The 55,754-nt window shown below is 56.1% G+C and carries 60 protein-coding genes (1 of these 60 running past the window's edge); 40 read left to right on the top strand and 20 right to left on the bottom strand.

Features of this window, described 5'->3' with window-relative positions; genetic code table 11:
* The 5 genes from pckA to igaA form a co-directional block, all read right to left on the bottom strand.
* Positions 1 to 497: the start of a phosphoenolpyruvate carboxykinase (ATP) gene (pckA, locus tag OOJ60_RS10965; RefSeq protein ID WP_042286388.1), read on the bottom strand. It extends 1,123 nt beyond the left edge of the window; 497 of the gene's 1,620 nt are visible here — the first part of the coding sequence; its start codon is at positions 495 to 497; its stop codon lies off the left edge, out of view.
* Positions 498 to 862: 365 nt separating this feature from the next.
* Positions 863 to 1,741: an Hsp33 family molecular chaperone HslO gene (gene hslO / locus OOJ60_RS10960; RefSeq protein WP_042286939.1), complete on the bottom strand. Its 879-nt coding sequence runs from the start codon at positions 1,739 to 1,741 to the stop codon at positions 863 to 865.
* 24 nt (positions 1,742 to 1,765) lie between these two features.
* The gene (hslR, locus tag OOJ60_RS10955; protein ID WP_042286386.1) at positions 1,766 to 2,167 is read right to left on the bottom strand and encodes a ribosome-associated heat shock protein Hsp15; all 402 of its coding nucleotides are present in this window, start codon (positions 2,165 to 2,167) and stop codon (positions 1,766 to 1,768) included.
* Positions 2,168 to 2,177: 10 nt separating this feature from the next.
* Positions 2,178 to 2,846 carry a GMP/IMP nucleotidase gene (gene yrfG, locus OOJ60_RS10950; protein WP_042286384.1) on the bottom strand — a complete coding sequence of 223 codons (669 nt, stop codon included), beginning with the start codon at positions 2,844 to 2,846 and terminating at the stop codon, positions 2,178 to 2,180.
* 65 nt (positions 2,847 to 2,911) lie between these two features.
* Positions 2,912 to 5,044 (bottom strand): intracellular growth attenuator protein IgaA, encoded by a 2,133-nt coding sequence (igaA, locus tag OOJ60_RS10945; RefSeq protein ID WP_042286382.1) that lies wholly within the window; start codon positions 5,042 to 5,044, stop codon positions 2,912 to 2,914.
* Positions 5,045 to 5,368: 324 nt separating this feature from the next.
* Here igaA and nudE point away from each other — a divergent pair, with 324 nt between their 5' ends.
* A complete protein-coding gene (nudE, locus tag OOJ60_RS10940) occupies positions 5,369 to 5,929 on the top strand; it encodes an ADP compounds hydrolase NudE (RefSeq protein WP_060571183.1) in 561 nt (186 codons plus the stop codon).
* Positions 5,930 to 6,016: 87 nt separating this feature from the next.
* On the opposite strand, the gene mrcA is transcribed toward nudE, so the two are convergent.
* Positions 6,017 to 8,569 (bottom strand): peptidoglycan glycosyltransferase/peptidoglycan DD-transpeptidase MrcA, encoded by a 2,553-nt coding sequence (gene mrcA, locus OOJ60_RS10935; protein ID WP_042286376.1) that lies wholly within the window; start codon positions 8,567 to 8,569, stop codon positions 6,017 to 6,019.
* A 120-nt stretch (positions 8,570 to 8,689) separates the two neighbouring features.
* On the opposite strand from mrcA, the gene OOJ60_RS10930 reads away from it, so the two are divergent.
* The 12 genes from OOJ60_RS10930 (at position 8,690) to trpS (ending at position 18,723) form a co-directional block, all read left to right on the top strand.
* A complete protein-coding gene (locus tag OOJ60_RS10930) occupies positions 8,690 to 9,472 on the top strand; it encodes a DNA utilization protein HofM (RefSeq protein WP_205612552.1) in 783 nt (260 codons plus the stop codon).
* Positions 9,469 to 10,008 (top strand): PilN domain-containing protein, encoded by a 540-nt coding sequence (locus OOJ60_RS10925; RefSeq protein ID WP_205612551.1) that lies wholly within the window; start codon positions 9,469 to 9,471, stop codon positions 10,006 to 10,008. The genes OOJ60_RS10930 and OOJ60_RS10925 overlap by 4 nt, the downstream gene beginning before the upstream one ends.
* A complete protein-coding gene (locus OOJ60_RS10920; RefSeq protein WP_205612550.1) occupies positions 9,992 to 10,447 on the top strand; it encodes a HofO family protein in 456 nt (151 codons plus the stop codon). Before OOJ60_RS10925 ends, OOJ60_RS10920 begins: the two co-directional genes overlap by 17 nt.
* On the top strand, positions 10,440 to 10,844 hold the full coding sequence (locus OOJ60_RS10915) for a HofP DNA utilization family protein (RefSeq protein ID WP_205612549.1): 405 nt from the start codon (positions 10,440 to 10,442) through the stop codon (positions 10,842 to 10,844). The genes OOJ60_RS10920 and OOJ60_RS10915 overlap by 8 nt, the downstream gene beginning before the upstream one ends.
* Positions 10,756 to 11,994 (top strand): DNA uptake porin HofQ, encoded by a 1,239-nt coding sequence (gene hofQ, locus OOJ60_RS10910; protein WP_181822435.1) that lies wholly within the window; start codon positions 10,756 to 10,758, stop codon positions 11,992 to 11,994. Before OOJ60_RS10915 ends, hofQ begins: the two co-directional genes overlap by 89 nt.
* A 306-nt stretch (positions 11,995 to 12,300) precedes the next feature.
* On the top strand, positions 12,301 to 12,822 hold the full coding sequence (gene aroK / locus OOJ60_RS10905) for a shikimate kinase AroK (protein WP_042286358.1): 522 nt from the start codon (positions 12,301 to 12,303) through the stop codon (positions 12,820 to 12,822).
* An 80-nt stretch (positions 12,823 to 12,902) separates the two neighbouring features.
* A complete protein-coding gene (aroB, locus tag OOJ60_RS10900; protein ID WP_205612548.1) occupies positions 12,903 to 13,991 on the top strand; it encodes a 3-dehydroquinate synthase in 1,089 nt (362 codons plus the stop codon).
* Between the two features lie 97 nt (positions 13,992 to 14,088).
* Complete coding sequence (gene damX, locus OOJ60_RS10895) at positions 14,089 to 15,378, top strand: cell division protein DamX (RefSeq protein ID WP_205612547.1); 1,290 nt, start codon at positions 14,089 to 14,091, stop codon at positions 15,376 to 15,378.
* A 65-nt stretch (positions 15,379 to 15,443) separates the two neighbouring features.
* Positions 15,444 to 16,280, top strand: a complete 837-nt coding sequence (dam, locus tag OOJ60_RS10890) for an adenine-specific DNA-methyltransferase (RefSeq protein ID WP_042286349.1) — start codon at positions 15,444 to 15,446, stop codon at positions 16,278 to 16,280.
* A gap of 17 nt (positions 16,281 to 16,297) precedes the next feature.
* Positions 16,298 to 16,975, top strand: coding sequence for a ribulose-phosphate 3-epimerase (gene rpe, locus OOJ60_RS10885; protein WP_042286346.1), 678 nt, complete (start codon positions 16,298 to 16,300; stop codon positions 16,973 to 16,975).
* Positions 16,968 to 17,726, top strand: coding sequence for a phosphoglycolate phosphatase (gene gph / locus OOJ60_RS10880; RefSeq protein WP_060571192.1), 759 nt, complete (start codon positions 16,968 to 16,970; stop codon positions 17,724 to 17,726). The genes rpe and gph overlap by 8 nt, the downstream gene beginning before the upstream one ends.
* Complete coding sequence (gene trpS, locus OOJ60_RS10875; RefSeq protein ID WP_042286340.1) at positions 17,719 to 18,723, top strand: tryptophan--tRNA ligase; 1,005 nt, start codon at positions 17,719 to 17,721, stop codon at positions 18,721 to 18,723. Before gph ends, trpS begins: the two co-directional genes overlap by 8 nt.
* 70 nt (positions 18,724 to 18,793) lie before the next feature.
* Here the strand turns inward: trpS and OOJ60_RS10870 are convergent, their stop codons facing one another.
* The 6 genes from OOJ60_RS10870 to tsgA form a co-directional block, all read right to left on the bottom strand.
* Complete coding sequence (locus tag OOJ60_RS10870) at positions 18,794 to 18,961, bottom strand: YhfL family protein (RefSeq protein WP_042286337.1); 168 nt, start codon at positions 18,959 to 18,961, stop codon at positions 18,794 to 18,796.
* Positions 18,962 to 19,206: 245 nt separating this feature from the next.
* Entirely contained in the window at positions 19,207 to 20,580 is a 1,374-nt protein-coding gene (gene cysG / locus OOJ60_RS10865; RefSeq protein ID WP_042286335.1) for a siroheme synthase CysG, read from the bottom strand.
* 11 nt (positions 20,581 to 20,591) lie between these two features.
* On the bottom strand, positions 20,592 to 21,401 hold the full coding sequence (nirC, locus tag OOJ60_RS10860) for a nitrite transporter NirC (RefSeq protein ID WP_199957555.1): 810 nt from the start codon (positions 21,399 to 21,401) through the stop codon (positions 20,592 to 20,594).
* A gap of 116 nt (positions 21,402 to 21,517) precedes the next feature.
* Positions 21,518 to 21,844 (bottom strand): nitrite reductase small subunit NirD, encoded by a 327-nt coding sequence (gene nirD, locus OOJ60_RS10855; protein WP_200035615.1) that lies wholly within the window; start codon positions 21,842 to 21,844, stop codon positions 21,518 to 21,520.
* Positions 21,841 to 24,384: an NADPH-nitrite reductase large subunit gene (gene nirB / locus OOJ60_RS10850; protein WP_042286328.1), complete on the bottom strand. Its 2,544-nt coding sequence runs from the start codon at positions 24,382 to 24,384 to the stop codon at positions 21,841 to 21,843. The genes nirD and nirB overlap by 4 nt, the downstream gene beginning before the upstream one ends.
* A gap of 326 nt (positions 24,385 to 24,710) precedes the next feature.
* Positions 24,711 to 25,892: an MFS transporter TsgA gene (gene tsgA / locus OOJ60_RS10845; RefSeq protein WP_042286325.1), complete on the bottom strand. Its 1,182-nt coding sequence runs from the start codon at positions 25,890 to 25,892 to the stop codon at positions 24,711 to 24,713.
* 293 nt (positions 25,893 to 26,185) lie between these two features.
* On the opposite strand from tsgA, the gene ppiA reads away from it, so the two are divergent.
* The 5 genes from ppiA (at position 26,186) to argD (ending at position 29,525) form a co-directional block, all read left to right on the top strand.
* Positions 26,186 to 26,758 (top strand): peptidylprolyl isomerase A, encoded by a 573-nt coding sequence (gene ppiA / locus OOJ60_RS10840; protein ID WP_042286322.1) that lies wholly within the window; start codon positions 26,186 to 26,188, stop codon positions 26,756 to 26,758.
* 106 nt (positions 26,759 to 26,864) lie between these two features.
* Complete coding sequence (locus tag OOJ60_RS10835) at positions 26,865 to 27,032, top strand: YhfG family protein (protein ID WP_060571196.1); 168 nt, start codon at positions 26,865 to 26,867, stop codon at positions 27,030 to 27,032.
* Entirely contained in the window at positions 27,022 to 27,624 is a 603-nt protein-coding gene (locus OOJ60_RS10830; protein ID WP_042286314.1) for a putative adenosine monophosphate-protein transferase Fic, read from the top strand. The genes OOJ60_RS10835 and OOJ60_RS10830 overlap by 11 nt, the downstream gene beginning before the upstream one ends.
* A gap of 31 nt (positions 27,625 to 27,655) precedes the next feature.
* Entirely contained in the window at positions 27,656 to 28,219 is a 564-nt protein-coding gene (gene pabA, locus OOJ60_RS10825) for an aminodeoxychorismate synthase component 2 (protein ID WP_181822440.1), read from the top strand.
* A gap of 85 nt (positions 28,220 to 28,304) precedes the next feature.
* Complete coding sequence (gene argD / locus OOJ60_RS10820) at positions 28,305 to 29,525, top strand: bifunctional acetylornithine/succinyldiaminopimelate transaminase (RefSeq protein ID WP_205612546.1); 1,221 nt, start codon at positions 28,305 to 28,307, stop codon at positions 29,523 to 29,525.
* A gap of 13 nt (positions 29,526 to 29,538) precedes the next feature.
* On the opposite strand, the gene OOJ60_RS10815 is transcribed toward argD, so the two are convergent.
* Entirely contained in the window at positions 29,539 to 31,626 is a 2,088-nt protein-coding gene (locus OOJ60_RS10815; RefSeq protein WP_042286307.1) for a YccS/YhfK family putative transporter, read from the bottom strand.
* A 51-nt stretch (positions 31,627 to 31,677) separates the two neighbouring features.
* Complete coding sequence (gene crp, locus OOJ60_RS10810) at positions 31,678 to 32,310, bottom strand: cAMP-activated global transcriptional regulator CRP (RefSeq protein ID WP_000242758.1); 633 nt, start codon at positions 32,308 to 32,310, stop codon at positions 31,678 to 31,680.
* Positions 32,311 to 32,617: 307 nt separating this feature from the next.
* Here crp and OOJ60_RS10805 point away from each other — a divergent pair, with 307 nt between their 5' ends.
* The gene (locus OOJ60_RS10805) at positions 32,618 to 33,022 is read left to right on the top strand and encodes an OsmC family protein (protein WP_205612545.1); all 405 of its coding nucleotides are present in this window, start codon (positions 32,618 to 32,620) and stop codon (positions 33,020 to 33,022) included.
* A 67-nt stretch (positions 33,023 to 33,089) separates the two neighbouring features.
* Here OOJ60_RS10805 and OOJ60_RS10800 read toward each other — a convergent pair whose 3' ends face one another.
* Genes OOJ60_RS10800 through OOJ60_RS10790 form a run of 3 tightly spaced genes read right to left on the bottom strand, consistent with a single transcriptional unit; the run spans position 33,090 to position 35,251 of the window.
* Positions 33,090 to 33,959 carry a phosphoribulokinase gene (locus tag OOJ60_RS10800; RefSeq protein WP_205612544.1) on the bottom strand — a complete coding sequence of 290 codons (870 nt, stop codon included), beginning with the start codon at positions 33,957 to 33,959 and terminating at the stop codon, positions 33,090 to 33,092.
* 54 nt (positions 33,960 to 34,013) lie between these two features.
* Entirely contained in the window at positions 34,014 to 34,232 is a 219-nt protein-coding gene (locus OOJ60_RS10795; RefSeq protein WP_042286296.1) for a YheU family protein, read from the bottom strand.
* Positions 34,229 to 35,251, bottom strand: coding sequence for a hydrolase (locus OOJ60_RS10790; RefSeq protein WP_181822442.1), 1,023 nt, complete (start codon positions 35,249 to 35,251; stop codon positions 34,229 to 34,231). Before OOJ60_RS10790 ends, OOJ60_RS10795 begins: the two co-directional genes overlap by 4 nt.
* Positions 35,252 to 35,501: 250 nt before the next feature.
* Between OOJ60_RS10790 and mdcA the strand changes: the two genes are divergently transcribed.
* The 8 genes from mdcA to mdcH all read left to right on the top strand — a co-directional run bounded on the left by mdcA (position 35,502) and on the right by mdcH (position 42,552).
* Positions 35,502 to 37,157, top strand: a complete 1,656-nt coding sequence (gene mdcA / locus OOJ60_RS10785; protein WP_042286290.1) for a malonate decarboxylase subunit alpha — start codon at positions 35,502 to 35,504, stop codon at positions 37,155 to 37,157.
* Complete coding sequence (locus OOJ60_RS10780) at positions 37,157 to 38,014, top strand: triphosphoribosyl-dephospho-CoA synthase (RefSeq protein ID WP_205612543.1); 858 nt, start codon at positions 37,157 to 37,159, stop codon at positions 38,012 to 38,014. The genes mdcA and OOJ60_RS10780 overlap by 1 nt, the downstream gene beginning before the upstream one ends.
* A 9-nt stretch (positions 38,015 to 38,023) precedes the next feature.
* Positions 38,024 to 38,323, top strand: coding sequence for a malonate decarboxylase acyl carrier protein (mdcC, locus tag OOJ60_RS10775; protein WP_042286285.1), 300 nt, complete (start codon positions 38,024 to 38,026; stop codon positions 38,321 to 38,323).
* Entirely contained in the window at positions 38,316 to 39,149 is an 834-nt protein-coding gene (locus OOJ60_RS10770; protein WP_042286283.1) for a biotin-independent malonate decarboxylase subunit beta, read from the top strand. Before mdcC ends, OOJ60_RS10770 begins: the two co-directional genes overlap by 8 nt.
* The gene (mdcE, locus tag OOJ60_RS10765; protein ID WP_205612646.1) at positions 39,149 to 39,949 is read left to right on the top strand and encodes a biotin-independent malonate decarboxylase subunit gamma; all 801 of its coding nucleotides are present in this window, start codon (positions 39,149 to 39,151) and stop codon (positions 39,947 to 39,949) included. Before OOJ60_RS10770 ends, mdcE begins: the two co-directional genes overlap by 1 nt.
* Before the next feature lie 124 nt (positions 39,950 to 40,073).
* The gene (locus tag OOJ60_RS10760; RefSeq protein WP_205612542.1) at positions 40,074 to 41,033 is read left to right on the top strand and encodes an AEC family transporter; all 960 of its coding nucleotides are present in this window, start codon (positions 40,074 to 40,076) and stop codon (positions 41,031 to 41,033) included.
* Positions 41,034 to 41,035: 2 nt separating this feature from the next.
* On the top strand, positions 41,036 to 41,653 hold the full coding sequence (locus tag OOJ60_RS10755) for a malonate decarboxylase holo-ACP synthase (RefSeq protein ID WP_205612541.1): 618 nt from the start codon (positions 41,036 to 41,038) through the stop codon (positions 41,651 to 41,653).
* Positions 41,653 to 42,552, top strand: a complete 900-nt coding sequence (mdcH, locus tag OOJ60_RS10750) for a malonate decarboxylase subunit epsilon (RefSeq protein ID WP_205612540.1) — start codon at positions 41,653 to 41,655, stop codon at positions 42,550 to 42,552. Before OOJ60_RS10755 ends, mdcH begins: the two co-directional genes overlap by 1 nt.
* A 65-nt stretch (positions 42,553 to 42,617) precedes the next feature.
* Here mdcH and OOJ60_RS10745 read toward each other — a convergent pair whose 3' ends face one another.
* Entirely contained in the window at positions 42,618 to 43,550 is a 933-nt protein-coding gene (locus OOJ60_RS10745; protein WP_205612539.1) for a LysR family transcriptional regulator, read from the bottom strand.
* A 15-nt stretch (positions 43,551 to 43,565) separates the two neighbouring features.
* On the bottom strand, positions 43,566 to 45,467 hold the full coding sequence (locus OOJ60_RS10740; protein WP_205612538.1) for an ABC transporter ATP-binding protein: 1,902 nt from the start codon (positions 45,465 to 45,467) through the stop codon (positions 43,566 to 43,568).
* Between the two features lie 137 nt (positions 45,468 to 45,604).
* Here OOJ60_RS10740 and kefG point away from each other — a divergent pair, with 137 nt between their 5' ends.
* The 4 genes from kefG (at position 45,605) to slyD (ending at position 48,868) form a co-directional block, all read left to right on the top strand.
* Positions 45,605 to 46,156 carry a glutathione-regulated potassium-efflux system ancillary protein KefG gene (gene kefG, locus OOJ60_RS10735; RefSeq protein ID WP_042286933.1) on the top strand — a complete coding sequence of 184 codons (552 nt, stop codon included), beginning with the start codon at positions 45,605 to 45,607 and terminating at the stop codon, positions 46,154 to 46,156.
* The gene (gene kefB / locus OOJ60_RS10730) at positions 46,156 to 47,961 is read left to right on the top strand and encodes a glutathione-regulated potassium-efflux system protein KefB (protein ID WP_042286262.1); all 1,806 of its coding nucleotides are present in this window, start codon (positions 46,156 to 46,158) and stop codon (positions 47,959 to 47,961) included. Before kefG ends, kefB begins: the two co-directional genes overlap by 1 nt.
* Before the next feature lie 9 nt (positions 47,962 to 47,970).
* The gene (locus tag OOJ60_RS10725; protein WP_205612537.1) at positions 47,971 to 48,171 is read left to right on the top strand and encodes a YheV family putative zinc ribbon protein; all 201 of its coding nucleotides are present in this window, start codon (positions 47,971 to 47,973) and stop codon (positions 48,169 to 48,171) included.
* A 94-nt stretch (positions 48,172 to 48,265) separates the two neighbouring features.
* Positions 48,266 to 48,868, top strand: a complete 603-nt coding sequence (slyD, locus tag OOJ60_RS10720; RefSeq protein WP_042286257.1) for a peptidylprolyl isomerase — start codon at positions 48,266 to 48,268, stop codon at positions 48,866 to 48,868.
* A 135-nt stretch (positions 48,869 to 49,003) separates the two neighbouring features.
* On the opposite strand, the gene OOJ60_RS10715 is transcribed toward slyD, so the two are convergent.
* Positions 49,004 to 49,222, bottom strand: a complete 219-nt coding sequence (locus OOJ60_RS10715) for a protein SlyX (RefSeq protein WP_042286253.1) — start codon at positions 49,220 to 49,222, stop codon at positions 49,004 to 49,006.
* 222 nt (positions 49,223 to 49,444) lie between these two features.
* Here OOJ60_RS10715 and fkpA point away from each other — a divergent pair, with 222 nt between their 5' ends.
* From fkpA to OOJ60_RS10670, 9 genes are all read left to right on the top strand, one after another.
* Positions 49,445 to 50,269: an FKBP-type peptidyl-prolyl cis-trans isomerase gene (gene fkpA, locus OOJ60_RS10710; protein WP_042286250.1), complete on the top strand. Its 825-nt coding sequence runs from the start codon at positions 49,445 to 49,447 to the stop codon at positions 50,267 to 50,269.
* A 166-nt stretch (positions 50,270 to 50,435) separates the two neighbouring features.
* The gene (locus OOJ60_RS10705; RefSeq protein ID WP_042286247.1) at positions 50,436 to 51,158 is read left to right on the top strand and encodes a helix-turn-helix transcriptional regulator; all 723 of its coding nucleotides are present in this window, start codon (positions 50,436 to 50,438) and stop codon (positions 51,156 to 51,158) included.
* Positions 51,158 to 51,544, top strand: coding sequence for a sulfurtransferase complex subunit TusD (gene tusD, locus OOJ60_RS10700; RefSeq protein ID WP_042286241.1), 387 nt, complete (start codon positions 51,158 to 51,160; stop codon positions 51,542 to 51,544). Before OOJ60_RS10705 ends, tusD begins: the two co-directional genes overlap by 1 nt.
* A complete protein-coding gene (gene tusC / locus OOJ60_RS10695; RefSeq protein ID WP_042286238.1) occupies positions 51,544 to 51,903 on the top strand; it encodes a sulfurtransferase complex subunit TusC in 360 nt (119 codons plus the stop codon). The genes tusD and tusC overlap by 1 nt, the downstream gene beginning before the upstream one ends.
* A gap of 7 nt (positions 51,904 to 51,910) precedes the next feature.
* A complete protein-coding gene (gene tusB, locus OOJ60_RS10690) occupies positions 51,911 to 52,198 on the top strand; it encodes a sulfurtransferase complex subunit TusB (protein WP_042286237.1) in 288 nt (95 codons plus the stop codon).
* 125 nt (positions 52,199 to 52,323) lie between these two features.
* The gene (gene rpsL / locus OOJ60_RS10685; RefSeq protein WP_000246815.1) at positions 52,324 to 52,698 is read left to right on the top strand and encodes a 30S ribosomal protein S12; all 375 of its coding nucleotides are present in this window, start codon (positions 52,324 to 52,326) and stop codon (positions 52,696 to 52,698) included.
* A gap of 96 nt (positions 52,699 to 52,794) precedes the next feature.
* A complete protein-coding gene (gene rpsG / locus OOJ60_RS10680; RefSeq protein WP_002920113.1) occupies positions 52,795 to 53,265 on the top strand; it encodes a 30S ribosomal protein S7 in 471 nt (156 codons plus the stop codon).
* A gap of 96 nt (positions 53,266 to 53,361) precedes the next feature.
* A complete protein-coding gene (gene fusA, locus OOJ60_RS10675) occupies positions 53,362 to 55,476 on the top strand; it encodes an elongation factor G (RefSeq protein ID WP_042286235.1) in 2,115 nt (704 codons plus the stop codon).
* A gap of 70 nt (positions 55,477 to 55,546) precedes the next feature.
* A partial coding sequence (locus OOJ60_RS10670) for a GTP-binding protein (RefSeq protein WP_000031660.1) occupies positions 55,547 to 55,754 on the top strand: 208 nt, incomplete at its 3' end.

The following is a 55,754-nucleotide window of genomic DNA, read 5'->3' as shown; positions in this document are numbered from 1 at the left end:
AAGTCAGGCTCGAAGCCTTCCAGTTCTTCATCGCTCGGGCGGATAAACATGTTCTTCACGAAATGTGCCTGCCAGGCCACCTCGGTAATGAAGCGAACGGAAAGACGGGTGTCGGCGTTCGCGCCACAGAAGGCATCAACGATAAACAGGCGTTTACCGGAGAGCTGCTGCGTTACCAGCCCTTTCAGGTGCTGCCAGGTTTCCTGGGAAAGCGGTTTGTTGTCGTTCTTGCCTTTTCCTTTGTCGGACCACCAGAGCGTGTCACGCGTGGTGTCATCACGGACAATGTACTTATCCTTTGGTGAACGTCCGGTGAAAATACCGGTATCAACGGCAACGGCGCCGAGGTTCGTCAGAACGCCACGCTCGTAGCCTTCCAGAGAAGGGTCAAGCTCCTCCTGGTAGAGCGTTTCGTAGCTGGGGTTGTAAACGATATCCTGAACGTCGTTGATACCATAAGCCTTGAGATCTTGCGGGGTTAATCGTTTCACGCGCATATCACTGCTCCTTAGCCAATATGTATTACCTGGAATAGTAAGGTTTTTTGAGGGTCGTTAACCGCGACAAGGCTCATAGATTTACTTATCTGGACAAAATCACGATTGACTGAAAACGCTGTGACTCCTGTCACGAAGCGGCGGTTATTATGGCAGGAAAGGACTTTTTGTTGTGGAAAATGTTCCTAAAACGTTAAAACAGAGTGTTTTTGACGGAAATGTTGTGAGTGTAATCGCATTCACGTAAGAAATTTACGTAAGTCTTACATACGAAATATCGATTCATCACGAAATAAAAAATCAGGCATTTGTCGAAAGGACCGGATGGGGCGTCAGGCCGCCATCCGCTTTTTCAGAAAGGAGGATTAATGCACCTGCGGATCGGCAGGGGAGGCGTTGTTACGGATTTCCGCAATATCCATCGCGTTGAACAGATAATGGCTGCCGCAATAGTCGCAGTGCATGTCGATCTCGCCTTCTTCCGCCAGGATGCTATCCACTTCCGCGTCCGGCAGGGTTTTCAGCGCGCCCGCGCAGCGTTCACGCGAACAGGTGCATTTGAATTCCACGTCCTGCGGATCGTAGAGGGTCACCTCTTCTTCGTGGTACAAACGCCACAGTACATCGTTAGCCGGCAGGGTCAGCAGCTCTTCTGCCTTGATGGTTTCTGTCAGCGTCGCAAGATGATCAAAATCATCCGCCTGAGCGTTTTGCGCAGGCATCACCTGCAGCAGCATACCGCCTGCGGCGGCTTTACCGTCAACATCGCCAGTGCGAATAAACAGGCGGGTCGGTAACTGCTCGGAGCGCAGGAAGTAATCTTCCAGGCAGGCCGCCAGAGTGTCGCCTTCCAGCCCGACCACGCCCTGATAGCGCTCGCCTTCTTCCGGCGTAATCGTGATCACCAGATAGCCGTTCCCCACCAGCGTTTTCAGATCGGCGTTTTCCGGCACATCGCCCTGCACGCGCGCGACGCCGCGCATCTGCTGGTTATTGTTGCCGTTGATCACCGCCAGGCTCAGCGGGCCGTCGCCCTGCAGTTGCACGGTGATATCACCGGCAAACTTCAGCGTCGCGGTCAGCAGGCTGGTGGCGACCAGCAGCTCAGCCAGCACCGTTTTTACCGGCTGCGGGTAGCTGTGGTTTTCCAGGATCTGTTGCAGGGTTTCCGATACGGTCACCAGCTCGCCGCGCACGGCAAAGTTTTCGAACAGATAGCGGTGTAATTGGTCATGTTGCGGCATAATCATCTCTCTTGCAGACGACAGTCACTCACTGTCGCCGTGTTTAAATCGTAACAGGTTGCGGCGCTCTTTTTTGTCCGGACGTCGGTCCGGATGCGGCATCGTCAGTGCGTTAAGTTTACGCGCCAGCGCCATTTTTTCGCGTTTCTCGACGCTTTCCGTTGTTTCTTCATACAGGGCGACGGCCTCACTGGCCGGCCGACGCTGCTCAGTGATCCCTTTGATCACCACCGTACGTTCGTCATTGCCCTGGCGTAACGTCAGGGTCGCGTTCAGTTCGACTATCTTGCCCGGCTTACTGCGCTGCCCGTTATAGTGAACTTTGCCGCCTTCAATCATTTCGCGAGCCAGCGCGCGGGTTTTGTAAAAACGCGCGGCCCATAGCCATTTGTCCAGTCTGACCTCAGTTGAGGGCTTCTCTTTCATGGCGTCTCCTTCACAACAGTGAGGGGATCAGCCGGCGGTAGTCATTCAATGACGGATGACGGAGATACTGTTTTTCCGCTACGCCAGAATCGGGGTTCGTCACGCCGAGGCAATAACGAATGCCAAACGTCGCCGCTGCGTCGAGAATCGGTTCGCTATCGTCGATAAACAGCGTTTTTTCGGCGTCCAGTCCCGTTTCTTCGGCAACAGCGCGCCATAACCGCTGATCCTCTTTGGGATAACCAAATGTGTGGGTGGAAAGTAATAAATCAAGGTGCGAGGCCAGGCCGGTATGCTCCAGCTTCACCGCCAGGTTATGTGGATGCGCGTTGGTCAGCAAAATACGACGCTTGCCGCAGGCTTTTAAAGCCTCTAAAAAAGGCACGGTATCGTCGCGCAGGACGGCGCGTGGCCCCATCGCCGTCGTCATCGCGCAGATATCCAGCCCCAGACGCTCGCTCCAGTAATCAAGACAGTACCAGTTTAGCGTATGCTGAACCGCATGGTACTCCTGACGGATATGGGCCTGCGCTTCCTGCGGCGAGATCCCTTGCTGTGCGCCGTAGGTTTCGGGCACCAGTTTTTGCCAAAAGAAGGTGTCAAATGCCAGATCGAGCAGTGTGCCGTCCATGTCTAACAGAACGGTATCGACGTCCTGCCAGGCAATATTCATATGCATGGGAACTCTCCAGAGTGAAACGCGTTGCGCGACAGGGTAGCACATCCCGTCGCGCAGACAGGATATCAGATGAGGCTATCCGGAGAGGCAATGAGCTTGGGATTCAGACAGCTTTCATAATACGCCTGAATTTCCATCATACGGGTGCGGTGACGCTGATAGCGACGGAAAGCCTGCACGCCATTATAGACGGCGCTGACCAGCATCGTCAGCATCAGTAACGTGGTGCCGAGATAGCGCCATAATCCGGAGCGATCCGGAATACGGTGCAGGCCGATGTGTTGCGTGCCGTTGGCGTCAGTATAGATATTGGTGACGATCCCCTCGGCGCTAAACGGCGTTTTCATCAGCATTTGCGCCAGACGCTGGAAGGCGTTCCACTGCTCCTGCGGCGGGTAATCGTACAGCGAAACAGCAGGCCACGGCTGATCGACGAGATCGCTGCCTTCGTCACTGACGATCAGAAATCCGCCCGGCGCGGGGCTGTTCAGCGACTGGGCGGCGCGGGCAGTCTCGCGGGCGATAAAGGGCGCCGTTGAGGTGGCGACCAGATTATCAAGCGACTCCGCGCTGACCGGACGCAGCAGAACGTTTACGCCATCCAGCTTACCGGTGTTGGCCCGTTTAACCAGCGCGCTCCAGTCTTTGCTGTTCCCCAGATTTACCAGCGCGTTTTTCAAACGCACACATTCATCTTCTGCCGCGCACAAATCTGCGGTTTTCAACACAATATCGCCAAAGTCATCAATCAACACCATCCCTGATTTCTGAATCGCCGAACGTAACGCCGCGCTGACGCGGGATTCATCTTCCGGCTTAGGATGCAGTTGACGGTTAACCGCCTGCGACAGCGCCGTGGCCTTGTTGACCAGATCGGACTCCGGTAACGGCAGCGCAGCCGCGTCGTTCCAGATGATTTGCGAGCAGTCGAACGGCATAAACGGCGAATTCGTCTGGGCGCTCCAGGTGCCGTTGGCATGAATATTACACATTCCCGTACCGCGAATATTCAGCGTGTCGCCCACGCGCACGCCCGCGTCTGCGAGCTGCTTTACGCTGGTTGCCTCAACGGTTTGCGCGCCTTTCATCCAGGATAGCGTGAACTTGATCGGCATATCCAGCGGGATGCAGAACAGCAACATGATCAGCACCAGCAAAGAGCCACCAGCGATAACGGTGCTGCGCACCCAGTGCTGGAGCGGGAAGTTTTTTACTTCATCGTGCAGGGATAAAAAACGCCCCTGGCGCACGACGTGGCGATCAAGATAAATATCAATATCCGTTTGCTGGCCTAAGTCCTGCGTTATCCACGGCTGCCAGTGCGGTGGATAAACCAGGTCGATAATGCCGAGCGAAATATTGTTAATTTGCTCCTGGTTATTTTCGCCAAACAGTCCCCAGCGACGGGGGGTACCGCGCAGACAGTGAATCTCCCGGAGCGCTGATTTCGACGGCGGGGCGTACAGTCCCCACAAGCCAGCGACCAGCAGCAAAACGGCACCGCCAACCATCCACGGCACAAAAACGTCTGGGGTGATCAGGCAGAAAAAGAACAGCAGGAAAGAGGCGACAATCAGTAGCGCTTCACGGAATCCCGCAGGGCGGCTCAGCGCGTACTCTTCGTGGGTTTCCTGACGAATATTCAGCAGCTCGATCTGCTCGCTTTCTTCACCACGGATCGACGCTTGCGTTGAACTGGCTGGCTGTAGCGCATAGCCGCGCGCCTCCTGCATATACTCTTGCAGCGTATGGCCGTTCAGGGAGATCACCAGCGGCAAGGTATCGGTATGGATCAGCTCGACGTTATTTTCGTCATTAATGTATTGTTCCCAGAACGGCGGCAGATGGACCTCGACGGAATCGAGGTAATAGCGCCATTTATTGGGATCGTCGGTGGTAATGCCGTAACGGGTGATCGAGTGCGTCAGAATAATGACGTTTTGGCTTTCAGCATTCAGCGTCAGCGAGACCGGCGCCGCGCTGGCGCCTGTCGGGCCGGGAACCCGTTGGATTTGGCTCAGGCTTTCCAGATAGTTTTCCACGGCGCTGCGTTCGTCCGCCGTGAGCTTGCGGGTCGCCGCGTCAGAGAACGCATGGCTCCACGGCAGCTTACGCCGCCTGGCGCGCACAGTGAACCGCCACCAGACCAGCAACAGGCCGACCAGTAACGCCGCTAAAAAAATCAGAATGGTGCTCATGCTTTCCCCATCTTACTTAATCTGTCAGGCGTGGTCAGTCGCACCCTGTCACAATAAACGTGATTCTGTGGTTGGCTATCGGCAAGCATGGAGTTGAACTTGAGCATTTTTCAGCGCATCCCAGTGAATGCTGATGATAGCAAAACCAGCAAAAGCGGAATATCAGCAAATTCCTGGACGTATTTCAACCTATTGACTTTTAATTTGAAATAGGAATTATATTTTTATTAGGTTACAAAGATGTAAATAAACGGCAATTCACATTGCCGAAACCGTGTTGCGTATCGCACAATGACGGTAGATTCCACGGCAAAGATTCTCACGATGAGCAAATCATTACAAAAACCCACCATTCTGCATGTCGAAACAGTCGCGCAATCGCGGCTTTTTAGCGTGGAAAGTGTGGATCTCGAATTCAGTAACGGCGTGCGCCGCGTTTATGAGCGGATGCGTCCTACCAATCGTGAAGCGGTTATGATTGTGCCGATTGTTGACGATCATGTGATTCTGATTCGCGAATACGCAGTGGGAACCGAATCCTACGAGTTGGGTTTTTCCAAAGGGTTGATCGACCCGGGCGAGAGCGTGTTCGAGGCTGCAAACCGGGAGCTTAAAGAAGAAGTCGGTTTTGGCGCGAAGGATCTGACGTTTTTGAAAAAGCTCAGCATGGCCCCCTCCTATTTCTCCAGCAAAATGAACATCGTGGTGGCAGAAGGTCTGTATCCGGAGTCGTTGGAAGGGGATGAGCCGGAACCGCTGCCGCAGGTGCGCTGGCCGCTGGCGCATCTGATGGATCTGCTGGAAGATCCTGATTTTACCGAAGCGCGTAACGTGAGCGCGCTATTTCTGGTGCGTGAATGGCTGAAAGGACAGGGAAGGCTCTGATACGCGCTTTCCCGTAAAAATGGCTAACACGGTGTTCAGAACGGGTCATCGACAACAATAAAAAAGGCGCCGGAGCGCCTTTTTTGATCAGAACAGTTCGTGCGTTTCACCATTGTCGATAATGGTGGTGCCCACCTCATGCACCGCCTGTTGCGTTGGCTGGGTGCCTTCAATGAAATATTCCGCCCGGCTGTTGCCGCCGTTAGCCAACTGCCCGGTGCTGCGATCGATATTCACCGTCACAATGCCCGGCGGCGGGGTTAGCGGCTCTTCAGGCACGCCTTCCAGTACCGCTTTCATGTAAGCATCCCACGCCGGTTGCGCGCTCTTTGCGCCGCCTTCGTAGCCGGAGATCTGATCTTTTATCGCGCCGGAAGCGGTGGTACGTCCGAGATCGCGACGGTGGTCATCGAACCCAATCCATACCGACGTCACCACGCCCGGGCCGTAGCCGGAGAACCATGCGTCTTTCGAACTGTTGGTGGTTCCGGTTTTCCCGCCGATATCGTGACGCTTAAGATCGCGGCCCGCGCGCCAGCCGGTCCCCATCCAGCCGGGTTCACCGAAGATATTGGTGTTCAGCGCGCTTTTGATCAGGAAAGCCAGCGGGGTGTTAATGACGTGCGGCGCATATTCCTGCGCGCCCGTCTGCGCCACCAGCGCCTGGTTTGCCTGCTCCAGTTTTGGCATTGGCACAGCGGCATTTTGCTGCTCGCCAGAGACCGCGACATCTTCCACGTTGCTGTTTTCCAGAACGTTCGATTTCTGCGTATCGCCGTAAATCACCGGAATATCACATTCCGGACAGGCAATTTTGGGCTTTGCCTCAAAAATTACGCCGTTCTGGTCGGTTTCAATCTTGCTGATGAAATACGGATCGACCAGGAAGCCGCCATTCGCCATCACCGCATAGCCGCGCGCCACCTGTAACGGCGTAAAGGAGGCCGAACCCAGCGCCAGCGATTCGGTATGCACAATGTTCTGTGCCGGGAACCCGAAGCGCTGTAAGTATTCTGCCGCGTAATCCACGCCCATCGCACGCATCGCGCGCACCATTACCACGTTTTTCGACTGTCCCAGACCCTGACGCAGACGGATCGGACCGGCATACTGCGGCGGGGAATTTTTCGGACGCCAGTCGGAACCGGCGCCGGCATCCCAGCGAGAAATCGGCACATCGTTCAGCATGCTCGCCAGCGTCAGGCCTTTATCCATCGCCGCAGTATAGAGAAACGGCTTAATGTTGGAACCGACCTGACGCAGCGCCTGAGTCGCGCGGTTGAACTTGCTCTGGTTGAAGTCAAAACCGCCCACCAGCGCCAGTACCGCGCCATCTTTAGGATTGATCGACACCAGCGCTGAGTTCACGTCCGGCACTTGCGCCAGCCACCAGGCATCGCCCATCTTGCGAACCCAGATTTGCTGGCCCGTCTGGATAACGTCGGTGACTTTACGCGGCGTCGGCCCCTGCTGGGTATCCGAACGGTACGGGCGCGCCCAACGAATGCCTTCCATACGTAGCGCAACCGATGAGCCATCCGCCAGCGCCGCAGTGGCTTCCTGCGGATTCGCGCTGGTGACCACGGCGGGGAGCAGCGGGCCGTAGGTTGGCAGGGCTTTCAGCGTGTCGGTGATTTTCTTACTGTCCCACGCCGTTTCGCCCACTTTCCACAGCACGCTCGCCGGACCGCGGTAGCCGTGGCGCATGTCATAGTCCAGCACGTTATTGCGTACCGCCTGCTGGGCGGCCTGCTGCACTTTGCGGGTGATCGTGGTGTAAATGCGATATCCGTCTTCATAGGCGTTTTCGCCGTAACGGGCGTACATTTCCTGACGCACCATTTCGGACAGATACGGGGCGGAGAAGGCGATTTCCGGGGCGTGGTAATTGGCGTCGATCGGCTCATCACGCGCCTGGTCGTACTGCGCCTGGGTGATGTAGCCTTCGCTCAGCATACGTGACAGCACTACGTTGCGGCGTGCTGTCGCGCGATCCATCGAATAGAGCGGGTTGAACGTTGAAGGCGCTTTCGGCAGACCGGCAATCACCGCCATTTCGCTTAAGGTGAGTTGATCGATAGACTTACCAAAGTAAACCTGCGCCGCCGCACCGACGCCGTAGGCGCGGTATCCCAGATAGATCTTGTTCAGATAAAGCTCAAGAATTTCGTCCTTGTTCAGCATTTGCTCAATGCGGATGGCGAGGAACACTTCCTTGATCTTACGTATCAGCGTGCGCTCCGGACTCAGGAAAAAGTTTCTCGCGAGCTGCTGAGTAATGGTACTCGCTCCCTGCGACGCATGGCCGGAAAACAGCGCGACGCTGGCCGCACGGAAGATCCCCACCGGGTCCACTCCGTGATGCTCATAGAAACGACTGTCTTCCGTCGCGATAAACGCTTTCACCATTTCCGGCGGGATCTGGTTCAGCGTGACCGGAATACGACGCTTCTCGCCATATTGGGCGATCAGCTCGCCGTCCGCGCTGTACACCTGCATCGGAATCTGCAGGCGTACATCTTTGAGCGTCGCGACGTCAGGCAATTGCGGCTCAATATAACGATACAGACCATAAATCGAGCCTGCTCCCAGCAGGATGCAACATACTGCAAGGATCAATAAATACTTTACGAACTTCACTGGAGATTTCCCATTTAGTTTCATTTGGGCAGTTTATAAACAACCGCGCGGTAGTATAAAGGCAAGCCTGACGCATTGATATACCCGTAAGAGCGACGGGTGATAAGGAGATCATCAGCGATGGCTTTTAAAATCTGGCAAATTGGCTTGCATATTCAACAACGTGAAGCGCTGGCGGTGGCCGTTGTGCGCGGCGCTTCGGGGTGGTCGCTTCAGCGCTGGTGGCGTATCCCATTGGCGCAATCCACCTTGCAGGAAGGGCACATGCACGACCCGGAACTGCTTGCCGCGGCGCTCCACGCCTGGAGCCGTGAACTGCCGCAGCGACATCAGGTTCATCTCTCGTTTCCCGCCAGCCGTACGCGGCAAAAGACTTTTCCCCGACCGTCGATGTCCTTACGCGAACGAGAGCAAACAGCGTGGCTGACGGGCTCGCTGGCGCGCGAACTGGATATGGACCCGGACGCCCTGCGTTTTGACTACAGCGAAGATGCGCTGGCCCCCGCGTTTACAGTAACAGCCGCCCAGGACAAAGAAGTCTCCACCTTGTTAACGCTCGCGCAAACGCTCCGGATCCAGGTCGCGGCTATCACACCAGATGCTTGCGCGCTGCAACGGCTGCTGCCTTTTCTTCCTCCCACGCAATCCTGCGTGGCCTGGCGCGATGAGACGCAGTGGCTCTGGGCGACGCGGTACGCCTGGGGGCGCAAAACGGTGGCGGAGGTGGCGTCAGTCGATGGGCTTTCCGCGTCTCTTTCCCTTACGCCAGACGCCGTGGCGCTGTGTGCGAAAGCGCAGTTTGATCCGTGGCAGGCGATTTCAGTTCGCCAGCCTCCTGTCCCTGATGAAGGCCACGCCTTCGCCGTCGCGCTTGGGCTTGCGCTGGGAGACGCGCGCGCATGACGTCATCTGTCAATTTTCTGCCCTGGCGACAGCGCCGACGCAGGGCCTGCCTGCGTTTCTGGGGCGTCATGTTTGGCGCATCCGCCGCGCTGGCACTCGCGGCAGGCATGATGGGGTATGCCACCCGAAACGTTAACGGGCGGGTGGATGCGCAGTTATTGCAGGCTGAAAACCAACGGATGTCGGCGCTGACTGCCATAAAACCGCATCTGCAGCGGCGCCAGATGCAGACGCAGCAGGCCATAGCGCAGGAGAAGCGGCGAAAGGCTACCCGGCGGTGGCAGTCTGCGCTGCGCGCGCTGGCGCAGCATCTTCCTGAACAGGCCTGGCTGACAAAGATCGAGTACAGGCAAAGCACGCTGGCGCTGAGTGGTAAAACGCTGACCTATGCGGCATTAAGCGCGCTGGAGACAACGCTGCGGGGCTCCCGGACCTTTGTCATCAGCCACACTGGCGGGACGCGTCAGAACGAGCAGAGACACTGGCTCTTTGAATATCGCCTGACAGAGAGAGATACGCATGACAGCGCTCTTTGATCTCTGGTGTGCGTTATCGCCACGGATACGGGCCGTTTGCTGGGCGGGCTGGACATTAGCCCTGAGCGCGCTGGCAGCGTATTGCCTGTTTCTTTCACCCGTGGAAAGCGGCGCATCGCTGGCGCTGCAGCGGGCGGCGAACGCTCAACGTTGGCAAAGCCTGCATCGCCTTGCAGAGTCGGCGGCGCATATCCCTGCGTTAACGACGGCAAATACCGCGCCATTCTCCCCGCTCGCTATCGCGTTGCCGGGATTGCGCCTGCGCCACTGGCAGCCATCGACGCAGGGCGGAGAACTGGCACTGCGCGCAAAGTGGGAGGCGATTCCTTCGCTGTTTGCGTATCTCGCAGAACGCGGAATCTCGGTCAACGGTTTTTCCCTGACGGCGGAGAAAAACGCACTGCTGCTGACGCTTACGCTGGAGTCGCTTCATGACTAACAGGCGCTGGCTTCTGGCGGTTATCTCGCTATTGCTCCTGACCGGGATGCGCGATCCCTTTCGCCAGCCAGAGGATCGCTGCCATTCCTCTACACTGGCGCAGTGGCGGTATCAGGGCGTGGTTGGAATAGGGGAGCGACATATCGGGCTGCTGCGCGACAGCGAACATCGATGGCGGCGGGTTGAGCTGAATACGGTGCTTGATACCGGCTGGACGGTCATTCAGCTCAACGAGCAGACATTAACCGTTCAGACGGGAACAGAATGTGACCCGCCGCAATGGCGATGGCAAAGACAAGGAGACGTTGATGAGGCATTGGATACTGGCGGTACTGTTAGCCATATTGCATCCGGCACAGGCCGGAAAGGCACAGAGCGTTACTCTGGTGGTGGATGACGTGCCGGTAGCCCAGGTGTTACAGGCGCTTGCCGAGCAGGAGCGTAAAAATCTGGTGATCTCGCCGGACGTTAGCGGCGCGGTGTCGCTGCATCTGACGGACGTGCCCTGGCAGCAGGCGTTACAGACGGTGGTAAAAAGCGCGGGTTTAGTGTTGCGTCAGGACGGTTCGATTATGCATATCCATTCCGCCGACTGGCGGAGCGCAGAGGCGGCGCGTCGGGAAGCGGAAAACGCGAGGCGACAGGCCAGCCTGCCGCTGGAAAATCGCCCTATCCCGCTGCACTATGCCGACGCCGGTGAGTTGGCGAAAGCGGGGAGTGCGCTGCTGAGCCCCCGGGGCAGCATCACGGTGGATAAACGCACCAACCGGCTGCTGGTCAGAGACACCCGACCGGCGCTGGCATTGCTTGAACACTGGGCAGGACAGATGGATCTTCCGGTCGGGCAGGTCGAACTGGCGGCGCATATCGTGACCATAAACGAGAAAAGCCTGCGCGAACTGGGCGTCAAATGGACGCTGGCCGACGCTCAGCAGGCGGGCAGCGTAGGGCAGGTGACAGCCCTGGCGGGCGACCTGTCCGTTGCCGCGGCGACAGCGCGCGTGGGGTTTAATATCGGGCGAATAGATGGGCGCATGTTGGATCTGGAGCTTTCCGCACTGGAGCAAAAACAGCAACTTGATATCATCGCCAGCCCGCGCCTGTTGGCCTCGCATTTACAACCCGCCAGCATAAAGCAGGGAAGCGAGATCCCCTACCAGGTTTCCAGCGGCGAAAGCGGCGCCACGTCAGTCGAGTTCAAAGAAGCGGTGCTGGGAATGGAAGTGACGCCTACGGTGCTGGCAAAGGGGCGGATTCGCCTTAAACTGCATATCAGCCAGAACATGCCGGGGCAGGTGCTGCAACAGGCCGACGGCGAAGTGCTGGCTATCGACAAACAGGAGATCGAAACGCAGGTTGAGGTGAAAAGCGGCGAAACGCTGGCGCTGGGCGGCATTTTCTCGCGTAAGAATAAATCCGGTAAAGACAGCGTGCCGTTGCTAGGCGACATTCCCTGGCTTGGGCAGCTTTTTCGCCATGACGGGAAAGAAAATGAGCGCCGTGAACTGGTGGTCTTCATTACCCCCAGATTGGTCTCGACAGAATGATTTATGCATGAAACACCGGTGTTTTTGCACTTAACTCGTTTCAGGGGTTTGACGTGCGCAACTATTTAGCATACAAGGAGTACCGATTTGAGAGTCGGTACTTCTCATCGCCGTCCGGCAACGCTGACTCGGGTTGTCTACAATCTGGTTTGGTGATTTATTCAGTTGCCAAACCCGCTTGAGTATTGAGATAATTTTCAGTCTGACTCTCGCAATATCTTATGAGGTTTCAGTTCATGTCCTGCTGCGCTCAGTGTCGGCGAAGCGGGTTTATCATTAACGATCAGTCTTAGTAGTACCGAAAAAATGGCAGAGAAACGCAATATCTTTCTGGTTGGGCCTATGGGTGCCGGAAAAAGCACCATTGGGCGCCAGTTAGCTCAACAACTCAATATGGAATTTTACGATTCTGATCAAGAGATTGAGAAACGCACCGGAGCTGATGTGGGCTGGGTCTTCGACGTAGAAGGTGAAGACGGCTTCCGCGATCGTGAAGAGAAAGTCATTAACGAATTGACGGAAAAACAGGGTATTGTGCTGGCAACCGGCGGTGGCTCTGTTAAATCACGTGAAACCCGTAATCGTCTTTCCGCGCGTGGCGTCGTGGTTTACCTCGAAACGACCATCGAAAAACAACTTGCGCGTACGCAGCGCGATAAAAAACGTCCGCTGTTGCAGGTGGAAGCGCCGCCTCGCGAAGTTCTGGAAGCGTTGGCCGACGAACGCAATCCACTGTATGAGGAGATTGCTGACGTCACTATTCGTACCGACGATCAGAGCGCGAAAGTCGTTGCAAATCAGATCATTCATATGCTGGAAAACAACTGATTCCGGCTTGAGCCTGGCCCATTAGGCTCTTAATACACACTCGGTAAGCGGGTATTAGCTATTAAGGTGGATGTCGCGTCATGGAGAGGATCACCGTCACTCTCGGGGAACGTAGTTACCCTATCACCATCGCGGCTGGTTTGTTTGACGAACCGGCTTCTTTCTTACCGCTGAAATCGGGCGATCAGGTTATGTTGGTCACCAACGAAACCCTGGCTCCCCTCTATCTTGATAAGATTCGCAGCGTACTTGAACATGCGGGTGTCAACGTTGATAGCGTCATCCTGCCTGACGGCGAGCAGTATAAAAGCCTGACGGTGCTGGATTCCGTGTTTACCGCCTTGCTGCAAAAACCGCACGGTCGTGATACGACACTTGTCGCGCTTGGCGGCGGCGTGATTGGCGATCTGACCGGTTTCGCCGCCGCCAGCTATCAGCGCGGCGTGCGCTTCATTCAGGTTCCAACGACGCTTCTGTCGCAGGTTGACTCCTCCGTTGGCGGTAAAACCGCCGTCAATCACCCTCTCGGCAAGAATATGATCGGCGCGTTTTATCAGCCCGCCTCCGTGGTCGTGGATCTCGACTGCCTGAAAACGCTGCCCGCGCGCGAGCTGGCGTCTGGCCTTGCGGAAGTGATCAAATACGGCATCATCCTTGATGGTGAATTTTTCCGCTGGCTGGAAGAAAACCTGGATGCGTTACTGCGTCTCGACGGCCCGGCGATGGCGTACTGTATTCGTCGTTGTTGTGAGCTGAAAGCCGAAGTTGTCGCAGCAGACGAGCGCGAAACCGGCTTACGTGCTTTACTCAATCTGGGACACACCTACGGCCATGCTATTGAAGCTGAAATGGGTTATGGCAATTGGTTACACGGTGAAGCGGTCGCAGCAGGTATGGTAATGGCGGCGCGCACTTCGGAACGGCTCGGGCAGTTTACGCCAGCAGAGACGCAGCGCATTATCACCTTACTTGAGCGCGCCGGATTGCCGGTTCACGGTCCGCGAGACATGTCCGCGCAGGCTTACCTGCCGCACATGCTGCGTGATAAAAAAGTGTTAGCGGGAGAAATGCGCTTAGTGCTTCCGCTGGCGATAGGGAAAAGTGAAGTCCGCGGCGGAGTGTCGCATGAGGTGGTTCTTAACGCTATCGCTGATTGCCAGCAGGCGTAACAACAAGAAAGGTCGGACTGATACGGCACACGTATCGGCCATTTAAATTCAGGTTTGGTGCAACGTAGTAAGCATTAACCTTTGAGTGGGGTGTTAAATGGATGAATTCAAACCAGAAGACGAGCTGAAACCCGATCCCAGCGATCGTCGCCCTGGTCGTTCTCGTCAATCTTCTGAACGCGGTGAGCCGCAGATCAACTTTGATGATGTTGATCTGGACGCGGACGATCGTCGTCCCACTCGCGGACGCAAAGAGCGTCTTGATGAGCCGGAACCAGAAGAATACGAATCCGATGACGAAAGTGTGGATGAAGAACGCGTTGAGCGTCGTCCACGTAAGCGTAAAAAAGCGTCCAGTAAACCCGCTTCCCGTCAGTACATGATGATGGGCGTAGGGGTGCTGGTGCTGTTGCTGCTGATCATCGGAATTGGCTCCGCGCTGAAAGCGCCATCCACGCCTTCTTCCAACGCACAAACGGCCTCAGGCGAAAAGAGCATCGATCTTTCCGGCAATGCCGCAGATCAGGCTAACGGGGCGCAGCCTGCGCCAGGCGCTACATCCGCCGAGCAGACCGCAGGGAATTCCCCGCAGGACGTCTCTTTGCCGCCGATCTCCTCAACGCCAACGCAGGGTCAGGCGCCAGCCACGGCAGAAGGTCAGCAGCGTGTTGAAGTTCAGGGTGACCTGAATAATGCGCTGACCCAGCCGCAGGGTCAGGAACAGATGAACAATGTGGTGGTGAACTCGACGCTGCCGACTGAACCCGCTACCGTGGCGCCGGTTCGTAACGGCAACGCGCCGCGTCAGACGGCAACCGCGCCGACAGCGGAACGTCCGACGCCGTCCCGTCCGGAGCGGAAGCAGGCGGTGATTGAGCCGAAGAAACCGCAGGCAACCGCGAAAGCGACACCAGCAGAACCAAAGCCGGTGACCCAGCCGAAGCGTACCGAACCGACAGCAACGTCTAAACCGGCAACGTCCGCGCCAGCCGCGACGACAGCGCCTAAGGCCACGGCGAGCGCCACGCCTGTGCAGAAAGCCGCCCCGGCTCAGACCACGTCAGCGGCAACGACAGGGAGCGCCGGTGGAACGAAAAGCACCGGTAACGTCGGTTCTCTCAAGTCAGCGCCGTCCGGTCATTACACGCTGCAGTTGAGCAGTTCTTCTAACTACGACAACCTGAACGGTTGGGCGAAGAAAGAGAATCTGAAAAACTATGTGGTATATCAGACGACGCGTAATGGTCAGCCGTGGTATGTTCTTGTAACGGGCGTCTATGCCTCGAAGGATGAGGCAAAACGCGCAGTGTCTACGCTGCCAGCCGATGTGCAGGCAAAAAATCCGTGGGCTAAACCGTTGCATCAGGTTCAAGCCGATCTCAAGTAATGTTAAGCGCAGGATGCTGTCGGAGCTTTCTCCACAGCCGGAGAAGGTGTAATTAGTTAGTCAGCATGAAAAAAAATCGCGCTTTTCTGAAGTGGGCAGGGGGAAAGTACCCCCTGCTGGATGATATTAAAAGGCATTTACCAAAAGGCGAATGTCTGGTCGAACCCTTCGTTGGGGCCGGGTCGGTGTTTCTCAACACCGACTTTTCGCGTTATATCCTTTCCGATATTAACAGTGACCTTATCAGCCTCTACAACATTGTGAAAACACGTACCGACGAGTACGTGCAGGCTTCCCGCGAGCTGTTTACGCCCGAAACAAATCTCGCTGAGGTTTACTACCAACTGCGCGAAGAGTTCAATTCCAGTGAAGATCCCTTCCGTCGCGCGGTGCTGTTTCTGTATCTGAACCGCTATGGCTACAATGGCCTGTGTCGTTACAATCTGCGCGGTGAATTTAACGTCCCTTTTGGCCGTTATAAAAAACCTTACTTCCCGGAAGCTGAGCTGTATCACTTTGCCCAAAAAGCGCAGAATGCAGAGTTTCATTGCCTCTCTTATGAAGAGTGCATGAATCGCGCGGATAGCAATTCGGTTGTCTATTGCGATCCGCCTTATGCGCCGCTGTCGGCGACGGCGAATTTTACCGCTTACCACACCAATAGCTTCAGTCCCAAAGAGCAGGCGCACCTGGCTCAGATGGCGGAAAAGCTGGTCAGTAAGCGGATCCCGGTGCTAATTTCGAACCACGATACGCCCGATACGCGTGAGTGGTATAAAGCGGCAAAACATTTTCAGGTCAAAGTGCGACGCAGTATAAGCAGCAACGGCGGCACACGTAAAAAGGTGGACGAACTGCTGGCTTTGTACAAACCAGGAGTCGTTTCACCCGCGAAAAAATAATTCTCAAGGAGAAGCGGATGAAACAGTATTTGATTGCCCCCTCAATTCTGTCGGCTGATTTTGCCCGCCTGGGTGAGGACACCGCACAAGCACTGGCTGCCGGTGCGGATGTCGTGCATTTCGATGTGATGGACAACCACTACGTCCCCAACCTGACTATCGGCCCGATGGTGCTGAAGTCTCTGCGCAAATACGGCATTACCGCACCCATTGACGTGCATCTGATGGTGAAGCCGGTTGATCGTATTGTCCCGGACTTTGCCGCCGCAGGCGCCAGCATTATTACTTTTCATCCGGAAGCCTCTGAACACGTTGACCGCACGCTGCAACTGATTAAAGAACATGGCTGTAAGGCGGGTCTGGTCTTCAACCCGGCAACGCCGCTGAGTTATCTCGATTACGTGATGGATAAGCTGGATGTGATCCTGCTGATGTCCGTAAACCCGGGTTTTGGCGGCCAGTCGTTTATTCCGCAAACGCTGGACAAGCTGCGTGAAGTGCGTCGCCGTATCGATGAGTCCGGCTACGACATTCGTCTCGAAGTTGACGGTGGTGTGAAGGTAAACAACATCGGTGAAATCGCGGCGGCGGGAGCAGATATGTTCGTTGCAGGCTCCGCTATTTTCGATCAGCCTGACTACAAAAAAGTCATTGATGAAATGCGCCGTGAACTGGCAAAGGTAAGTCATGGATAAATTGCAGGATATTCGGGGCGTCGCCTTCGACCTCGACGGCACGCTGGTCGACAGCGCGCCGGGATTAACCGCCGCGGTGGATATGGCGCTGTACGCGCTGGAACTGCCGACGGCAGGCGAAGAACGCGTGATCGCCTGGATAGGTAACGGCGCGGACGTATTAATGGCGCGTGCGCTTGCCTGGGCCCGTCAGGAGCGCGCCACGTTACGTCAGTCCCAGGGCAAACCCCCCGTCGATGATGATATCCCCGCCGAAGAACAGGTCCGCATTCTGCGCAAGCTGTTCGACAGATACTATGGCGATGTGGCTGAAGAAGGGACGTTTTTATTCCCTGATGTCGCCGACACGCTGGGCGCGCTGCACGCGAAAGGGCTGCCGTTAGGTCTGGTGACCAACAAACCGACGCCGTTTGTCGCGCCGCTGCTGGACGCGCTGGATATCAGCAAATATTTCAGCGTGGTTATCGGCGGTGACGACGTGAAAAACAAAAAACCGCATCCGGATCCGCTGCTGATGGTGGCAAGTAAGCTCGGTATTTCGCCTGAGCAATTGCTCTTTGTCGGGGATTCGCGTAATGATATTCAGGCTGCAAAAGCGGCAGGTTGCCCGTCAGCAGGACTCACCTACGGCTATAACTACGGCGAGCCGATCTCTCTGAGCCAGCCTGACCTCATGTACGACCGCATAAATGAACTTCTGCCCGCTCTCGGGCTTCCGCATAGCGAAAATCAGGAATCGAAAAATGACTAAGCCCATCGTTTTTAGTGGCGCACAGCCCTCAGGTGAATTGACCATTGGCAACTACATGGGTGCGCTGCGTCAGTGGGTGAACATGCAGGATGACTACCACTGTATCTACTGCATCGTTGACCAGCATGCCATCACCGTGCGTCAGGATGCACAGCAACTGCGCAAAGCGACGCTGGACACCCTGGCGCTGTACCTTGCGTGCGGTATCGATCCTGAGAAAAGCACCATCTTTGTTCAGTCTCACGTGCCGGAGCACGCGCAGCTGGCCTGGGCGCTGAACTGCTACACCTATTTCGGTGAATTGAGCCGCATGACCCAGTTTAAAGACAAGTCTGCGCGCTACGCCGAAAACATCAACGCCGGTCTGTTTGATTATCCGGTGCTGATGGCAGCCGATATTTTGCTGTATCAGACTAACCAGGTTCCGGTCGGCGAAGACCAGAAACAGCACCTCGAACTGAGCCGCGATATTGCGCAGCGTTTCAACGCGCTGTATGGCGAGATCTTCAAAGTGCCTGAGCCGTTTATTCCGAAGTCAGGCGCGCGCGTGATGTCGCTGCTGGAGCCGACCAGGAAGATGTCCAAGTCAGACGACAACCGCAACAACGTGATTGGTCTGCTGGAAGATCCGAAATCGGTGGTTAAGAAAATCAAACGCGCGGTGACCGACTCCGACGAGCCGCCGGTCGTGCGTTACGATACCCAGAATAAAGCGGGCGTATCTAACCTGCTGGACATCCTTTCAGCCGTCACCGGTCAGAGCATCCCTGAACTGGAAAAACACTTTGAAGGCAAGATGTATGGCCATCTGAAAGGCGAAGTGGCGGAAGCCGTTTCCGGCATGCTGACCGAGCTTCAGGAACGTTATCACCGCTTCCGCAACGACGAAGCGTTCCTGCAGAAAGTGATGAAAGAAGGGGCTGAAAAAGCCAGCGCGAGGGCTTCTGAAACGCTGAAAGCGGTGTACGAAGCGATTGGGTTTGTCGCCAAACCGTAATAACACGCGAAAAACGAAAAAAACCGGGAAGCCCCGGTTTTTTTGTATCTGCGCAATTTTTCAGAGTCTATTACTCTGCGGTTGGACCACAGCCGCCAATAATTTTGGAAATAGAAATGGCCGGGTGCAGCAGGTAGTCATAAGAGCAGGTTTTATTGCGGTTTTCAACGTGACCCGTACATGCCGTCAGGGTAGCCAGCGCTGCGCCCACCAGTGCCATTTTAATAAACTTGTTCATTTACATTTCCTATGTAAAAAATATAATTTTTAACTAATGATAGAGGTGGTGAATATATTTTCCCCACCCGGATTCGACGATAGCGTAATCTATTTTTTGCGTCAGTAAGGGAATGGAGAAATAAACCGGGGCAAGATGCTTATGTCTTTAAATTCATGAGGTTATAAGAAGGTATGATTCCGGACGTTTATTCCTGACGGCAATAAAAAAGGCCAGACAGTGCTGGCCTTAGTGTTCAGGCAGTATTAATGGTTGGAGAACCAGTTTAGCTTTTCGCGTAATCCGACGACGCGACCTACGATAATTAATGCAGGACTTTCTACCTGCGTCGCCAGCTCGCCTAATTGTGCGAGTTCGCCTTTCACCACCCGCTGTTTTACTGCGGTGCCGTTTTCTACCAGTGCGACGGGCATATCCGCCTGCATACCGAATTCGATCAATTTCTGTTGAATAGTAGCGGCTTGATTCAGGCCCATGTAAAACACCAGCGTCTGTTTTTCTGCCGCCAGGTTTTCCCAGTCCAGCTCGCCGCCGGTCTTCAGGTGGCCGGTGACCAGACGGACGCTCTGCGCGTAATCGCGATGGGTCAGCGGGATCCCGGAGTATGCAGAGCACCCGGAGGCGGCGGTAATTCCCGGCACCACCGAGAACGGAATGCCCGCATGGCAGAGGGTTTCCAGCTCTTCGCCACCGCGACCAAAGATAAACGGATCGCCGCCTTTCAGACGCACCACGCGTTTGCCTTTTTGCGCTTCGCGCAGCAGGATCTGGTTAATTTCCTCCTGCGGTACGCAGTGGTAGCCCGCGCGTTTGCCGACGAATACGCGATCCGCGTCGCGACGCACAAGGTTCATGATGTCGTCTGACACCAGACGGTCGTACACCACCACGTCGGCCTGCTGGATCTGTTGCAGTCCTTTCAGGGTCAGAAGGCCGGCATCGCCCGGTCCTGCTCCCACCAGCACCACTTCGCCGCGATGATCCAACGGCTCGTTAAGTAACTGCTCGGTGACGTCCGCCACTGCTTTTTCGTCGGTGTTAGCCAGCGACTGCGCCAGACGATCGTTAACGAAGAATTTTTCCCAGAAGCGACGGCGTTCGCCCATGGTGGCGAACTGCTGCTTCACACGTGAGCGCAGTGTTCCGGCGTAATGTGCGACCTGACCGAGATGCTGAGGCAGCAGGGATTCCAGCTTTTCGCGCAGCAGGCGGGCAAGCACCGGTGAGGTGCCGCCCGAGGAGACCGCCACCATCAGCGGCGAACGGTCGATAATTGACGGCATGATGAAGCTGGCGGCTTTCGGCGCGTCCACCACGTTACAGAAGATTCGGCGCAATTCTGCCGCATCGCTGACGCGCTGGTTAACTGCATCATCATCCGTGGCGGCAATCACCAGCCAGCAGGGGTCAAGAAGGGTTTCATCAAAGGGCCCTTCGACCAGGGTTAACATGCCCTCATTTGCCCATACGGTGAACTGCGGATCAAACGCCAGCGCATTCACCGTTAAACGCGCGCCCGCGTCCAGCAGCAGCCGCGCTTTGCGTTCTGCGACATCACCACCGCCGACAAGCAAACAGTCGCGGTCACGGAGTTGACAAAATATAGGCAAATGGTCCACGACATTACCCCTTAATCACTGATCAGATTCTCAGTTTGGTTAATTTTCGCCGGAACGGGACGCTCCGATTTTGGCGTAGCATACCAATAACCTAATCCCATGAATACGACACCGGACAAAGTATTGCCAAGAGTCACCCACAGCAGATTATGCCCTATTCCTGCCAGGGTGTAGGCTTCGCTATGGTGACCGAACCAGGAGAGGGCAAATAGCGTCATGTTCGCCACGGAGTGCTCGTAGCCGGAGGCGATAAACGCCAGCAGGCACCACCAGATCGCCATAAATTTGGCGGCGCCTTCGGTGCGAATCGCCATCCAGATCGCCAGACATACCAGCCAGTTGCACAGCGCGCCTTTAAAGAACAGAACCGTGGCTGGCGCGGTGGTTTTCGCCAGCGCCACGGAGTGCACAATGCTGGTATCAACCGGCAGCAGGCTGCCGCCGCCCCAACTGTACATCAGTGCGACAAACACGGAGCCGACCAGATTGCCGAGCCAGGTTTGCGGCAGAATCGCCCACATCTGACCGTGGGTGATGGTGCCCGCCTTGACGCCGAGCGTCAGGAACAGAGTATGCCCGGTAAAAAGTTCAGAACCGGCGATGATCACCAGCGTTAAGGCGATGCCAAAGGTAGCGCCCATCACCAGTGGTCGTACAGAAGGTTCAAGAAGGTTGCCCAGCGTGAAGATCAAGATGATGCCGAGGCCAACGTAGGCTCCCGCCATTGCAGAGCTTACCCAGAATCCCAGCGGGTTTTTTGCCGACAGGCGTGCGATACGCGCAGCGTTAGCCGCACATTTATTGATAGTGTCAGTAAACATAGTATTGATTATCCCTTTTCACTTCAGCCTCTGCGCTGCCGCACAAATGACGTTGTGAACACAATTAACAATGAAAAAAACGTCAAAAAAGGGAGGCGTTGCGCCTCCCGAAAAAATTAACCGCGTAACTGCACAATGCCCTCTTTCACCCGCGCGTCGTAATGCGCGACGGAATGACTTTCGTCTTCCATGCACAACCCGTCGCTCAGGCGGAAGCGTTGTTTTTTCAGCGGGCTGGCGACCCACAGTTCGCCCTGATGCTCTGCTATCAGTCCGCGAGAAAGTACGCTGGACTCAAAGAACGGGTCGATGTTGCTAATCGCGAACACCTGATCGCTGTGATACGGGCGGAATATGGCGACCTGTTCCTCGCCTAACAGCGCGCAGACGCCGGTTTCCGGCAGGATGTCATCAATGTGGCAAATGTCTTTCCACTGGCTCATGCGTTTTCCTCCACCAGAGTGACCGGGATGCGTTCATACGGCGTGGCCGGACGATGCTGTTCACGTTCAGGCACGACCTGGACGTTCGGATCGCGTTTATCGCTGTTGATGAAGTGCTTAAAGCGAACTTGCGCAGAGGGTGTATTGACGGTTTCAGTCCACTCACACACCACGGCTTCGCGCAGACGCGCCATCTCTTCTTCGAGATGGGCGTTTAGGCCCAGCTTGTCGTCAATAATGACGGACTTCAGATACTCGATGCCGCCTTCCAGGTTATCCAGCCACGGCGCGGTACGGGTCAGTTTGTCCGCTGTGCGGATGTAGAACATCATGAAGCGGTCGAGATATTTGAGCAGCGTTTCACGGTCAATATCCGCCGCCAGCAAATCCGCATGGCGCGGTTTCATCCCGCCGTTACCGCAGACGTACAGGTTCCAGCCTTTTTCTGTGGCGATAATGCCCACGTCTTTCCCCTGGGCTTCGGCGCATTCACGAGTACAACCGGAGACGCCGAACTTCATTTTGTGCGGGGTGCGAATACCTTTGTAGCGGTTTTCCAGCTCAACGCCGAAGCCCACGCTGTCACCGACGCCGTAGCGGCACCAGGTGCTGCCGACGCAGGTTTTCGCCATACGTAGCGCTTTGGCATAGGCATGACCGGTTTCGAAACCGGCTTCGATCAACTGACGCCAGATTTCCGGGAGATCGTCTTTCTGCGCGCCGAACAAGCCGATACGCTGAGAACCGGTGATTTTGGTGTAAAGGTTAAATTCTCGGGCGATACGGCCCACCGCCACCAGTCCTTCCGGAGTGATTTCGCCACCAGCAGAACGGGGAATAACGGAATAAGTGCCATCTTTCTGGATATTCGCCAGAAAGTTGTCGTTAGTATCCTGCAGCGGGGTGTGCTGCGGCTTCAGAATGTATTCGTTCCAGCAGGAGGCCAGCAGGGAACCGACGGTGGGTTTACACACTTCACAGCCGTAACCTTTTCCATGTTTTGCCAGCAGCTCTTCGAACGTTTTGATGCCTTCGACGCGAATCAGGTGGAACAGCTCCTGGCGTGAATAGGCAAAGTGCTCGCACAGGTTGTTGTTCACTTCAATGCCCTGTTTCGCCAGTTCGGCGTTCAGCACCTGGGTGACCAGCGGGATACAGCCGCCGCAGCCTGTACCGGCTTTGGTTTCGGCTTTCAGCGCGGCGACGGTGTGACAACCTTTGTTGATGGCGGCGACCAACATGCCTTTAGTGACGTCGAAGCAAGAGCAAATTTGCGCGCTGTCCGGCAGCTTGTCCACACCAATCGAGGGCTTACCGCTACCCGCGTGGGCAGGCAGGATCAGGGAGTCCGGGTTTTCCGGCAGTTCGATAGCATTCAGCACCAGTTGCAGCAGGTTGCCGTAGTCGCTGGTGTCGCCCACCAGCACCGCTCCGAGCAGGGTTTTGTTATCTTCGCTAACAATAAGGCGCTTATAGACCTCTTTGCTTTCGTCGAGGTAAACATAGCTACGCGCGCCCGGCGTGCGGCCATGCGCGTCGCCAATGCCGCCCACGTCAACGCCCAGCAGCTTCAGCTTAGCGCTCAGATCCGCGCCTTCAAAAACGTTTTCGCTGCCAAGGATATGATCAACGGCGACCTGCGCCATTTTGTAGCCTGGCGCCACCAGGCCGTAAACGCGATTGTTCCAGCTTGCGCATTCGCCGATGGCGTAAATGTCCGGGTCAGAAGTTTGACAGGCGTCGTTAATCACGATCCCGCCGCGCGTAGCGACATCAAGGCCGCACTGGGTCGCCAGCTTGTCGCGTGGGCGGATACCGGTCGAGAAGACAATAAAGTCGACTTCCAGTTCGCTACCATCGGCAAAACGCATGGTCTTACGCGCCTCGGTCCCTGTCTGGACGATCTCTTTGGTATTTTTGCTGGTGTGGACGCGCACGCCCATGCTTTCGATTTTGCGGCGTAGCTGTTCGCCGCCCATCTGATCCAGCTGTTCCGCCATCAGCATTGGCGCGAATTCGATGACGTGGGTTTCCACGCCGAGGTTTTTCAGCGCGCCGGCCGCTTCCAGGCCTAACAGTCCACCGCCGACTACCGCGCCACGTTTGCTGCGACGGGCGCAGGACTCAATGGCATTGAGATCTTCAATGGTGCGATAGACAAAGCAGTCCTGCGTTTCGGAGCCTTTAATCGGCGGGATCCACGGATAGGAGCCGGTGGCCATGATCAGCTTGTCATAGTAAACCGTGCGGCCCGCGCTGGAGTGGATCACCTTTTCCTGACGGTTGATGGTGATAGCGCGTTCGCCGACCAGCACTTTCACGCCATGCTTCTCGTAAAAGCCTTCACGCACCAGAGAGAGTTCTTCGGCAGTGTGATGGGAGAAGTAAGATGACAGGTGCACACGGTCATACGCTTTGCGGGGTTCTTCGCAGAAAACAGTAATATCAAAATTGGCAGCGTCGGATTTATCAAGAAGATCCTCAATAAAGCGATGGCCGACCATACCATTACCGATAATAGCGAGTCTGACTTTGCTCATTTTTGCCTCGATTTCTTTTCTATTACTGCCTACCTTAACGATTCAGCAACCCCACTTATTGATGCAAATCAAATTCACCTTTATATACTCCTTAAGGGGTATATTGCTGATTTGTCAGGATTTTTATAAGTCACGGAAATGTCAGACTTTTCGCGATTGTATAAATAACGTACAAAATGAGGGGTTTTTCAGCATCTCCAGCTACTCCCGGCGAAGAGAGGCGCTAAGACCTTAGAGGGAGGCGGACCGGACGACAACACGTTACGTTTTATCCGGCTCAGGAAAGATCAGGATGCCCGGTAACCCTACGCTACCGGGCAACTGAATTAATGCATCGCGGACACCTCGTGACGGCGATGGCGGGTGACAAAACCGAGGATAAAGCACATCACAAACACGACGGCATACAGAGCGTTAGCGGTGAACAGCGCCGCCTGCGGGCCGCTGTGCGCCACGATAGGACCGGTGACCACGAAGGTCAACATGGTGCCAATGGTGCCGCAAGTCAGCACAAAGTTAACCAGCTTTGGCGACGCCACTTTCGTCTGCTGGGAGCCCAGCGTAATAATCGTGGTGTAAATGGCGCTTGAGAAAAAGCCCAGCGCGAGGATAAACCACGGCATATGCGCTGGCGTGCCGGTGATAAACAGATACATCAGAACCGCAGCCAGACCGGCGAGCACCGTCAGGATGCGCTGCAAGTCAAAGAAACGCAGGATGACGCTGAATGCCCACATACCGAACATATAAGACATCCAGAAGTTGCTGACCAGCGTACCGGCATCGTTCAGACTCATTCCCAGTCCCTTCGCGTATTCCGGTACCCATGAGATAAAGCCCAACTGGCCCAGGATATAGCACAGCGCGGCAATGGAGAGAAACAGTACGCCGATGCCCCATTTTTCTTTTACTGCCGGTGTATCGCTTTTCGGTGCATGTTTGCCCAGCGCGGGGAATTCACAGCCAAAGGTCAGCAGGAAAATCGCCACATAGACCAGGCCGATGCAGGCATATACCCAGTACCACTCGATGCTGCGGGCCAGCAAAAAGGCGGCAACCATTGGAAAAATCATCCCCGCCATGCTGAAGAAGGAGTCGGTAAAAAGCAGGCGCGAGCCGCGCTGACGGCCTTCGTACATCTGGGTGATCAGGAAAGTCCCGATCGACATGGTGATACCGCTTACCACGCCGAGCACGAACATCGCAGCGGAGAACAGCGCCAGACTGTGGCTGAACATCAGTCCGGCCACCGCCAGTACCATCAGGATAAAGCCAAAACGCAGCTGCGTTTTTAGCGGGACGATTTCCATCAGCCAGGCGTTAAGAAAAATGGAGATCAAAATACCGGCGTTCAGGAAGGTGAAGGTATTACTCATACTGGAAACCGGCAGGTTGAAATACTCTGCGATGTTTCCCATCACCATCCCGGTGACAATAACCAGCGCCCCGGTCAGGGCGTAGGAAAGAAAGCTAATCCATGTGAGCTTGATGCGGTTGCTGTTAGTCATGACTGGCCTGTGTTGATACGCACCTGAAAACTGTGTGTATAAGAAAGTAAAGCGCATTGACTGCGCCACGAGCGGGCAGATTTTAGGCGCTTTAGTGATTCATTTAAACTTTTATTGGCAATTAATAAGTGCGTTACATTTTTTATTGTGATCAAAATCACGCATAGACTGACGGTCAGTAAGTTACAGATGTTTCTGGTAAGTAAAAATAGGTAAAAGGATGGCCTTGTCTCTGAAGCCTCTTTAGAATCAAAGCACTTGCTTTTTGTTACCGCTCTCGTTAAGGAATTCTCATGCTCAAATCGACCCTGGCGGCTGTCGCAGCTGTTTTCGCCCTTTCTGCTCTCTCTCCTGCGGCGTTGGCGGCGAAAGGGGATCCGCACGTTCTGCTGACAACCTCTGCCGGTAATATTGAACTGGAACTGAACAGCCAGAAAGCGCCAGTATCAGTGCAGAACTTTGTCGATTACGTGAACAGCGGGTTCTATAACAACACCACATTCCACCGTGTGATCCCAGGCTTTATGATTCAGGGCGGTGGGTTCAACGAGCAGATGCAGCAGAAGAAGCCGAATCCGCCGATCAAAAACGAAGCCGACAACGGTCTGCGTAATACCCGAGGCACCATTGCGATGGCGCGTACCGCAGACAAGGACAGCGCCACCAGCCAGTTCTTCATCAATGTCGCCGACAACGCCTTTCTCGATCACGGCCAGCGCGACTTCGGATACGCCGTCTTTGGTAAAGTTGTGAAAGGGATGGATGTAGCCGATAAGATCTCTCAGGTTCAGACCAAAGATGTGGGCCCATACCAGAATGTGCCGACAAAACCGGTCGTTATCCTCTCCGCAAAAGTCCTGCCGTAATCCCTTTCGGCGCGGGTGTTTCATGCCCGCGCCTGTTTCCCCTTCCTGCGTAACCGCGTATTGCCGCTTATACTTGGCAGACACGAGACTATCAGGGAGGCGTAAAGTGAAAAAACTCACCGACAGACAGAAATCCCGGCTCTGGGAGCAGCAGCGTAATACCAATTTTCAGGCCAGCCGCCGTCTTGAGGGCGTCGACAGCCCGCTAGTCACGTTAACCGCGCCAGAGGCGCTGGCACGCCTTGACGAACTCCGGAGGCACTATGAGCGCTAAAATCGGCGACGATCGCGATCCGTATCTTTACCCCGGTCTGAACGTTATGCGTAACCGACTGGGGATCCGCCAGGCGGAGCGGCTGACGCAGGCGGCATGGGAGCTGACGGCGCTGCGGGCGGCAACCATTGAGCTTGGCCCGCTGAAGCGAGGGCTACCGCATTTATGCGCCCTCCATCGCCAGCTGTACCAGGATGTTTTCGACTGGGCAGGGCAATTGCGCGAGGTCGATATTTATCAGGGCGATACCCGCTTTTGCCATTTCGCGTATATCGAGAAAGAAGGCAACGCCCTGATGCAGGATCTGGAAGAAGAAGGGTATCTGGTTGGGTTGCCCAAAGAGAAGTTTGTGAATCGCCTGGCGCATTACTATTGTGAGATCAACGTACTGCACCCGTTCCGCATCGGCAGTGGTATGGCGCAGCGTATTTTCTTTGAACAGTTGGCCATCCACGCGGGCTATTTACTGCACTGGCGGGATATTCCGGTCGATCGCTGGAACCAGGCGAATCAGGAAGGGGCGATGGGCGACCTTAGCGCGCTGGAGGCGATATTTCGGAAAGGGGTAAGCGAAGTCGAGGAAACTGAGTAGAATAGCGTGGTTTTCTTGTACCGGAGCCGCCATGATCCTGCTTATCGACAACTACGATTCGTTTACCTGGAATCTTTACCAGTACTTTTGCGAGCTGGGCGCGGATGTGCTGGTTAAGCGCAATGATGAGCTGACGCTGCCGCAGATTGACGCGCTTGGCCCGCAAAAAATCGTCATCTCCCCCGGCCCTTGTACGCCTGATGACGCTGGCATTTCGCTGGCGGCGATTCGCCATTACGCCGGGCGACTGCCAATGCTTGGCGTCTGTCTTGGGCATCAGGCGATGGCGCAGGCCTTCGGCGCAACGATTGTCCGCGCGGCGAAGGTGATGCACGGCAAAACCGCGCCTGTCCGCCATAACGGGCAGGGGGTGTTTCAGGGTTTAGCCAACCCGTTAAGGGTAACCCGTTACCATTCGCTGATTGTTGATCCTGCCACGCTGCCCGCTTGCTTCGAGGTCACCGCCTGGAGCGAGGCGCAGGAGATCATGGGGATTCGCCATACGACCTGGGATCTGGAGGGCGTTCAGTTCCATCCGGAGAGTATTCTCAGCGAGCAGGGGCATCAACTGTTGGCTAATTTCCTTAACCGATGATTTATGGTTGCCATTTAGTGATTTTTTATGCATATTTTGTGATTATTATTTCACATTGTTTTTTGCATAAGTGGATGGGCATGAGATGGCAACTGAACAAACGGCAGTAACTCGCGCAACTTTCGATGAAGTCATTCTGCCAGTTTATGCACCGGCGGACTTTATCCCGGTGAAAGGTAAAGGCAGCCGGGTCTGGGACCAGCAGGGCAAAGACTATGTCGATTTTGCCGGAGGGATTGCGGTTACCGCGCTCGGTCATTGCCACCCGTCGCTGGTGGAAGCGCTGAAAGCGCAGGGCGAAACGCTCTGGCATACCAGTAACGTATTCACCAACGAACCGGCGCTGCGTCTGGGACGGAAACTTATCGCCGCCACCTTTGCCGAGCGCGTGCTGTTCATGAACTCCGGGACGGAAGCCAACGAAACGGCGTTTAAACTGGCGCGTCATTATGCATGCGTCCGCCATAGCCCCTTCAAAACCAAAATTATCGCCTTCCATAATGCGTTCCACGGTCGTTCGTTGTTTACCGTTTCCGTGGGCGGTCAGCCGAAGTATTCCGATGGTTTCGGCCCAAAACCGGCCGATATCATTCACGTGCCCTTTAACGATCTCCACGCCGTCAGCGCGGTGATGGACGATCACACCTGCGCAGTAGTGGTCGAGCCGGTACAGGGCGAAGGCGGCGTGCTGGCGGCGACGCCGGAATTCCTGCAAGGCCTGCGCAAGCTGTGCGACGAGCATCAGGCGCTGCTGGTGTTTGATGAAGTACAAAGCGGCATGGGGCGCACCGGCGATCTGTTCGCTTATATGCACTATGGCGTGACGCCGGACATTCTGACCAGCGCGAAGGCGTTGGGCGGCGGTTTTCCGGTAAGTGCGGTACTGACCACCCAGGATATCGCTTCGGCATTTCACGTGGGCTCGCATGGTTCTACCTATGGCGGTAACCCGTTGGCCTGTGCGGTTGCGGAGGCGGCGTTCGATATCATCAGTACGCCAGCCGTGTTAAGTGGGGTGCAGACGAAGCGGCAGAGATTTGTTCAGCATCTGCAACAGATCGATGAACGCTTTGACGTTTTCAGCGACATTCGCGGCATGGGCCTGTTGATTGGCGCCGCACTGAAGCCGCAGTATAAGGGGCGCGCGCGTGATTTCCTGTATGCGGCAGCGGAGGCGGGGGTGATGGTGCTCAACGCTGGCCCTGAGGTGATGCGTTTTGCTCCCTCGCTGGTGGTGGAAGAGGCGGATATCGACGAAGGAATGCAGCGTTTCGCGCAAGCCGTCGCGAAAGTCGTAAGCGAATAGGCCGCATAGAGCGTCAGCCTTTCATATCGCGCAACCGGCGGCTGAGCCAGATCCCGTGGTGCGGTCGCTGGCGCCAGGCCACCGACGAAATGGTATGCATGGTATTTAAATGCCCCAGCACACGCTGGAGATGCTGTTCCAGCGTGCTCAATGGCCCGTGGGAGAGCATCTCTGGCGCCTCAAGAATATTCACATCCCCAGAGCTGCCCGGCCCGTCATATTCCAGCCGCTGCTGACAACGCTGGAGCGCAATTTCACACGATTGCAGATATCGTTGGGCCAGATCAGGCGTCAGCATTGTATGTTCTCGCGCCAGGGTGGTCATCGCGTTGATATGCTCGACAATGAACTGGCTGTGGGTGACCCACAGCTTCATATCTTCCAGATAATGCGTATTAAATCCCGGTTCCTGCATGGCCTGATTCAGCGAGTTAAACAGCGTGTTGTGGGCCTGGTTAACGCGCATTCGTTGGTATGCCAGCGGCGTCGCCTGCGGATCGTCGCTGAGGATCAGGCGGATCGCCTCCTGGTCCGCCTCCAGCGCGTCGTGGGCATTTTTGCGCAACAGACCGCTTTGCCACTGCGGCCACAGCCAGACGGTGCCGCCGAAGGCGATCAGACAGCCGATGATCGTATCGACAAACCGCGGAATGATAAATTGTTCGCCGTTCAGGGTTAACAGTTGCAGGGTGTACACCGCCGTGACGGTAAACCCCACCGTCGCCCAGCCGTAGTTTTTGCGGATAATCAGATAGCTCACCAGGGTGACGAAGAGCATTAAAAGCAGCGTATACCCTTCGGGGATATGAAAGTGCAGCGTCACGCCCGCGACGATGAGTCCCGCCAGCGTTCCGGCCGAACGGTGCAGAATGCGTACGCGCGTTGCGCCGTAGCCATTTTGCGTCACGAACAGTACCGTCATCAGGATCCAGTACGGCTTCGGCAGGTGCAGCGCGGTACCCATCAGGCTGGCGATACTCAGCATGACGCTAATGCGACCGGCGTTGCGCAGCGCCGGAGACTTCAGCGACAGATAGCTTTTCAGCGCCGGTAGCAGCGGAAGCCGCCGCTGTTTATCCGCCATCAGATCGCGCGCGTAGAGCGGACGCTGGGTGCGAAGCACGCGGGCGATACGGCTGAAATGCCAGTAGCAGAACTGCCCGACGGGGTTATCCGGATGTTGATTGGCGATCTTTTCCAGCGCGCCGATTTGCTTCTGCATGGTGAAGCGCGTGGGCAGGCGATGGTACAGAATGTCATCCGCCAGCACCCTCAGACGCGTGGCGACGGTTTGCGCGTTCCAGCGGATCACCTGTTCGGCGTGGCTGCGCTCGACCAGTTTTTGCACCTCTTCCGGCTGGTGCAGGCTGACTGAGATATGTTCTTGCAGATCCAGCGCTTCCTGGAAGGCGCGCAGCATCCGTTTGTAATCGTTATTGTGATGCGCCGACAGCATATGCATTTGCTGGTAGCACTGGGTGATCAGGTCAACCGCTTTCTGCTGGCGCACCAACAGCGGCGGTAGGGCTTTTTCCGGATCGGTGTGCTGGGTCAGCATGCTGTATTTCGCTTCGCAGTAATCTGCCAGTTCGCGATACAGCAGGCTTAGCGATTCGCGCAGCGGCTGTTCGCGCCACAACCAGAACCAGAACCAGTTAAACAGTCCATACCACAATGTCCCCAGCGCATAGATCAGCAGCGGCTCCCACACCGGCATATTGCCCGCCAGGCTGAGGGTAAAAATTGCGGCGATCAGCGAAGCGGGAAGCAGGCGGGCGTGAAGCGAGCTTAACTCCGCGGTGACGCCGAGGAGCAGCGTCAACCCGGTCAGAATCAGCGGTAACGGAACCGCCTGCGCCAACAACAGTTGCATCGCCAGGCTACACCCGGCAAATAGCGAGGCGCCAATGACCAGACGCTTGAAGAAGCGCTTGTGCGGCGTATCAAGCCCGGCAATGTTACAGCAGGCGGGAACGAGGGAGAAAAGCAGGCCCAGATGCAGTTGGCCTATCAGCAGGCCGACGGCCACGGGCAAACAGAGCACCAGCGTCTGACGTAGTGCGTAGTTGATCTCAGGGTGATAAATCAGTCTGCGCCACATCGGGAAAACAAAAATAGCGCGCTACCAGGTAACGCGCCATTTCCGACGGGATTAACGAGTGCCGTAAACGACGATGGTCTTACCGTGCGCGGAGATCAGGTTTTGATCTTCCAGCATCTTCAGGATACGACCAACGGTTTCGCGAGAGCAGCCAACGATCTGGCCAATCTCCTGGCGGGTAATTTTGATCTGCATACCGTCCGGGTGGGTCATTGCATCGGGTTGTTTCGCCAGGTTCAACAGCGTCTGGGCGATACGACCGGTCACGTCAAGGAAGGCCAGGTTACCGACTTTCTCTGATGTGACCTGCAGGCGGCGAGCCATCTGGGAAGAGAGACGCATCAGAATATCCGGGTTCACCTGGATCAACTGGCGGAATTTCTTGTAGGAAATTTCAGCCACTTCACATGCAGTTTTAGCACGTACCCATGCGCTACGTTCCTGGCCTTCTTCAAACAGGCCCAGTTCGCCAATAAAATCACCCTGATTCAGATAAGAAAGGATCATTTCTTTACCTTCCTCATCTTTAATCAACACTGCCACAGAGCCTTTAACGATGTAGTACAACGTTTCTGCTTTTTCACCCTGGTGAATCAGCGTGCTCTTCGACGGGTACTTATGAATGTGGCAATGAGACAAGAACCATTCGAGAGTCGGGTCTGTTTGCGGTTTGCCAAGCACCATGCGCGATTATCCTCTGTTATAAGCTGTCTCCAGAGCCAGAAAACGGCGCTGTCTCTGGGGTTGCAAAAATATGCTTCCCGCTTCCTGGGAAGAGGCTGTCAATAACGGACAGCAGCCTTTAATGTGAAGTCCTCTGCATACATGCAGTACGTCAATGTATTACTGTAGCATCCTGACTGTTTTAGCATAGCTTTAGCCGTGTGTCTCCTGGTGTCTCGCTTCAGCATGACGCAGGTCGCCTTCCGTTGCGAGAATTGTTATGTACGCGTAATCTGTCAGGAAAATTGACGCACTGGAGTAAAAAAATATGCAAGCGCGTGTGAAATGGGTTGAAGGGTTAACCTTCCTGGGCGAGTCGGCTTCCGGACACCAGATCCTGATGGACGGCAATTCGGGAGATAAAGCGCCCAGCCCGATGGAAATGGTGTTAATGGCCGCGGGCGGCTGTAGCGCTATCGACGTGGTCTCCATCCTGCAAAAAGGACGACAGGATGTGACCAATTGCGAAGTAAAACTGACCTCCGAGCGTCGTGAAGACGCGCCGCGCCTGTTTACCCACATCAATCTGCATTTCATCGTGACGGGGCATGAATTAAAAGACGCCGCGGTGGCGCGGGCGGTGGATCTTTCCGCCGAAAAGTATTGTTCCGTGGCGCTGATGCTGGAAAAAGCGGTGAATATTACCCACTCGTATGAAGTCATTGCCGCCTGATAATTTTTACCTGATGGCGCTGCGCTCGACTGCCTTATGGCACAATCGGGCCAGCCGCCATTGAGGCTTATTCGATCTTCTTGCCTTCCATCAGGCGCTGTACCAGCGGCAGCATGATCAGTTCCATCGCCAGGCCCATTTTGCCGCCCGGCACCACCAGCGTATTGATGTGAGAAATAAACGAACCTTGCAGCATCGCCAGCAGCCAGGGGAAATCGATGCCTTCGAGATTGCGGAAATGTATCACCACAAAACTCTCATCAAGCGAGGGAATGCCGCGTGCGGCGAATGGGTTTGAGGTATCCACCGTCGGGACCCGCTGGAAGTTGATGTGGGTACGGGAAAACTGTGGCGTGATGTAGTTGATGTAATCGTCCATTGAGCGCACCACGGAGTCCATCACCGCCTCGCGGGAATGTCCACGCTCGCTGGTGTCGCGGATCAGTTTCTGAATCCACTCCAGGTTGACGATGGGCACAACCCCCACCAGCAAATCCACATGGCGCGCCACCTCATGCTGTGGCGTCACCACGCCGCCGTGCAGCCCTTCATAAAACAGGACGTCGGTCGGCTCCGGCAGCGGCTGCCAGGGCGTGAAGGTGCCAGGCACCTGATTCCAGGGTACGGCTTCGTCGTAGGTATGCAGATATTTTCGCGACTGGCCTTCGCCCGTCTGCCCGTATTCAATGAAGGTCTGTTCCAGCAGGCCGAAGTCATTGGCTTCGGGGCCGAAATAGCTGATATGCCGTCCGGCATCGCGCGCCTTGCGGATCGCCATGTCCATTTCCGGGCGGGTATAACGATGAAAACTGTCGCCTTCCACCTCGGCCGCGCGCAGGTTGAGCTGGGCAAAAATTTTACGGAACGCGAGGCTGGTGGTGGTGGTCCCCGCGCCGCTGGATCCTGTTACCGCAATCACCGGATGTTTGGCAGACATAACAACTCCATGAGTAGGTTAGGTTTTTTATTATAGTCGGCCGAGGATACAGGCTTATTCGCGGAACTGTTTACGCGGCATGATGTTGACTGTTTCGTGCAATTCAGACCAGACCAGAACCGCTTCTCCGCACTGCAACTGACGTTTAACGTCGGCGACCTTTTGCTCAAGTGAACGTTCATGTTCACCATAATCGGTGCCTTCGCGCAACACAAAGCTTTCGATTAAGTTGTCCAGCGTCTCGGGAGAGAGCTCCTGCCAGGGGATCATCATCTTGGTACCTCCAGATACGTTGTCAGCCAGTCGGGAATACGCGCCTCCAGCCACATCTCAGGGCGACGCAGCGTGCCGCCGATAAACCCAACGTGCCCGCCATGTTCCGTTAGCTGATACTCCACCTGAGGCGGCAAATCGTCGGCTTTGGGGATCACGTGATGATCCATAAACGGATCGTCTTTGGCGTGGATGATCAGCGTCGGGATGGCGATCCGGTTGAGTAACGGCATCGCGCTACACTGACGATAATAGTCGATAGCGTCGGCAAAACCGTGAATTTTAGCGGTGATGAGATCGTCAAACTCGCGAATGCGGCGCAGGGATTTCAACTGCGCAAGATCGACTGGCAGGGAGCCCGGATACGCCGCCAGTTTGCGCGACGCGTTCGCCTTCAGCAAATTGAGCAGATAGCGCTGATAAACGCGGGAAAAGCCTTTATCCATATGGTAACTGCACGCTTCCAGCACGAAGGGGGCGGAAACAATCACCGCAGCCTCTATCGGGATGTTTTTCCCTTCTTTTGCCAGCAGGCAGGCCAGCATATTGCCCCCCAGCGAATAGCCCACCGCCGCGGTTGGCGCGTGGCCAAATTCGCGACGCAGCCAGTGTAGAAACCAGGCGCCGTCTTCGGTTTCGCCAGAGTGATAAATACGGTTCATGCGGTTTGGCTCGCCGCTGCAGCCGCGAAAATGCATCACCACCCCAAGCCAGCCGCGTTTTTGCGCCGCTTCAATCAGGCCATGGGCATACGGGCTGTTCAGACTGCCTTCCAGACCGTGAAAGACGACCAGACGAGGTTTGTGTTTCGCGGACGCCGGATCTTCACTCCAGGCCAGATCGACAAAGTCACCGTCAGGTAACTCCAGCCGCTGCCAGTGGGGGGCAAAATTCACTTTGCGGCGGATCAGGCGCGGCAGCATGGTCTGCAAATGGCGGTTACGAATACCACGCATTGGGCGAAATTCACGCGAGTTTACGGCGGTGAGTTGAAGGTCTGACGAAGTTATTTGGCTCATAACGGCTGCGATGGTCTCTCATTATCAGCCGTCTACTATACCGCCACTTGCCTGTTGTGTTTATGAAAAATGCGTAGCTCAGGATGGCGTCTGGAATGGAGTAGTTGATCCTCATCACAAATTGTTACTTCAATTATTACTCTCAGGCTAACGATCCCTCTCTACGCTTAATTGATGACTTTCTCACCAGAGCGCACACTCATTAGCGTGTTAAGCAATCAAAATGATTAGCTGAATCAGGAGGTTAATAATGTTATCTGGGCAAACACCCGCACGCGTCTGGAATACCCGCCGCACCGAGAAGCAGCGGCGTCTGGCTTCCATACCGGTGCAGGGCAAGGTACTGCCTACCGCAGACCTGACCGCGATGCTGGAAAAACTGATCGCGCCGGGTGACCGCGTGGTATTAGAAGGCAATAACCAGAAGCAGGCAGATTTCCTGTCCCGCATGCTGGCTGAAGTGAATCCCGAAAAAGTGCACGACCTGCACATGATTATGCCAAGCGTGGGCCGCAGCGAACATCTGGATATCTTTGAGAAAGGCATCGCCCGTAAGCTGGACTTTTCCTTCTCCGGTACGCAAAGCCTGCGCATTTCGCAGCTGCTGGAAGATGGCCAGCTCGAAATCGGTGCGATTCACACCTACATCGAACTTTACTCCCGCCTGTATGTTGACCTGGCGCCAAACGTGGCGCTGATTGCCGGGTTTAAAGCGGACCGTAAAGGTAACCTCTATACCGGGGCGAGTACCGAAGATACCCCGGCGCTGGTGGAAGCCGCCGCGTTCCATGACGGCATCGTCATCGCACAGGTGAACGAGCTGGTGGACGACGAATGCGACCTGCCGCGCGTCGATATTCCGGGCTCCTGGATCGATTACGTGGTGGTGGCGGACAAGCCGTTCTTCATTGAGCCGCTCTTCACCCGCGACCCGCGCCTGATTAAACAGGAACACATCCTGATGGCGATGATGGCGATTAAAGGCATCTACGCGGAACATCAGGTGCAGTCCCTCAACCACGGGATTGGCTTTAACACCGCGGCGATTGAGCTGCTGCTACCCACCTACGGCGAACAGCTTGGCCTGAAGGGCAAAATCTGTAAACACTGGACGCTGAACCCGCATCCGACGCTGATCCCGGCAATCGAAAGCGGCTGGGTGGAGAGCGTGCACTGCTTCGGCGGCGAGCTGGGGATGGAAGAGTACATTCGCGCCCGTCCGGACGTGTTCTTTACCGGTGCCGACGGCTCCATGCGGTCTAACCGCGCCTTCTGCCAGCTGGCAGGCCAGTACGCGGTCGATATGTTTATCGGCTCTACGCTGCAGGTTGATGGCTACGCTAACTCCTCAACCGTCACCCGCGGTCGCCTCTCCGGCTTCGGCGGCGCGCCAAACATGGGCCACGATCCGCACGGTCGCCGCCACGCCACGCCGGCCTGGCTGAACATGATCACCGAACCTGACCCAATGCAGCGCGGTAAAAAACTGGTCGTGCAGATGGTGGAAACCTTCCAGGCGGGCGTTAAGCCAACCTTCGTGGAAAAACTGGACGCCGTTGACGTGGCGAAAGCCTCCGGTATGCCGCTGGCGCCGGTCATGATTTACGGCGATGACGTGACCCACGTGCTGACGGAAGAGGGGATTGCTTACCTCTACCGGGCGAAAGATCTGGAAGAGCGTCGCGCCATGGTCGCCGCCGTGGCGGGCATCACCGATATCGGTCTGGGCGTGGATGCCAAACGCGTGGCGGAACTGCGCCAGAGCGGCAAAGTGGTCTATCCGGAAGATATGGGCATTCGCCGCACCGATGCCACCCGCTCTCTGCTGGCGGCGGGCAGCGTGGCCGACCTCGTTGAGTGGTCCGGCGGCCTGTACAACCCACCTGCGAAATTCCGGAGCTGGTAATGAAACTTCTGCCCCGGATCCAGGTTGAAGGCGGTGCCGAATGGCTGGCGCGAACCGCCACGCAGTGTCTGATTGACGAAGCACGTTTAAGCCCGAAACCCGGTCTGGTGGACAGTCGGGGGAACGGCGCGCACCACGATTTATCGCTTGCGCTGATGGAGCGCTCCGCGCACAGCCTGACTCCCACGTTTCAGGCGCTGGCGCAGCAAAGCTGGCAGCGTCCGGCGGATATTGCCCTCAGGCAAACCATAGGGCGACTCGGTCGCGACGGAGAGCGGCAGATGATGGCCGCTACCGACGGCGTGAACACCCACCGTGGCGCGATCTGGGCGCTGGGGCTGCTGGTGAGCGCGGTGGCGATGCTGGGCGGTGATGCCAGCGCGCAGGCCGTCGCGAACACCGCCGCCCGGCTGGCAAAACTCCCGGACGACGCGGCGCCGAAGGTATTCAGCAAGGGGTTACGCGCCACGCACCGCTACCGCGTGCCCGGCGCGCGTGAAGAGGCGCAGCAGGCGTTTCCGCACATCATGCAGCGCGCGCTACCGCAGCTTCGCCTGAGCCGTCTTAACGGCAGCAGCGAAACAAACGCCAGACTCGACGCGCTGATGGCGATCATGACCTCGCTCACCGATACCTGCGTGCTGTCGCGCGCCGGAATGGAGGGGCTGGACGCCATGCAGAACGGCGCCCGGGCGGTGCTGAACGCCGGAGGATGCGCAACGCTCGCGGGGCAGCAGGCGCTGGCGCAGTTAGACCGCCAGATGCTAACGCTTAACGCCTCACCGGGCGGCGCCGCAGACCTGCTTGCGGCCACGCTGTTTCTCGATCGCGTCGAAACGCCATATTCAAAGCATTAAGAGGATGTTATGGAAAAAATTACATTGACCGTGCCCGCCCGCCGCGAAGTCAGCGGCAGAGCGCTGGCAGGCGTCGTCGGCTCCGGGGATATGGAGGTGCTCTTCACCGCCGAACCGGGCCAGACCTTGACCGTTGATATCACCACCTCCGTCGACAACAGCCGCGGACGCTGGGAGGCGTTGTTCAGCCGCCTGGAAACCGTCAGCAGCCTGCCCGCAGGCAAACTGACCATCCACGACTTCGGCGCGACGCCGGGCGTGGCGCGCATTCGTATTGAACAGGTGTTTGAAGGGGTGAGCCATGCGTGATGACAGCAGCTTTATCGAATTAAAAGCGCGCCAGCGTGCTCAGGCGCTGCTCGACGAGGGCAGCTACCGCGAACTGCTGGATCCGTTTGAAGGCATTATCTCTCCGTGGCTTGGGCCACAGGGCATTGTGCCGCAGGCCGATGACGGCATGGTGGTCGCGAAAGGGACCATCAACGGCCAGCCTGCGGTAGTCGTGGCGATTGAAGGGACCTTCCAGGGCGGCAGCATGGGCGAAGTCTCCGGCGCCAAAATGGCGGCGGCGCTGGAGCTGGCGGCGGAAGATAACCGCAACGGCATACCCACGCAGGCGGTACTGTGCCTCGAAACCGGCGGCGTACGCCTGCAGGAAGCGAACCTTGGCCTGGCGGCGATTGCCGATATCCACGCCGCGATCGTTGACCTGCGTCGTTATACCCCGGTCGTCGGGATTGTGGCCGGAACCGTGGGCTGCTTCGGCGGGATGTCTATCGCCGCGGCGCTGTGCAGCTACCTGATTGTGACCCGCGAAGCGCGTCTCGGCCTCAACGGCCCGCAGGTTATCGAGCAGGAAGCGGGCATTGAAGAGTACGACTCCCGCGACCGGCCGTTTATCTGGAGCATGACCGGCGGCGAAGTACGCTATGAAAGCGGGCTGGTGGACGCGCTGGTAGGCGACGGCGTGAACGCGGTGAAAGCCGCGATGAACGAGGCCATCGCGAAAGGCGTACCGGCGAAGCATCGCACCGATAACTATGACGATTACCTGAACCGTCTGACGAATTTCGACACCCGCAAACAGGCCGATGCCGAACAGATTAACGCGCTTTTTGCCCGGGAGGTGAAATGATGAATAACGCAATAAGCCGTGGCGAACGCTGGCTGGAAACGCTCGCCCCGAACGCCAAACGTATTGAGGGGCTGTGCCCGTCCGTGCAGGCGGCAGACGGTGAGCTGAACGGTGAAACGGTGCGTTTTGTCGCCGTGGTGCCGGATGCCAACAACCACTTCCCGCGCGCGGCGAAAGGGGAAGTCGGTCTGCTGGAAGGCTGGACGCTGGCGAAAGTGGTCAGCGAAACCGTCGCGGCGGATGCTGATAAAGCCGTGAAGCGCCCGATAGTGGCGGTGATCGACGTCCCAAGCCAGGCCTATGGCCGTCGCGAAGAGGCGTTTGGTATCCACCAGGCGCTGGCGGGAGCCGCTGCCGCCTACGCCAACGCGCGTCTGGCGGGTCATCCGGTGATTGGTCTTATCGTCGGTAAGGCAATGTCAGGCGCGTTTCTGGCGCACGGCTACCAGGCTAACCGTTTGATTGCCTTTAACGATAAAGGCGTACTGATCCACGCGATGGGCAAAGAGTCTGCGGCGCGCATTACGCTGCGTACCGTTGACGCGCTGGAAAAACTGGCGGCAACCATTCCGCCCATGGCGTATGACATCAGCAACTACGCCACGCTGGGGCTGCTTTCCGACCTGCTGGACATCAGCAACCCGGATGCCCCATCCGATAACGATCTGACGCAGGTGAAAACCACCCTGCAACAGGCCATCAGTGACGCGCGTCAGGACACCACGCTGAAAAGCCGTCTGGGTGCTGACAACCGCCGCAGCTCGGCGCTCGTACGCGAACGTATGCGAGCCAGCTGGTAAGTAATTAAGACCTGCCGAATGTTCGGCTCCGTGGGCGCACGCGCTGCGCCCGCGCGGGCCGCTACATCCGAAAAATAATAATCATCGCGTCCGTGCTAACTTTTTTCTTCATTACAGGTGATTTATGACTTACGTGATTGTTCATGCTCTTGCACCGATATTCGTCATCATGTTGCTGGGGTTCTGGGCCGGGAAGGCCAAAATGGTTGATAACAAGAATGTTTCCCTGCTCAACATCTTCGTCATGGATTTCGCATTACCTGCGGCGCTGTTCAGCGCGACGGTACAGACGCCCTGGGCGGGCATCGTGGCGCAGTCGCCGCTGATTGTGGTACTGACGCTGGCGATGTGGATCACCTACGCGGCGATCTATTTCCTTGCTACCGGCGTATTCAAAAAATCGCCGCAGGATGCGGCCGTGTTGACGCTCACCGTCGCGCTGCCAAACTATGCGGCGCTTGGCCTGCCGATTCTGGGCAGCGTGCTGGGCGAAAGTTCTTCCACCTCACTGTCCGTTGCGGTCTCTATCGCCTGCGGTTCCGTGCTGATGACCCCGTTCTGCCTGCTGATTCTGGAGCGTGAAAAAGCGCGCGCCGAGGGCAATAACTCCGGCTCAACGCTCTCCATGCTGCCGGTGCTGATGTGGCGCTCCATTAAAAAACCGATCGTGATGGGCCCGCTGCTGGGTGTGATCCTGTCCGCTATCGGCATCAAAATGCCGGAACTGGTGCTGGCGGCGATTAAACCGCTGGGGCTGTCCGCAACCGCTGCGGCGCTGTTCCTGACTGGCGTGATCCTCTCTGCCCGTAAGCTGCAGATCAACACCATGGTGATCACCTCCACCGTCGCCAAGCTGCTGATCCAGCCGGCGATTGCCTGGGGTATCGTTTTAATCTTCGGTCTGCACGGCTCCGTGGCGATCACCGCTATCCTGATGATTGCGCTGTCCGCGGGCTTCTTCGGCGTGGTGTTCGGTAACCGCTTTGGCGTGCAGTCGCCGGATGCAGAAGCCGTGCTGCTGTTAAGCTCCGTACTGTGTATCCTGTCGCTGCCGCTGTTTATCTCGCTGACGTCAGGAATGTAATTATGACCACAACATTACGCCCCCACGACCTTATCTGGCTTACCTCGCGCGACGCGCTGGAAGGTATTACCGAATCCTGGGCTGAATCAGCCTGGCATACCGGCCTGCCGGTGGTGGTACGGCGTGATGTGGATAACGAAGGCCGAATTCCCGTTGGCGTGCGCGGACTGCGCCGCGACCAGCGGGCAGCCGGATGGGTGCAGCCTGAGAATGTGCTACGCGTGGTGTCGCCTGAAGAGCTGTGCGCCACCGCCGAACTGCTGCGTTCGCCGTTTGTCACCCAGCCGCCGGTACAGGTGGCGCTTCAGCTTGCTCAGCAGGCGTGGCCGTGGACGTGGGGCATTACTGGCAGCACCGGCTACGCGCTGGCGACCGGTATTCCGGTGATCCATGCCGACAGCGATCTCGACCTGCTGATCCGCGCTCCGCACGCCGTTGCCCCTGACGCATTTGCTGGCTGGCAGCTTCAGCTCAGCCGCGCGCTATGCCGGGCGGATACGCAGGTGGATACGCCGGAAGGCGGATTCGCGCTGGCGGAGTGGCTGCGTGACGGTAAAACGCTGCTGAAAACCCGCCGTGGGCCACGCCTGGTGGCAGATCCATGGCGCAGGGAGGAGTGATGAAAATACTGTTTACCTTTCCGGGCCAGGGCACGCAGCATGAAGGTATGCTGCAAAACCTGCCGGGAACGGAGCTGGAACAGGCACGTCAGGTGTTGGGGAAGGAAGTTGATACGCTGGACAGCGCGGCCTCGTTAACCCACACCCGCGCGGTGCAGCTTTCGCTGTTAATTGCCGGCGTGTCCTGGGCGCGCGAGCTGGAGCGACGCGGCGTGTCGCCTGACATCGTTAGCGGTTTATCGATTGGCGCTTATCCCGCGGCGGTGGCGGCGGGCGCGCTGGAATTTACGGACGCGCTGGAGTTGGTGGCGCTGCGCGGCGATCTGATGGAACAGGCCTGGCCGCACGGCTACGGCCTGACGGCAATCATGGGCTTAACCCTGCCGCAGGTGGAACAGCTTATCGAGGGTAGCGGAACGTACATTGCTAACCTGAATGCCGAAACGCAGATTGTCATTGCCGGATCCGATGAAGGGATGGCGCAGGTGGCAAAACGCGCTCTGGAAAAAGGCGCGAGCAAAGCAAAGCGGCTGGCCGTGAGCGTGCCGTCGCACTGCGAGCTGCTGGCGGAACCGGCGCAGAAGCTGGCGGCGGCGTTTAACTCGGTCACACTTGCACGCCCGCGCTGCGCGTATCTGAGCGGCAGCACCGGGCGCGTGCTCTGGCAGCCGGAAAGAATTGCCGACGATCTGGCGATGAACATGGCGCGCACCGTGCGCTGGCAGGAAGCGGTGATTTCGGCTAACGAGCGTGACGCAAGGCTGGCGATTGAAATGCCGCCCGGCGGCGTGCTGACCTGCCTGACGCGACAGGCGGCGTGGGAAGGGGAGTCGATTTCGCTGGAGCGCAGCGGCGTGGACGTTGCCGTGCATCTGGCGCGGCGGGTACAGTTGTTGTGATTGTTGCCTGCTGGCGCGATGCTTCTCCTGCTTACAGGATGTATTGGCCTCAGGCTAACCGGCAATCAAACGCCAGGCTCCAGACTGCGCGCGTACATTCGTCCTTCGGCGGCGAGCGCCAGCAGATTCGGGTCGCGCTCACGGTTGCGGGCGAAGACAATCGCGATAAGCTGCTGCATCTGGTAGGGCTGCGCCAGCTTCAGTAGCTGCACGGAATTCTCATACATCTTCTTCATGCGTCCCGGCATCAGGGTAAAGCCGACACCCGCCTGCACCAGACTGAGCATCGAGAAAATGTCATTCACGCGGGTGACGATCTCCGGCTCGAATCCGGCGATGTGAAAGGCCTCCTGAAAGCCGGCATAGGTGGCGAAGCCTTCCGCCAGAGAAACAAACTTCTGTTCCCGGTAATCGCGCAGATCGGCAGGCGAGGAGCTGTCCAGTGTGGCCGTTGACGGTGCGGCGAGATAGATGTCGTCATGAAACAGCGGCAGCACTTCCAGACTGTTGCGATCGATTTCACTTTCCGAAATAGAAATCAGGATCGCATCCAGCGTGCCTTCTTCCAGCATGGTAAGCAACGCTTCGTTAGATCCCATCGTCAGATCCAGTTCGAGGTCGGGACGCCGTAGCTTCATGCCCATGATCAGATGCGGGACGGTCTCCAGCGTCAGCGAGTAAAGTGTGCCGACGCGTAAGCGCCCCTGGCCGACACCCGCCGTTTTACGCGCTTCCTCCAGCCCTCGCGCCATAAGCTGAGTGACTTCCTGACAATATTCCAGCAGTGTCCAGGCCGCTGGTTGCGGGATCAGGTTGCGACCTTTATGCACAAACAGCGGACAACGGACATTTTCTTCCAGCGTATGTAACGCGCGATGCACGCTCACCCCACTGATATCCAGCGCTTCCGCCGTGCGGGCAATATTCCCTTTCTCCATAAACGTCATGAAGATGCTGAGCTTGCGGAAAGTAATATCGTTGGTGATGAGCGGCGTCATGGTGGTTTCCTGTGGTTAGTCGGCCAGCATTTGCTCAAGCTGCTCTTGCGCGTCCAGCCAGGCTATTTCGCACGCTTCCAGCCCGGCTTTGGCGCTGGCCTGTTGTTGCAGGCACTCGGTCAGCTCTGCTTTACGGCTCTGGTCGTACAGTTTACTGTCGCCCAGCTTTTCTTCCGCCTGCGCTAACTGCGCGTTCAGTTTTTCCATCTCTTTTTCCAGACGGGCGATCTCTTTGCGCAGCGGCTGGGTCTGCGTACGCAGCTCGGCTTCACGACGCTTCTGATCTTTACGCGCTTGCGCACTGTTCGCGTTCTCTTTTGGCGCTTCAGCAGGCTGGTTTTCCTGTTTCTGCACCTCGCTCAGCCACTGCTGATAATCTTCCAGGTCGCCGTCAAACGGTTCGACTTTACGGTCGTGGACCAGGTAGAGATCGTCGGTGGTGGAGCGCAACAGGTGACGGTCGTGCGACACGACGACCAGCGCGCCTTCGAATTCGATCAATGCTTCGGTCAACGCCTGACGCATGTCGAGATCGAGATGGTTGGTCGGTTCATCAAGCAGCAACAGGTTCGGGCGCTGCCAGACAATCAATGCCAACACCAGACGGGCTTTTTCGCCGCCGGAGAAACGCCGCGTCTCTTCCGTGACCTTATCGCCCTGGAAGCCAAAGCCGCCGAGATAGTCGCGCAGCTTCTGCTCCTGTTCCTGCGGCGCCAGGCGCGACAGGTGTTGCAGCGGTGACTCGTCAGCGCGCAGGTACTCCAGCTGATGCTGGGCGAAATAGCCAAGCTTAATGCCTTTCGCCAGGCCGATTTCGCCACTGACCGGCGCGAGCTCGCCCGCCAGCAACTTGATAAGCGTAGACTTCCCGGCGCCGTTGCGGCCAAGCAGGCCAATGCGCGAGCCAGGCACCAGATTCAGCTTAATGGAGTCGAGTATGATGCGCTCGCCGTAACCCGCGCTCACTTTTTCCATTTTCAGCAATGGGTTTGGCAGGCTTTCCGGCGCGCGGAAGCTAAAGTGAAAGGGGTTATCCACGTGCGCAGGGGCGATCAGCTCCATGCGCTCCAGCATTTTGATTCGGCTTTGCGCCTGCTTGGCTTTGGTCGCCTTGGCGCGAAAGCGGTCAATATAGCTTTGCAGATGCGCCACGCGTTCCTGCTGGCTTTCGTACATCGCTTGCTGCTGGGCCAGACGGGTGGCGCGCTGGATTTCAAACGCGCTGTAATTGCCGGTGTACTCGAACAGGTTTTGCTGTTCGATGTGGATAATTTTGTCCACTACCGGGTCGAGAAAATCCCGGTCATGGGAGATCAGAATCAGAGTGCCCTGATAGCCTTTCAGCCATTTTTCCAGCCAGATAACCGCATCAAGATCGAGGTGGTTAGTCGGTTCGTCGAGCAGCAGCAGATCGGAGCGGCAGATCAGCGCCTGCGCCAGGTTGAGGCGCATACGCCAGCCGCCCGAGAAGTCGCTGACCGGACGTTCAAGCTGTTCGTTGCTGAACCCCAGCCCATGCAGCAGACTGGCGGCGCGTGAGCGGACGGTCCAGGCGTCAATGGCGTCCAGCTTGCCGTGTACGGTGGCGATAGCGTGTCCGTCGTTACGTTCGTTAGCGTCGTGCAACTGGGCTTCCAGTTGACGGTATTCGCGGTCGCCGTCAATGACGTACTCCAGCGCTGGCTGGGCCAGGGCGGGGGTTTCCTGATTCACCCACGCCAGCTGCCAGTTGCCAGGATAGCTAAAACTTCCGGCGTCGGCGCTGATTTCATTTTTCAGCAACGCCAGCAGGGTAGATTTCCCGCAGCCGTTCTTGCCCACCAGGCCGACCTTCTGGCCCGGATTGATAGTGGCAGCGGCATTGTCCAGCAAGACGCGCACGCCGCGACGAATTTGTAACGAGGAGAAAACAATCATAAGGCGCCGTATGTTCTGACTATGTTAATTTATCATTATGATAATGTAATGTGCTGGCATTCTGCCGCACTGGGGCGCAATGGTAGCCCAAAACAACAACGCGACACAAAAACAGAAATAAAACCGGGAGGGGGATGATGTCTCAGCCAGCAAAGGTGTTGCTGCTGTATGCCCATCCGGAATCTCAGGACTCGGTGGCGAACCGGGTGCTGCTTAAGCCGGCTATGCAGCTCAGTAACGTAACGGTGCACGATCTCTACGCGCACTATCCTGATTTTTTTATTGATATTCCGCATGAGCAGGCTCTTTTGCGTGAGCATGACGTGATTGTGTTTCAGCATCCGCTGTATACCTATAGCTGCCCGGCGCTGTTGAAAGAGTGGCTGGATCGGGTGTTAAGCCGCGGCTTTGCCAGCGGGCCGGGGGGGAACCAGCTCGCGGGAAAGTACTGGCGCAGCGTGATTACCACTGGCGAACCGGAGAGCGCCTATCGCTATGACGCTCTGAATCGTTACCCGATGAGCGACGTCCTGCGGCCCTTTGAGCTGACGGCGGGTATGTGCCGGATGCACTGGATGAGTCCGATCATTATTTACTGGGCCAGGCGGCAGAGCGCGCAAGAGCTGGAAAGCCATGCGAAAGCATATGGCGACTGGCTTACCCAGCCTGTTCCCGTGGGAGGCCGCTGATGGAAGGTTCCGATTTATTGCTGGCGGGCGTGCTGTTCCTCTTCGCGGCGGTGGCGGCGGTGCCGCTGGCTTCACGGCTCGGCATCGGCGCGGTATTAGGGTATCTGCTTGCGGGTATCGCCATTGGCCCATGGGGTCTGGGATTCATTAGCGACGTTGACGAGATTCTGCATTTCTCTGAGCTTGGCGTCGTATTCCTGATGTTCATTATCGGGCTGGAGCTGAACCCGGCGAAACTCTGGCAGCTTCGGCGATCGATTTTTGGCGTCGGGGCGGCGCAGGTGTTGCTCAGCGCGGCGCTGCTCGCCGGGCTATTGATGTTGACGGATTTTTCGTGGCAAGCCGCGGTGGTTGGCGGTATCGGTCTGGCAATGTCCTCGACCGCGATGGCGCTACAACTGATGCGCGAGAAGGGGATGAATCGCAGCGAGTCGGGGCAACTTGGCTTCTCGGTGTTGTTGTTTCAGGACCTGGCGGTGATCCCGGCGCTGGCGCTGGTGCCGTTGCTCGCCGGTTCCGCCGACGAGCATTTCGACTGGATGAAGATTGGCATGAAAGTGCTTGCTTTCGCCGGGATGTTGATTGGCGGGCGCTACTTATTGCGCCCGGTGTTCCGCTTCATCGCCGCGTCCGGCGTACGCGAAGTGTTTACCGCCGCGACGCTGCTGCTGGTGCTGGGTTCTGCCTTATTTATGGACGCGCTGGGGTTGTCGATGGCGCTGGGCACGTTTATTGCGGGCGTGCTGCTGGCGGAAAGCGAATATCGCCATGAGCTGGAAACGGCCATTGATCCGTTCAAGGGACTGTTGCTCGGCCTGTTTTTTATCTCGGTTGGCATGTCGCTCAACCTGGGCGTGCTGTACACCCATCTGCCGTGGGTTGTGGCAAGCGTGGTGGTGCTGGTGGCGGTAAAAACGTTGGTGCTCTATGGGTTGGCGCGGCTCTACGGTCTTCGCAGCTCGGAAAGAATGCAGTTTGCCGGCGTCCTGAGCCAGGGGGGAGAATTCGCCTTCGTGCTGTTTTCTACAGCCTCGTCGCAGCGGCTTTTTCAGGGCGATCAAATGGCGCTATTGCTGGTTACCGTCACGCTGTCGATGATGACCACGCCCATGCTAATGAAACTTATCGACAAATGGCTCTCGCGTCAGTTTAACGGCCCGGATGAAGAGGACGAAAAACCGTGGGTGGATGACGATAAGCCGCAAGTGATTGTGGTCGGGTTTGGCCGTTTCGGCCAGGTGATTGGGCGTTTGCTGATGGCGAATAAAATGCGTATTACCGTTCTGGAACGGGATATCAGCGCCGTAAACCTGATGCGAAAATATGGCTACAAGGTGTATTACGGCGATGCGACGCAGGTGGATCTTCTGCGCTCTGCGGGCGCGGAGGCGGCAGAATCCATCGTTATCACCTGCAACGATCCGGAAGATACGATGAAGCTGGTGGAGATCTGTCAGCAACACTTCCCGCATTTGCATATTCTTGCGCGAGCGCGCGGACGTGTGGAAGCACATGAGTTATTACAGGCAGGGGTGACGCAGTTTTCCCGTGAAACGTTTTCCAGCGCGCTGGAACTCGGGCGTAAAACGCTGGTGTCGCTGGGCATGCACCCTCACCAGGCGCAGCGGGCGCAGTTGCATTTCCGACGGCTGGATATGCGAATGCTGCGGGAGCTTATTCCGATGCATGCCGATACCCTACAAATTTCGCGCGCCAGAGAAGCCAGGCGCGAGCTTGAGGAGATTTTTCAGCGCGAGATGCAGCAGGAACGACGTCAGTTGGACGGCTGGGATGAATTTGAATAGAGGTTCAGTATGACAATCCGTAAACGTTTTATTGCCGGGGCGAAATGCCCGTCCTGCCAGGCGCAGGATACGCTGGCGATGTGGCGCGAAAATAATATCGATATTGTTGAGTGTGTTAAGTGCGGTCACCAAATGCGGGAAGCGGATAAAAATGCGCGCGATCATGTGCGCAAAGAGGAGCAAGTGATCGGGATCTTTCATCCGGACTAGCGATATGCCCCGAGTTTTTTTAAGCTAAAGGGTACACGGGTGCAGATTTCCGCTACAATCTGCGCCAGCAATTTTCCCACGCTCAGGAGATATCATGAAAGTAGCAAAAGACCTGGTGGTCAGCCTGGCCTATCAGGTACGTACAGAAGACGGTGTGTTGGTTGATGAGTCTCCGGTGAGTGCGCCGCTGGACTACCTGCACGGTCACGGTTCTCTGATCTCTGGTCTGGAAACCGCCCTGGAAGGTCACGAAGTTGGCGACAAATTCGATGTAGCTGTTGGCGCGAACGACGCCTACGGTCAGTATGACGAAAACCTGGTACAGCGCGTACCTAAAGACGTCTTCATGGGCGTTGACGAGCTGCAGGTGGGCATGCGCTTCCTGGCGGAAACCGACCAGGGTCCGGTTCCGGTAGAAATTACCGAAGTGGAAGACGACCACGTTGTGGTTGACGGTAACCACATGCTGGCGGGTCAGAACCTGAAATTCAACGTTGAAGTGGTAGCGATCCGCGAAGCGACGGAAGAAGAACTGGCTCATGGTCACGTTCACGGCGCACACGGTCACGACCACGATCATGACCACGGTCACGACGGCTGCTGCGGCGGTCACGGCCATGACCACGGTCACGAACACGGTGGCGAAGGCTGCTGCGGTGGCGGCGGTAAAGGTCACGGCGGCTGCGGTTGCCACTAATCCCGTCGTCTTTCAAGCCACGCAGGGTCGGCTGGATCTTGCTGTGACGAGAAATTCATAGGGTATTTAGCGCGCGGTACATGAACGGAGCGCAAAAAAAAGCGGGTATAGAATATAACCCGCTTTTTTTACGTCTCAATAATGAGGCGGTGGCGTTTCTTCCGCCTGGGAGGCGATATTGGACGGCTGGCTGGCCTTCAGTTTCTCGGTCAGCAGACGCAGATGATCGCGCAATTTGGCCATTTCCATTTCGTGGGCGGTGACCGTCACGTTGAGCTCTTCAATGGTGATTTCCTGAAAAGCCAGGCGACTTTCCAGTTCGGCCAGACGAGTTTCCAGCGTGGTATCCTGCATGATTCACCTCATTGATTATCCCGGGTTGCGGCGGATTCTACTGAATTCTGTCGATGAGCGCAGCCCTGATTGCGCCGCGCCGAAACTAATTTAAACAAAAAGAGTCTGAAAAGAAGTGAGAATAAGGCATGTCCTTATGTTGATTTGTTCAACAACGCTTTATAGTACGCTTCTTAAATGAAGCTAACCTCGGGGTGAGATGCCCCGGCCCTGGAGATATGGATGAAATCATTGTTTAAAGCCACGCTGCTGGCAACCACGATGGCCGTTGCGCTGCATGCCCCGATGACCTTCGCTGCTGAAGCGGCAAAACCGGCTGCGGCTGCTGACAGCAAAGCGGCGTTTAAAAATGACGATCAGAAATCAGCGTATGCGCTGGGCGCTTCGCTGGGTCGTTATATGGAAAACTCCCTGAAAGAACAGGAAAAACTGGGCATTAAACTGGATAAAGAGCAACTGATCGCGGGCGTCCAGGACGCGTTTGCCGATAAGAGCAAGCTGACTGACCAGGAAATCGAACAAACGCTGCAGGCGTTTGAAGCCCGCGTGAAATCTTCCGCTCAGGCGAAGATGGAAAAAGACGCGACTGAAAACGAAGCCAAGGGCAAAGAGTATCGTAACAAGTTTGCGAAAGAGAAAGGCGTGAAAACGTCCTCTACCGGCTTGCTTTATAAAGTCGAGAAAGCGGGTACCGGCGAAGCGCCGAAAGACAGCGACACCGTCGTTGTTAACTACAAAGGCACGCTGATCGACGGTAAAGAGTTCGACAACTCCTACACCCGTGGCGAGCCGCTCTCCTTCCGTCTGGATGGCGTGATCCCAGGCTGGACCGAAGGCCTGAAAAACATCAAGAAAGGCGGTAAGATCAAGCTGGTCATTCCACCGGAGCTGGCATACGGCAAAACTGGCGTCCCGGGTATTCCGGCTAACTCCACGCTGGTATTCGACGTAGAGCTGCTGGATATCAAACCAGCGCCGAAGGCGGATGCGAAGCCAGAAGCCGCAGCAGAAGCTGACGCAAAAGCCGCAGATGCTGCTAAAAAATAAAAACTGAGAACCGCCGCCGAACAGAGCGGCGGTTTTTTTATTGCAGGCCGGATATAATTAGTTGTGGAAAGTGGAACCTCCACTGTATTAATTTAACCATCCACATAATTAATGAGCCTGCCCTGAAAACATAACGACAGGCTCCTGAAAAGGAGTGTTTTTTTTCATGTCCAGGTCGCTTTTAACCAACGAAACCAGTGAGCTTGATTTACTGGATCAACGTCCTTTCGATCAAACCGACTTTGATATTCTGAAATCCTACGAAGCGGTGGTGGACGGGTTAGCGATGCTCATTGGTTCCCACTGTGAAATCGTTTTGCACTCTTTGCAGGATTTGAAATGCTCCGCTATTCGCATCGCCAACGGCGAGCACACGGGGCGTAAAATCGGTTCGCCGATTACCGACCTTGCGTTACGTATGCTGCACGATATGACCGGTGCGGACAGCAGCGTGTCGAAGTGCTACTTTACCCGTGCGAAAAGCGGCGTCCTGATGAAGTCCGTGACCATTGCTATTCGCAATCGCGAGCATCGCGTGATTGGCCTGCTGTGCATCAACATGAACCTTGATGTACCGTTCTCGCAAATCATGAATACCTTTATTCCGCCTGAAACGCCGGAAGTCGGATCGTCCGTCAACTTCGCTTCTTCTGTTGAAGATCTGGTCACCCAGACGCTGGAATTTACCATCGAAGAGGTGAACGCCGATCGTAATGTGTCTAATAACGCCAAGAATCGCCAGATCGTTCTGAATCTATACGAGAAAGGCATTTTTGATATTAAAGATGCGATCAACCAGGTCGCCGATCGTCTCAATATCTCCAAGCACACCGTGTATCTCTATATTCGCCAGTTCAAAAGCGGCGACTTCCAGGGGCAAGACAAGTAATGCGTTTTGCCATCATGGTTACCGGTCCGGCATATGGTACCCAGCAGGCGAGCAGCGCGCTGCAGTTCGCTCAGGCGTTACTGGAAGAAGGCCACACGCTAAGCAGCGTCTTCTTTTATCGTGAAGGCGTATATAACGCCAACCAGCTGACCTCGCCGGCGAGCGATGAATTTGACCTGGTTCGCGCCTGGCGGCAACTGCACACGCAGCATGGCGTTGCCCTCAATATCTGTGTGGCCGCGGCGCTGCGTCGCGGCGTGGTTGATGAAAGCGAAGCGGGCCGCCTTGGGCTGCTCTCCGCTAATCTTCAGCCGGGATTTACGCTAAGCGGCCTCGGCGCGCTGGCGGAAGCCTCGTTAACGTGCGATCGCATGGTACAGTTCTGATGAAACGCGTGGCTTTTGTTTTTTCCACCGCGCCGCATGGCAGCGCATCGGGCCGCGAGGGGTTAGACGCGTTGCTGGCGACCTCTGCTTTAACGGATGATCCCGGCGTCTTCTTCGTGGGTGACGGCGTGTTCCAGATCCTTGCCGGGCAAAAACCGGATGTCGTGCTGGCGCGCGACTATATCGCCACCTTTAAGCTGCTGGGATTGTACGATATCGAACAATGCTGGCTGTGCGCCGCCTCGCTGCGCGAGCGTGGGCTTGGCGATGACGCAGCGTTTGTGGTGGAAGCCACCGCGCTTGAGCCCGAAGCGCTGCGTCGGGAGCTGAGCCATTACGATGTGATCCTGAGATTCTGAGGCTCGTATGCTGCATACCTTACACCGCTCCCCGTGGCAGTCCGATTTCACATCCCTGCAGCGTTTACTCGCGGAAGGCGACGCGCTGTTATTACTCCAGGATGGCGTTATCGCTGCAATAGAAGGCTCTCACTTCCTTGAAACGCTGCGCAACGCCCCCATAACGGTATACGCACTGAAAGAAGACATTGACGCCCGCGGCCTGGGTGGTCAAATTTCAGACAGCGTCGTCAGGGTTAGCTATACTGATTTCGTCAGACTGACGATCCAGCACACCAGCCAGTTGGCCTGGTGATTGTGTGATCGTTGTATATTTCTTGACACCTTTTCGACACCGCCCTAAAATTCGGCGTCCTCATATTGTATGAGGTCGTTTTATTACGTGTTTACGAAGCAAAAGCTAAAACCAGGAGCTATTTAATGGCAACAGTTAACCAGCTGGTACGCAAACCACGTGCTCGCAAAGTTGCAAAAAGCAACGTGCCTGCGCTGGAAGCATGCCCGCAAAAACGTGGCGTATGTACTCGTGTATATACTACCACTCCTAAAAAACCGAACTCCGCACTGCGTAAAGTATGCCGTGTTCGTCTGACTAACGGTTTCGAAGTGACTTCCTACATCGGTGGTGAAGGTCACAACCTGCAGGAGCACTCCGTGATCCTGATCCGTGGCGGTCGTGTTAAAGACCTCCCGGGTGTTCGTTACCACACCGTTCGTGGTGCGCTTGACTGCTCCGGCGTTAAAGACCGTAAGCAAGCTCGCTCCAAATACGGCGTGAAGCGTCCTAAGGCTTAATGGTTCTCCGTTAAGTAAGGCCAAACGTTTTAACTTAAATGTCAAACTAAACTCGTAGAGTTTTGGACAATCCTGAATTAACAACGGAGTATTTCCATGCCACGTCGTCGCGTCATTGGTCAGCGTAAAATTCTGCCGGATCCGAAGTTCGGATCAGAACTGCTGGCTAAATTTGTCAATATCCTGATGGTAGATGGTAAAAAATCTACTGCCGAAACAATCGTATACAGCGCGCTGGAGACCCTGGCTCAGCGCTCTGGTAAATCTGAACTGGAAGCTTTCGAAGTCGCTCTCGAAAACGTGCGCCCGACTGTCGAAGTTAAGTCTCGCCGCGTTGGCGGTTCTACTTATCAGGTACCAGTTGAAGTCCGTCCGGTTCGTCGTAATGCTCTGGCAATGCGTTGGATCGTTGAAGCTGCTCGTAAACGCGGTGATAAATCCATGGCTCTGCGCCTGGCGAACGAACTCACTGATGCTGCAGACAACAAAGGTACTGCAGTTAAGAAACGTGAAGACGTTCACCGTATGGCCGAAGCCAACAAGGCGTTCGCACACTACCGTTGGTAATCCCTTCGGAATTTTAGTCACCAGGCGGGCGCTTCCAGTAAGCAGCCCGCTTTGGGCTACTTAAATTGAACGCCTAAAAGATAAACGAGGAATCAAATGGCTCGTACAACACCCATCGCACGCTACCGTAACATCGGTATCAGTGCGCACATCGACGCCGGTAAAACCACTACTACCGAACGTATTCTGTTCTACACCGGTGTAAACCATAAAATCGGTGAAGTTCATGACGGCGCAGCTACCATGGACTGGATGGAGCAGGAGCAGGAACGTGGTATTACCATCACTTCCGCAGCGACTACTGCATTCTGGTCTGGTATGGCTAAGCAGTATGAACCGCATCGCGTAAACATCATCGACACCCCGGGGCACGTTGACTTCACCATCGAAGTAGAACGTTCCATGCGTGTTCTTGATGGTGCGGTAATGGTTTACTGCGCAGTTGGTGGTGTTCAGCCGCAGTCTGAAACCGTATGGCGTCAGGCAAACAAATATAAAGTTCCGCGCATTGCGTTCGTTAACAAAATGGACCGTATGGGCGCGAACTTCCTGAAAGTTGTTGGTCAGATCAAAACCCGTCTGGGCGCGAACCCTGTTCCGCTGCAGCTGGCAATTGGCGCTGAAGAAGCGTTCACCGGTGTTGTTGACCTGGTGAAAATGAAAGCCATCAACTGGAACGAAGCTGATGCAGGCGTGACCTTCACCTATGAAGACATCCCGGCTGACATGCAGGAACTGGCTGAAGAATGGCACCAGAACCTGATCGAGTCCGCAGCGGAAGCGTCTGAAGAGCTGATGGAAAAATACCTGGGTGGTGAAGAACTGACTGAAGAAGAGATCAAAAAAGCTCTGCGTCAGCGCGTTCTGAACAACGAAATCATCCTGGTTACCTGTGGTTCTGCCTTTAAGAACAAAGGTGTTCAGGCGATGCTGGATGCGGTAATTGATTACCTGCCATCCCCGGTTGACGTACCTGCGATCAACGGTATCCTGGACGACGGTAAAGATACGCCTGCTGAACGTCACGCTAGCGATGACGAGCCTTTCTCTGCACTGGCATTCAAAATCGCTACCGACCCGTTCGTGGGTAACCTGACCTTCTTCCGCGTTTACTCCGGTGTGGTTAACTCTGGTGATACCGTACTGAACTCCGTGAAATCCGCACGTGAGCGTTTCGGTCGTATCGTTCAGATGCACGCTAACAAACGTGAAGAGATCAAAGAAGTTCGCGCGGGCGACATCGCTGCGGCGATCGGTCTGAAAGACGTGACCACCGGTGACACTCTGTGCGATCCGGATCACCCGATCATCCTGGAGCGTATGGAATTCCCTGAGCCGGTAATCTCCATCGCCGTAGAACCGAAAACCAAAGCTGACCAGGAAAAAATGGGTCTGGCTCTGGGCCGTCTGGCTAAAGAAGACCCGTCATTCCGCGTATGGACTGACGAAGAATCTAACCAGACCATTATCGCCGGTATGGGTGAGCTGCACCTCGACATCATCGTTGACCGTATGAAGCGTGAATTCAACGTTGAAGCGAACGTCGGTAAACCTCAGGTTGCTTACCGTGAAGCGATTCGCGCGAAAGTTACCGATATCGAAGGTAAACACGCGAAGCAGTCTGGTGGTCGCGGTCAGTACGGTCATGTTGTTATCGACATGTACCCGCTGGAGCCGGGTTCCAACCCGAAAGGCTACGAGTTCATCAACGACATCAAAGGTGGTGTAATCCCTGGCGAATACATCCCTGCCGTTGATAAAGGTATCCAGGAGCAGCTGAAAGCAGGCCCGCTGGCTGGTTATCCGGTTGTTGACATCGGTATCCGTCTGCACTTCGGTTCTTACCATGACGTTGACTCCTCGGAACTGGCGTTTAAACTGGCTGCGTCTATTGCCTTTAAAGAAGGCTTTAAGAAAGCGAAACCAGTTCTGCTTGAGCCGATCATGAAGGTTGAGGTAGAAACGCCGGAAGAGAACACCGGTGACGTCATTGGTGACTTGAGCCGTCGTCGCGGTATGCTGCGCGGTCAGGAATCTGAAGTTACTGGCGTTAAGATCCACGCTGAAGTTCCGCTGTCTGAAATGTTCGGATATGCAACTCAGCTGCGTTCTCTGACCAAAGGTCGCGCATCGTACACTATGGAATTCCTGAAGTATGATGATGCACCGAGCAACGTTGCTCAGGCCGTAATCGAAGCCCGTGGTAAATGATCCACAGGATTAAAACCTAAGTCCCGTGCTCTCTCCATAAGGGGAGAGCGCTATAGTAAGGAATATAGCCGTGTCTAAAGAAAAATTTGAACGTACAAAACCGCACGTTAACGTCGGCACCATCGGCCACGTTGACCACGGTAAAACTACCCTGACCGCTGCAATCACTACCGTACTGGCTAAAACCTACGGCGGTGCTGCTCGCGCATTCGACCAGATCGATAACGCGCCGGAAGAAAAAGCGCGTGGTATCACCATCAACACCTCTCACGTTGAAT

Origin of the sequence: Citrobacter sp. R4, assembly GCF_026719175.1 — a bacterium.
Lineage (GTDB): Bacteria > Pseudomonadota > Gammaproteobacteria > Enterobacterales > Enterobacteriaceae > Citrobacter_A > Citrobacter_A sedlakii.
This window is presented reverse-complemented; position numbering and strand designations above follow the sequence as displayed.

Bases quoted from the DNA above. Each gene is read 5' to 3' on its own strand.
- hslO (WP_042286939.1), bottom strand. From the start codon at position 1,741: ATGCCGCAACATGACCAATTACACCGCTATCTGTTCGAAAACTTTGCC.
- hslR (WP_042286386.1), bottom strand. From the start codon at position 2,167: ATGAAAGAGAAGCCCTCAACTGAGGTCAGACTGGACAAATGGCTATGG.
- yrfG (WP_042286384.1), bottom strand. From the start codon at position 2,846: ATGCATATGAATATTGCCTGGCAGGACGTCGATACCGTTCTGTTAGAC.
- igaA (WP_042286382.1), bottom strand. From the start codon at position 5,044: ATGAGCACCATTCTGATTTTTTTAGCGGCGTTACTGGTCGGCCTGTTG.
- nudE (WP_060571183.1), top strand. From the start codon at position 5,369: ATGAGCAAATCATTACAAAAACCCACCATTCTGCATGTCGAAACAGTC.
- OOJ60_RS10930 (WP_205612552.1), top strand. From the start codon at position 8,690: ATGGCTTTTAAAATCTGGCAAATTGGCTTGCATATTCAACAACGTGAA.
- OOJ60_RS10925 (WP_205612551.1), top strand. From the start codon at position 9,469: ATGACGTCATCTGTCAATTTTCTGCCCTGGCGACAGCGCCGACGCAGG.
- OOJ60_RS10920 (WP_205612550.1), top strand. From the start codon at position 9,992: ATGACAGCGCTCTTTGATCTCTGGTGTGCGTTATCGCCACGGATACGG.
- OOJ60_RS10915 (WP_205612549.1), top strand. From the start codon at position 10,440: ATGACTAACAGGCGCTGGCTTCTGGCGGTTATCTCGCTATTGCTCCTG.
- hofQ (WP_181822435.1), top strand. From the start codon at position 10,756: ATGAGGCATTGGATACTGGCGGTACTGTTAGCCATATTGCATCCGGCA.
- aroK (WP_042286358.1), top strand. From the start codon at position 12,301: ATGGCAGAGAAACGCAATATCTTTCTGGTTGGGCCTATGGGTGCCGGA.
- aroB (WP_205612548.1), top strand. From the start codon at position 12,903: ATGGAGAGGATCACCGTCACTCTCGGGGAACGTAGTTACCCTATCACC.
- damX (WP_205612547.1), top strand. From the start codon at position 14,089: ATGGATGAATTCAAACCAGAAGACGAGCTGAAACCCGATCCCAGCGAT.
- dam (WP_042286349.1), top strand. From the start codon at position 15,444: ATGAAAAAAAATCGCGCTTTTCTGAAGTGGGCAGGGGGAAAGTACCCC.
- rpe (WP_042286346.1), top strand. From the start codon at position 16,298: ATGAAACAGTATTTGATTGCCCCCTCAATTCTGTCGGCTGATTTTGCC.
- gph (WP_060571192.1), top strand. From the start codon at position 16,968: ATGGATAAATTGCAGGATATTCGGGGCGTCGCCTTCGACCTCGACGGC.
- trpS (WP_042286340.1), top strand. From the start codon at position 17,719: ATGACTAAGCCCATCGTTTTTAGTGGCGCACAGCCCTCAGGTGAATTG.
- OOJ60_RS10870 (WP_042286337.1), bottom strand. From the start codon at position 18,961: ATGAACAAGTTTATTAAAATGGCACTGGTGGGCGCAGCGCTGGCTACC.
- nirC (WP_199957555.1), bottom strand. From the start codon at position 21,401: ATGTTTACTGACACTATCAATAAATGTGCGGCTAACGCTGCGCGTATC.
- nirD (WP_200035615.1), bottom strand. From the start codon at position 21,844: ATGAGCCAGTGGAAAGACATTTGCCACATTGATGACATCCTGCCGGAA.
- nirB (WP_042286328.1), bottom strand. From the start codon at position 24,384: ATGAGCAAAGTCAGACTCGCTATTATCGGTAATGGTATGGTCGGCCAT.
- tsgA (WP_042286325.1), bottom strand. From the start codon at position 25,892: ATGACTAACAGCAACCGCATCAAGCTCACATGGATTAGCTTTCTTTCC.
- ppiA (WP_042286322.1), top strand. From the start codon at position 26,186: ATGCTCAAATCGACCCTGGCGGCTGTCGCAGCTGTTTTCGCCCTTTCT.
- OOJ60_RS10830 (WP_042286314.1), top strand. From the start codon at position 27,022: ATGAGCGCTAAAATCGGCGACGATCGCGATCCGTATCTTTACCCCGGT.
- pabA (WP_181822440.1), top strand. From the start codon at position 27,656: ATGATCCTGCTTATCGACAACTACGATTCGTTTACCTGGAATCTTTAC.
- argD (WP_205612546.1), top strand. From the start codon at position 28,305: ATGGCAACTGAACAAACGGCAGTAACTCGCGCAACTTTCGATGAAGTC.
- OOJ60_RS10815 (WP_042286307.1), bottom strand. From the start codon at position 31,626: ATGTGGCGCAGACTGATTTATCACCCTGAGATCAACTACGCACTACGT.
- crp (WP_000242758.1), bottom strand. From the start codon at position 32,310: ATGGTGCTTGGCAAACCGCAAACAGACCCGACTCTCGAATGGTTCTTG.
- OOJ60_RS10805 (WP_205612545.1), top strand. From the start codon at position 32,618: ATGCAAGCGCGTGTGAAATGGGTTGAAGGGTTAACCTTCCTGGGCGAG.
- OOJ60_RS10800 (WP_205612544.1), bottom strand. From the start codon at position 33,959: ATGTCTGCCAAACATCCGGTGATTGCGGTAACAGGATCCAGCGGCGCG.
- OOJ60_RS10795 (WP_042286296.1), bottom strand. From the start codon at position 34,232: ATGATGATCCCCTGGCAGGAGCTCTCTCCCGAGACGCTGGACAACTTA.
- OOJ60_RS10790 (WP_181822442.1), bottom strand. From the start codon at position 35,251: ATGAGCCAAATAACTTCGTCAGACCTTCAACTCACCGCCGTAAACTCG.
- mdcA (WP_042286290.1), top strand. From the start codon at position 35,502: ATGTTATCTGGGCAAACACCCGCACGCGTCTGGAATACCCGCCGCACC.
- OOJ60_RS10780 (WP_205612543.1), top strand. From the start codon at position 37,157: ATGAAACTTCTGCCCCGGATCCAGGTTGAAGGCGGTGCCGAATGGCTG.
- mdcC (WP_042286285.1), top strand. From the start codon at position 38,024: ATGGAAAAAATTACATTGACCGTGCCCGCCCGCCGCGAAGTCAGCGGC.
- OOJ60_RS10770 (WP_042286283.1), top strand. From the start codon at position 38,316: ATGCGTGATGACAGCAGCTTTATCGAATTAAAAGCGCGCCAGCGTGCT.
- mdcE (WP_205612646.1), top strand. From the start codon at position 39,149: ATGAATAACGCAATAAGCCGTGGCGAACGCTGGCTGGAAACGCTCGCC.
- OOJ60_RS10760 (WP_205612542.1), top strand. From the start codon at position 40,074: ATGACTTACGTGATTGTTCATGCTCTTGCACCGATATTCGTCATCATG.
- OOJ60_RS10755 (WP_205612541.1), top strand. From the start codon at position 41,036: ATGACCACAACATTACGCCCCCACGACCTTATCTGGCTTACCTCGCGC.
- mdcH (WP_205612540.1), top strand. From the start codon at position 41,653: ATGAAAATACTGTTTACCTTTCCGGGCCAGGGCACGCAGCATGAAGGT.
- OOJ60_RS10745 (WP_205612539.1), bottom strand. From the start codon at position 43,550: ATGACGCCGCTCATCACCAACGATATTACTTTCCGCAAGCTCAGCATC.
- OOJ60_RS10740 (WP_205612538.1), bottom strand. From the start codon at position 45,467: ATGATTGTTTTCTCCTCGTTACAAATTCGTCGCGGCGTGCGCGTCTTG.
- kefG (WP_042286933.1), top strand. From the start codon at position 45,605: ATGTCTCAGCCAGCAAAGGTGTTGCTGCTGTATGCCCATCCGGAATCT.
- kefB (WP_042286262.1), top strand. From the start codon at position 46,156: ATGGAAGGTTCCGATTTATTGCTGGCGGGCGTGCTGTTCCTCTTCGCG.
- OOJ60_RS10725 (WP_205612537.1), top strand. From the start codon at position 47,971: ATGACAATCCGTAAACGTTTTATTGCCGGGGCGAAATGCCCGTCCTGC.
- slyD (WP_042286257.1), top strand. From the start codon at position 48,266: ATGAAAGTAGCAAAAGACCTGGTGGTCAGCCTGGCCTATCAGGTACGT.
- OOJ60_RS10715 (WP_042286253.1), bottom strand. From the start codon at position 49,222: ATGCAGGATACCACGCTGGAAACTCGTCTGGCCGAACTGGAAAGTCGC.
- fkpA (WP_042286250.1), top strand. From the start codon at position 49,445: ATGAAATCATTGTTTAAAGCCACGCTGCTGGCAACCACGATGGCCGTT.
- OOJ60_RS10705 (WP_042286247.1), top strand. From the start codon at position 50,436: ATGTCCAGGTCGCTTTTAACCAACGAAACCAGTGAGCTTGATTTACTG.
- tusD (WP_042286241.1), top strand. From the start codon at position 51,158: ATGCGTTTTGCCATCATGGTTACCGGTCCGGCATATGGTACCCAGCAG.
- tusC (WP_042286238.1), top strand. From the start codon at position 51,544: ATGAAACGCGTGGCTTTTGTTTTTTCCACCGCGCCGCATGGCAGCGCA.
- tusB (WP_042286237.1), top strand. From the start codon at position 51,911: ATGCTGCATACCTTACACCGCTCCCCGTGGCAGTCCGATTTCACATCC.
- rpsL (WP_000246815.1), top strand. From the start codon at position 52,324: ATGGCAACAGTTAACCAGCTGGTACGCAAACCACGTGCTCGCAAAGTT.
- rpsG (WP_002920113.1), top strand. From the start codon at position 52,795: ATGCCACGTCGTCGCGTCATTGGTCAGCGTAAAATTCTGCCGGATCCG.
- fusA (WP_042286235.1), top strand. From the start codon at position 53,362: ATGGCTCGTACAACACCCATCGCACGCTACCGTAACATCGGTATCAGT.